Raw genomic sequence first — 56329 nt, 5'->3', positions numbered from 1 at the left:
GGACATTGAGTGCCCTAGGCACAGCGGGTTCGACGTCTGTTGCGACCGGCCTGAAGGCCATGTTCCGGTACCCCGCCGGCTAAGGGCCACGGTGCCCCACCCGCCGCGCGATACGGGCGAGGCATAGCTGTCCCTCAGTGGGCCGCTATGAGACAGGGAGCGGCCTGCGGACACGGCTGATCAGCCGGGACTGATCACCGGCGCCGACTTGACTTGTTCCAGCACCCGAGACAGTGGTCCGACCGGAACAGAGCCGTCCGGTCAGTCACGACGGCCCGCGTCGACGAGCCGGATCACCGCCGCGCCCTCCTCGTCGGAGGCCTCCAGGTCCACCTCCACGTCGAAGCCCCAGTCGTGGTTGCCCTCGGGGTCGTCCAGGATCTGCCGCACCTTCCAGAGGCCGGGCTCGGACTTGTCGACGATCAGCAGCGCGGGGCCGCGGGCGTCGGCGCCGGTCTGCACCTCGGTGTGTTCCTCGAAGTAGCCGCGCACGACCGGCTCCCACCGGTCGGCGTTCCACCCGGAGCCGGAGTCCAGCTCGCCCAGGTCGTACCAGCGGCGCCGCGCGAAGAGCTCCACCCGGCGGAACAGCGCGTTGCGCACCATCGCGGTGAACGCCCGCTCGTTGCCGGTGAGCGGCCGCGGACGTGCGGGGACGGCGACCTCGGCCACCGCGCCGTCGTCGGGGTTGGTCAGGGCCTCCCACTCGTCGAGCAGTGACGAGTCGACCTGGCGCACCAGCTCGCCAAGCCACTCGACGAGGTCGGTGACCTCCTCGGTCCGCGCGGACGCAGGCACTCCGGAGCGCAACGCCTTGAACGCGTCGGAGAGGTAGCGCAGCACCGCGCCCTCGGACCGGGTGAGCCCGTAGGTGTTCACGAACTCCCGGAAGGTGAACGCCCGCTCCCACATCTCCCGGACCACCGACTTCGGCGACAGCATCCCGTCGGCCGCCCACGGATTGGTCTGCCGGTAGATCTCGAAGGCTTGCCCGAGCAGCTCCTCGAGCGGCTTGGGATAGCTGATCTCCTCGAGCAGCTCCATGCGCTCGTCGTACTCGATGCCCTCGGCCTTCATCTGCGCGACGGCCTCGCCCTTGGCCTTGTTCAGCTGGGCGGCCAGGATCTGCCGCGGGTCGTCCAGCGTCGCCTCGATGACGCTGACGACGTCGAGGGGGTAGGTGTCGGAGTCGGCGTCCAGCAGGTCGATCGCGGCCAGCGCGAAGGTCGACAGCGGCTGGTTGAGCGCGAAGTCCTCGGGCAGGTCGAGGGTGAGGTCGTAGCGGCGGCCGTCCGGCTCGGGCACGGGCAGGCGCTCGAGCACGCCGGCCTGCAGCAGCGAGCGGGCGATGCCGATCGCCTCGCGGATCAGCTTCAGCTGCTTCTTGCGCGGCTCGTGGTTCTCGGTCAGCAGCCGGCGCATCGCGACGAAGGGGTCACCGGGGCGGTCGACGACGTCGAGCAGCATCGCCGTCGACACCCGCATGTGGCTGGTCAGCTTCTCCGGCTCGCCCTCGACCAGGCGGGTCATGGTCGCCTCGCTCCACGGCACCATGCCCTCGGGCGCCTTCTTGCGCACCAGCTTGCGGCGCTTCTTGGGGTCGTCGGAGACCTTCGCGAACATCTTAAGGTTCTCGACCTCGTGCTCCGGCGCCTGGACCACGACGGTGCCCGCGGTGTCGTAGCCCGCCCGCCCGGCCCGGCCGGCGATCTGGTGGAACTCGCGCACCTGGAGCAGCCGGGTGCGGGTGCCGTCGTACTTGCTCAGCGCGGAGAAGACGACGGTGCGGATCGGCACGTTGATGCCGACGCCGAGGGTGTCGGTGCCGCAGATGACCTTGAGCAGCCCGGCCTGAGCCAGCTGCTCCACCAGTCGCCGGTACTTCGGCAGCATCCCGGCGTGGTGGACGCCGATGCCGTGCCGGACCAGCCTGCTCAGAGTCGTGCCGAACGCGGAGGAGAAGCGGAAGCCGCCGATCATGTCGCCGATCGCGGCCTTCTGCTCCTTGGTCGCCACGTTCACACTCATCAGCGCCTGCGCCCGCTCGAGCGCGGAGGCCTGGGTGAAGTGGACGACGTAGATCGGCGCCTGCTGGGTGTCCAGCAACTCCTGGATCGTCTCGTGCATCGGCGTCGTCGCGTAGTAGTGGTGCAGCGGCACCGGGCGCTCGGCGTTGGCGACCAGCGCCGTCGGCCGGCCGGTGCGGCGGGTGAGGTCCTCGCGCAGGAAGGTGACGTCACCGAGGGTGGCGCTCATCAGGAGGAACTGCGCCTTGGGCAGCTCGAGCAGCGGCACCTGCCAGGCCCAGCCGCGGTCCGGGTCGCCGTAGAAGTGGAACTCGTCCATGACCACGAGTCCGGCGTCCGTCTCCGGGCCCTCGCGCAGCGCGATGTTGGCCAGCACCTCGGCGGTGCAGGCGATGATCGGGGCGCCGGGGTTCACGCTCGCGTCGCCGGTCAGCATGCCGACGTTGGCCGCGCCGAAGACCCCGCAGAGCGCGAAGAACTTCTCGCTGACCAGCGCCTTGATCGGCGCGGTGTAGTAGCTGCGCCGCCCGGCGGCCAGCGCCGCGTACTGGGCGCCGGTGGCGACCAGCGACTTGCCGGAGCCCGTCGGGGTGGCGAGGACGACGTTGGCGCCGCTGACCAGCTCGATCAGCGCCTCCTCCTGCGCCGGGTACAGCACGGTGCCGTTCGACTCGGCCCAGGCGGCGAAGGAGGCGAACAGCTCGTCGGCGTCGTCGCCCAGCTTGCGCAGGGCGGTGAGGTCGGCCGGGTCGGCGAGCAGGGGAGTGGCGGTCATCGTGAGGCACAGCGTGCCCGACGCCGGTGTGCTTCCCGCGCAGGGCGTCCCTACTCCGCTCGGATAACGAAACGATAACGGTCACTCATGGTGTGGATCACTCGCGCCGATGGAGTGTGAAGGTGAACAGCAGGTGAACGAAAGGTAGCGAGATGATGCGTGAGATCAAGGACTGTCCGGAGTGCCGCTGGGTGCCCGTCGTGGACGCCGCTGGTCGCCGTCGGCTCGAGATGCGCTGGGTGTCGGCCGTCGCCGCCCCGGCTGCCCGCGCCGCCTGACACCTAGCGCAGGTTGCCTCCACCCGTGACCGGGTAGCGGGCGGACGACGGGGCGCGGGAGACGACCGCGCCGCAGGTCGGACACCGCACGGAGGAGCACCATGTCGTCACCCCGCCCCGAGAGCCAGCCGGCCCAGCAGCAGAGCGTGCCGGGAACGCTGGGGGAGATGGATCCCAAGCCGGACCACGGTGAGGAGACCTACTCCGGCTCCGGTCGCCTCACCGGCAAGGCCGCCGTCATCACCGGCGGCGACAGCGGCATCGGCCGCGCCGTCGCGATCGCCTTCGCCCGCGAGGGCGCCGACGTCCTCATCTCGTACCTGAACGAGCACGAGGACGCGCAGGACACCGCGAAGTACGTCGAGCAGGCCGGCCGCAAGTGCGTGCTGGTGCCCGGCGACATCTCCGACCGCGCGCACTGCAAGACGATCATCCCGAAGGCCGTCGAGGAGTTCGGCAAGGTCGACATCCTGGTCAACAACGCCGCGTTCCAGATGAGCCACGACTCCCTCGACGAGATCTCCGACGAGGAGTGGGACTACACGCTGGCCACGAACCTGTCCGCGATGTTCACCCTCTGCAAGGACGCCATCCCGCACATGCCGCCCGGCGGGTCGATCGTGAACTCCTCCTCGGTGAACTCGGACAACCCGAGCCCGAACCTCAGCGCCTACGCGATGACCAAGGCGGGGATCGCCAACTTCACCGCGTCGCTCGCCCAGATGCTGGCCGAGAAGGGCATCCGCGCGAACAGCGTGGCCCCGGGGCCGGTCTGGACGCCGCTCATCCCGGCGACCATGCCCGAGGACAAGGTGGAGAGCTTCGGCCAGCAGGTGCCCATGGGGCGCCCCGGGCAGCCGGCTGAGCTGGCGCCGGTCTACGTGATGCTGGCGAGCGATGAGGCGTCCTACGTCTCGGGGGCCCGTGTCGCCGTCACCGGCGGCAAGCCCATCCTCTGAGGCGCACCCTGTTGATCAGGTGACCTGATCGTCAGGCGTCCTGGCTCACCACCGGTCGTGAGCCAGGACGCAGAACGATCAGCTCTCCTGGTCATCGGTGCGAAGGCGGCGGTCCAGATCACGCATGGTCGCGAACCTTGCGCGGTACCTGGCCAGCCATGGTCTTCATCTGGAGCGGTGGCTTTGGTCCCCGACGTCGGCGTCCGCGCCGTGGCTACGGCGGGTACGGCCCCGGCTTCGGCGGGGGATACGGGCCGGGCTACGGCCGCGGCTACGGGCCGCCGATGGGCTACGGACGGCGCAACAACGACTCGTGCCTGCGCGACCTGCTGTTCCTGAACACCGGCTGCTGCCTGGCGAACGCGGTGGGCTGCGGCCTGGAGCTGATGCTGGTCGCCCCGCGCTCGCTGCCGGCGATCCGCGCCGGGCAGGAGGGCAACGGCGCCGCGGCCCGGCTCATCTCCGCGGTCCGCTGTTACCAGCGCGAGATCAGCCCGAAGCGGCGTCCGTGCTGCCGCTACACCCCGACCTGCTCGGCCTACGCGATCGAGGTGCTGCAGACCCACGGCGCGCTGCGGGGCTCGTGGCTGACGCTGCGTCGCCTCGTGCGCTGCCGCCCGGGCGCTGCCGGAGGGGTGGACCCGGTCCCGGCCTGAAAGGCATCGAGGTCGGGGACGCCGTCTCCTAGGGTCGCCCGGTGACCAGCGAGACCACCGGGGTGCGCACCTGGGCGGACCCGGCCTGGCGGCGGGCGGCCCTCGACTGGGCGGTCGACCGACTGGACCGCGCCGGCCTGGCCCTCGGAGGTGAGCCGGAGCAGCCGCACGTCCGCGCCTGGTCGACCGCCTTCCGGCTGCGGCTGCAGGACGGCGGCGTCGTCTGGCTCAAGTCGGTCGGGCCCGGCTCGGCGCACGAGCCGGTGCTCACCGAGGCGCTCGCCCGGTGGGTGCCCGACCAGGTCCTCGTGCCCCTGGCGGTCGAGCCGGAGCGGCGGCTGCTGCTCTTACCCGACGGCGGCGGGACGCTGCGCGCGGCCGGCGGCGGGGACGTCGCCTCCTGGGAGGCGATGCTGGTCGACCACGCCCGTCTGCAGGTCGCGGTCGCGCCGCACGCCGAGGAGCTGGTGCAGCTCGGCGTCCCCGACCATCGGCCGGAGCGGCTGCCCGGGCTGGTGGCCGAACTGCTGGCCGACGACGAGGCCCAGCAGATCGGCCGACCGGGTGGACTCGCGCGGGTGGATCGGGACCGCGTGCTGGCCGACCTCGCCGCGTACGCCCGCGCCTGCCAGGAGCTCGCGGGCGCTCGCGTCCCGGCGTCCGTGCAGCACGACGACCTGCACGACGGAAACGTGTTCGTCGACGACGGCCGGCACCGCTTCTTCGACTGGGGCGACGCCTCCGTCGCCCACCCGTTCGTCGTGCTCCTGGTCAGCCTGCGCTTCGCCGCCCGCGTGCTGGAGCTGCCCGACGGCGACTCCTCCCTGGTCCGCCTGCGCGACGCCTACCTCGACCAGTGGCTGGACTTCGGAACGGCGGCCGAGCTCCGGGAGCTGTGCGGCCTGGCCCTGCGGATCGGTCCGCTGCAGCGGGGGCTGTCCTGGCGGCGGATCCTGCGCGGCGTCCATCCGGAGGAGCGGGTGGAGTGGGCCGACCAGGTGGCGCGGTGGACGGCGATGCACCTGGCTCCCGGCACGCTCGAGCGCGGTGCGTGAGCGCCGTCGGCCAGACTGGGGGCATGTCCGCGACCGACGACGCCTCCGGTGACCTGCCCGTCACCGGTTCCCTCGTCGTGCCGGCGGGCGCGTTGTCGTGGCGCTTCTCCCGCTCGTCGGGGCCGGGCGGGCAGGGCGTGAACACGGCCGACTCCCGAGTGGAGCTCTCGGTGACGCCGCTGGAGATCCCCGGCCTGACCGACCCGCAGCGGGCGCGGCTGGCGTCCCGGATCGGCTCGCGGCTGGTCGACGGCGTCCTGACCATCGCGGCCAGCGAGCACCGCCAGCAGCTGCGCAACCGGCAGGCCGCGCGCGAACGGATGGCCGCCGTGCTGCGCGCCGCGCTGGCGCCGCCGGCGCCCGCCCGCCGCCGCACCAAGCCGACGCGGGGCTCGCAGGAGCGCCGCATCACGGCCAAGAAGCAGCGGGGTCAGCTCAAGAAACAGCGCGGGACCTGGGACTAGGTCAGCCGGTGCTGCAGGTGCACCGTCACCAGCTCACCGGCCCGGGCCTTGCCGATCGCTGTGCAGATCGCCGCACGCAGGGGCAGCCAGTGCGGCCCGGTGCCCGAGGGCATCAGGGTGGCCGCGAACTCGTGCCCGTCCGCGGTGCCGGTGACCTTCACCGCCCGCCGCGTCCCGAGCGCCTCGGCGGAGCCGGGCACCACCAGGTAGGTGGGGAAGGCGCCGTCCTTCTCGATGGGCGCGGTGAAGGTCAGGTCCAGCGGAGCTGCGTCGGTCATACCCGGTCCGACCGGCGCTCCGCTGGGAACTCATCGCCGGACGCCTGATCCAGGGTGCCCGCTCTCTACAGTGGCGCCGTGCCCGCACAGCTGCTGCCGTTCCTCGCCGTCGTCGCGGTGCTGACGTTGACCCCCGGGCCGGACATGGCCCTGGTCCTGCGGAACGGGGTGGCGGGCGGTGCCCGCGCGGCGTGGTGGACCGGGCTGGGCTGCTGCGCCGGCATCGCGGTCTACGCCACGGCGTCGGCGGTCGGCCTGGCCGCCCTGCTCGCGGCGTCGTCGACGGCCTTCCTGGTCCTGAAGCTCGTCGGCGCGGTCTACCTGGTGTACCTGGGCGTGATGGCGCTCTGGCACTCCCGGCGCCGCACCGGAGAGCCCGCGGTGCTGCGGGAGGAAGTCGCCGTCCCGGCGCCGCGCGGCACGGCTTTCCGCCAGGGCCTGATGAGCAACCTGCTGAACCCGAAGATCGCGCTGATCTTCCTGACGCTCATCCCGCAGTTCGTCTCGCCGGGGGAGCCAGCCTCGACGACCGGCGTGCTCGCGGCGGTCTTCCTCGGGGTGGCCGTGCTCTGGTGGCGGATGTTCTCCCTGGCGGTGGGGGCGCTCGGGCGGCTGCTCTCCCGGGAGCGGGTGCGGACCACCATCGAGCGGGTCACCGGCACGGTGCTCATCGGTCTCGGCGTCCGGGTGGCGCTCACCGACCGCTGAGCATCGAGCTCGGGCAACGCGCCAGCAGGTACGCCTGCGGTGACTGCTCCCACGACTCGGGCTCCCGGACGGTCCTGGCGATGACGGCGAGCCCGGCGTCGGAGAGCAGCGTCACGACCTCGTCGGGGTCCAGCCGGGTGGCGTGCAGCTCGACGTCGTGACCATACGGCCGGTCCAGGCGCACGGTCCCGGAACCGACCTGGAAGGCGGTCAGCAGATGGCCGCCGGGTCGCAGCACCCGCGCCAGCTCGGAGACGGCGAGGCGGAGCTCGTCCGGTCGCAAGTGAATCAGCGAGTACCAGGCGAGCACGCCACCGAACGAGGCGTCCGGAAGATCCAGCCCCGTCAGCGTGCCGACGTCGAACCGCAGCGCAGGGTGGTGGCGCCGCGCGACCTCGACCATGCCGGGGGAGAGGTCGATCCCGGCGACGTCCAGGCCCAGGGAGGCGAGGTGGCCGGCGATCCGACCAGGTCCGCACCCCGCGTCGAGCACCGGACCGCCGGCGACCTCCTGGGCGAAGGCGGCCAGCAGCGCCCGGTCGAGCGGCTTGCTTGCGAGCTCGTCCCGGAGGAGTTCGGCGTAGTCCTCGGCGACGGCATCGTAGGCCGCGCGGACCGCGTCCTGTTCCGGCTGCATCCCGGCGCCGCGTCAGCCGGCGAGCAGGTCGGCGATGACCCGCCGCGCACGCCGGCCCTCCGGCACGGGCAGCAGCGCGTGCACGTGCACGAGCCCTGCCTCCTCGTGGTGGTCCACGGTCACGCCGGCGGCCCGGGCCCGGGCGACCAGCAGTCGGGTGTCGGGGCTGGTGATGTCGCGGGTGCCGCTGAACACGGTGAGCGGGCCGAGGCCGGCCAGGTCGCCGAACAGCGGGCTGACGAGCGGGTCCTTCAGCGACAGGTCGCCGCGCCAGAGCTCGATCGCCGCCCGCGTCCCGGCGCGTGCCAGCCAGGGATCGGTCCGCTCGACGACGTCGATCTCCGGGTTGTCGAGGGTCAGGTCCAGCGCGGGGGAGATGAGCACCGTCCGGTGCGGCGGCACGCCCCGGTCGCGCAGCAGCAGAGCCGCCGACAGCGCGATCTGCCCACCGGCCGAGTCGCCGAGGGCGGTCACGTTCCCGGCGCCGTACCGGTCCACGAGCCCGGAGATGAGATCGGCGGCAGTCGGCACGACCGTCGCCGCCGTCCCCAGCGGCGCGAGCGGGTAGATCGGAACAGTGATCACGGTCCGGCTGCGGGCGGCCAGTCCGGCGACCAGGCGCCAGTGCAGCGGGTGGATCTGGTTCACCCAGGCGCCGCCGTGCAGGTACACCGCGGCGCGGGTCGCCATGGGTCCCAGCGGCAGCACCCGGTAGACCGGCCAGCCCGTCCCGGAGTCGACGTCCCGCCGGATCTCGACCGAGCGCAGGCGGCGCGGCGGCGCATAGGAGACCGGCCGCACCAGCCGGTCCTGCACGCCCTTCAGCATCGCCTCGGGGGAGTCGAACTCCTTCCGGAAGCCGAGCGCACGGAACAGCGGGGGCAGCAGACGGCTGACGGGGCTCGGCACGGGATCCCTTTCGGAGACGATCAGCTCAGCGAGAGCGGTTCGCGGACCAGCACCCACAGCGGCAGCTCGTCGTCCGCCGTCCGGAGCTCGCTGGTCGGCTGGAAGCCGAAGCCGCGCAGGAACCGCACGTTGGCCCAGCTGAACACGGCGACGGCGGACTGCGTCTTCTCCGCGTCGCAGCGCACCAGCACCGGCGCGAGCACGGCGGCAGCCAGGCCCCGACGGCGAGAGGAGGGGCGCACGCCCAGGTGCCGCAGTCGCCAGTGCGGCTCGTCGGGCAGCGCCGCCGTCACCAGCGCCTCGGTCTCGGCGACGATCCGGGCCCGGCCGGAGCCGAGGTGGGGGAATTCGCTCGCCAGCGCGCCCCGCACGTCAGCAGGCAGCGGCCGGGTGTCGACAGCACCGGCCGGCGGTTCCCACACGGCGACGGCGTCGAGGTCCTCGGTCACCCACGCGGTACCGGTGGCGACCCCGCGGTGAGCGGCGTCCAGCTCGTGCAGCCGGGTCAGCCGCTGCATCCGCCCGTCGTCGGGCAGCGCCCAGCGGGTCCAGCGGGAGTCGGCCAGCGCGACGGTGAGCGTGGCGGCGATCGCCGGGACGTCGCGCTGCTCGGCCACCCGCACATCGGGGCCGGGTTCGTCCGGGTTGTCGATCCGGCGGACGGTCGGGCCGGGAGGAGTCACCGGAGAATTCGACCACGCCCCCCGCACGCGAACGGGGGCCGCCCCGGAAAGGGACGGCCCCCGTCGGGGTGCGGGTCTGTCAGACGTCCAGCCCGGCGCGGTCCACCTTCCGGTGGAAACGCTCGCCGAGCTTGCCGCCGAGGATCGCGCCGAGCAGCGTGACCAGCAGGACCGCCACCAGGGCGATGATCCCGCCGGTCGTCGCGGTGCCCTCGTCGATCGGGATGCGGGGCAGGTTGAGCTGCTGCAGCACGTTGTACTGCGAGCCGAACACCAGCCCGGCGACGGCGAGGGCGATCACCACGAGCAGCCCGATGACCCACACGGCGATGCCCTGACGGGCACCGTCGAAGCGGGACATCCGGCCGGCGACGTAGCCACCGGCCAGGTACGCCAGGAAGAGGATCACCAGCAGGACGATGCCGCCGACGACGCCGATCGTGCTGGCCTCCTGGGTGGCCTCGTCGGTGGACGGGATCCCCTGGGTGAGACCGATCGCCACGCCGGCTGCGCTGAGCAGCGCGACCAGCAGCACGGCCAGACCGTTCGCGGAGAGCCAGCCGAAGAACGCGGCACCCCACTTGATGCCGCCGTAGCGGGAGTGCTGCGCGTCGAGCGCGTCACGGGCGGCGCCACGGGTGGCGTGCGCTCCGTCGGATCCTGCTGCGGACATGTGGGTGGTTCTCCTCGTCGATGAGCTGTGGTGCGGGATGGAGCAGGGGGCGGAGGTCAGCGGCCGCGCGTCACGTCGTCGGCGTCGAGCTCGATCTGCTCCTTGCGGACCTCCTCGTTGACCGTCGCCTGCTCGGTGACGGTCTGGGTGTCCAGGCGGACCCGCTCGACCGGGACGGCCTCCTTGGCGACCACGGGACGCTCGGCGTGCAGCGTGACCTCGTGCTCCTCCTCGGAGATGGCCGGGCCGTCGAGGGCATTGCCCACGTTGGCGTCGGTGATCGGCTCGCGCTCGACGCGGACCTCTTCGCGGGCCACGGCCACGGTCTCGGTGACGTTCTCGCTCACCACGTACTTGCGGAGACGGGCGCGGCCGACCTCCTCGGACCGGGTGCCCACGCTCAGGCGCTCCTCCGACCGCGTCATCGCGTTGTCGGTGGTCGGGCCGGAGGTGTCGTGGCCGACGGTGCCGTGCTCGTTCGTGGTGTCGGTGCGAGCGGTGTCGGTCGTCGTGCCGGTGCCACCCTCGAGGCCGTAGTAGCGGTAGAGCTCGGCCTCCTCGGTCGGCGAGAGGTGGCCGTCGGTGTCGGCGTGCGGCGCCTGCTTGACCTTGTCCTTGTCGTAGGGCAGCCGCAGCTCGTCACCGGTGATGTCGGCCTGGGCGAGCGGGACGAAGGCCTCCTTGGTGCCGAAGAGGCCGGTGCGCACGGTGGCCCACTCGGGACGACCGGTCTCGTCGTCGAGGTAGACCTCGCCGACGGTGCCGAGCTTGCCGTCGCGGCCGACGGCGGTGCTGCCGATGACGGTGCTGATCTGCTGTTCGGTGATCATGTGCGCTCCTCGCGGGGGTGGGGTCTGGACGGTTCTCGCGTCGCCGGGACGTCCTCCCGGTCGCGCGCCGTTCCAGGCCATGCCCGACGATTTACGCTGTAAACAGCGCTATGTCGCGTTTAGGTCCGCGGATCCCCGCGACGCGGCGACCGGCCCTCGCGGAGGACCACCTCGAGCCGCCCGAGGAGGTTCTCCAGCGCTTCCTCGAACTCCGCCGCCGACTCGTCCAGGGAGAGCAGCTCCTCCAGGCGGACGACCGTCGGATAGTTGCCGAGGTCTGTTCCCGTCATCGCCTCCGGCACACCTTCCGGCTCGTCCTGCGGGCTGATCTTCACGCCCTTCTGCGACACCTCCAGCAGCAGGTGCCCGAGCAGGAAGCTCGAGTAGGCCCGGTACGCGGCGACCGCGGACTCCTCGGTGAACCCGCTGTCGATCAGCGCCACGAGGAAGGACTCCACCCAGCGGAGGCTCCGCAGCGGCGGCCGGACCCACGGCGCGGCCGGGGGTCGGGTGGCCACCAGCGGGAACACCTCGGGGTGGGCCAGCGCGATCCGCCGGACCCCGTGCGCGAGCCGTTGCAGGTAGTCCTGCCACCCGTGGGCGGCGCCCAGGTGCACGTCGGGGTCGCCGTAGAGCTCGTCGATGACCGACTCGACCACCCCGTCGAGCAGCTGCTCCCGCCCGGGCACGTAGCGGTAGAGGGCCATGGCCTCCACCCCGAGGTGGGCGCCGAGACGGCGCATCGTCAGGGCGTTCAGGCCGTTGGCGTCGATGTACTCGATGGCGGCGCCGAGGATTCTGCGCCGGTCCAGCGCACCGCGGCCCGATCCGGGCGCAGCCGCCGGCATCACGCTCGCGGCGCCCCCGCGTCCCTCGGGGCTGTCGGGGTCTGCGGTCTCGTCCGGCTCGGTCATCACTGCTCCCGCATCGACTCGTCGTCGGCCCATCCTGCTGGGCCGGGCTCCGCACAGGCGCACCCGCCCCCGTGTGAGGTGAACGGAACCCAGCGTTGACGCCGAGGTCGACGTCGGGAAATGCCGACGACGCACTCTCGTCGTCATGCCCGCCACCGCCTCGCCCTCCACCGCCGCCCCCGGCGTGCGGGGCACGCGGACGACCAATACGCACTGCCCCTACTGCTCGCTGCAGTGCGGAATGGCGGTGACCGCCGGGGACCGGCCGGCGACCCTGGTTCCGCTGGACTTCCCGACCAACCGCGGCGGCCTCTGCTCCAAGGGCTGGTCCTCGACCGAGCTGCTCGACCACCCGGAGCGGCTCACCCGCCCGCTGGTCCGCGCCGTTCCCGGCGACCGCACCAGCCCGCTGGTGGAGAGCACGTGGGACGCCGCGCTGGACGTCGTCGTCGCGGCCATCCGCCGCACCCAGACCACGCACGGACTCGACGCCGTCGGCTGCTTCGGCGGCGGGTCACTGACCAACGAGCAGGCCTACCAGTTCGGCAAGTTCGCCCGCGTCTCGCTGCGCACCTCCGCCATCGACTACAACGGCCGCTTCTGCATGTCCTCGGCCGCCGGCGCGGCCAACCGCGCCTTCGGCCTCGACCGCGGCCTGCCGTTCCCGCTCGCCGACATCGCCGAGGCCGACGTCGTCGTCCTGGTGGGCAGCAACCCGGCCGACACCATGCCCCCGGCGATGCAGTGGTTCGACGCCGGCCGCGAGCGCGGAGCGCAGCACATCGTCGTCGACCCCCGGCGCACCGCGACCGCCCGCAACGCGGCTCTCCACCTGCAGGGGCTGCCGGGCACCGACCTGGCGCTGGCGAACGGGCTGCTGCACATCGCGATCGCCGAGGGCCTGGTCGACGACGACTACATCGCCACGCGCACCTCCGGCTTCGAGGCCGTCAAGGCCGGCGTCGCCGCCTACTGGCCCGACCGCGTCGAGCGGCTCACCGGCGTTCCGGTCGAGCAGCAGCGCCGCACCGTCTTCGCCCTGGCCCGCGCCGAGAAGGCGATGATCCTGACCGCCCGCGGCGCCGAGCAGCACCGCAGCGGCACCGACACCGCGCAGGCGTGGATCAACCTGGCCCTCGCGCTCGGCCTTCCCGGACGGCGGGGGAGCGGCTGGGGCACCGTCACCGGCCAGGGCAACGGGCAGGGCGGCCGCGAGCACGGCCAGAAGGCTGACCAGCTGCCCGGCTACCGCTCGCTGAAGGACCCTGCCGCCCGCGCGCACGTCGCCGCCGTCTGGGGCATCGACCCCGACGACCTGCCGATGCCGGGGAAGAGCGCCTTCGAGCTGCTCGATGCGCTCGGCACCGACGGCGGCGTCCGCGCGCTGCTGGTCCTCGCGAGCAACGTCGCCGTCTCCGCCCCCGACGCGCGACGGGTCATCAGCCGGCTGAAGGACCTGGACTTCCTCGTCGTCAGCGACTTCTTCCTCTCCGAGACCGCCGAGCTCGCCGACGTCGTCCTGCCCAGCGCGATGTGGGCGGAGGAGGCGGGGACGATGACCAACGTCGAGGGCCGGGTCATCCGCCGTCGCCGGGCCCTGGACCCACCGCACGGCATCCACGACGACCTGCAGCTGCTCGCCGATCTCGCCGCGCGCCTCGGCTCGGGCGACAAGTTCAGCGGCGACCCGGAGAGCGTCTTCGAGGAGCTCCGCCGGGCCAGCGCCGGCGGAACGGCCGACTACTCCGGCATCAGCTACGCCCGCATCGACGAGGAGCAGGGCGTCTTCTGGCCCTGCCCCGACGAGGCCCACCCCGGCACGCCACGGCTGTTCGCCGAGCGGTTCGCCACCCCCGACGGCCGGGCCCGCTTCCTCCGCGTCGAGCACGTCGACGCGCACGAGCGGCCCGACGCCGAGTACCCCTTCGTCCTCACCACCGGCCGCGTGCTGGCGCAGTACCAGTCGGGCACCCAGACCCGCCGGTCGCGCAGTCTGCAGATGGTCGCCCCCACCCCGCGCGCCGAGCTGCACCCGGATCTCGCGCGACGGCTGGGCATCGAGCAGGACGACGCCGTGGAGCTGGTCACCCGCCGCGGCCGCGCCCGCTTCCACGCCCAGGTCACCGACACGATCCGGCCCGACGTCGTCTTCGTCCCCTTCCACTGGGGCGGCGGGGCCAACGCCAACGCGCTCACCGACGCCGACGCGCTCGACCCGACGTCGAAGATGCCCGCCTTCAAGGTCTGCGCCGTCGCCATCACCCGGGTCGGCGGCCCGGAGGAACGCGTCCCACCGCCGCCCGCCGCGACCCAGCCACGGCCCGCCGACCACCGCATCCCGACCGCGCCCCTGCCGCACCCGCCGTCCCGCACCGTGCCCCACCCGCCGACCGCCAGGAGAACCCCTGTGAAGAGCACACCCCGCTTCCTGCAAGGCGTCTTCCCGATCACCGGCGAGGGGCTGTCCAAGCCCGGGCCGCTCGACCCGGCGCTGAAGTACACGGTGCCGGCGGGGTGCAGCGCCCAGGCGCTGTACTTCCGCGGCGGCAACGCCACCGGCGAGCTGGTCTACGTGCTGCTCCTGCGCGACGGCGAGCCGGTGCGCTGGTTCCCGATCGGCGCCAAGGGCGACACCCACGTGCCGCTCCGGGTGGTCGAGGATCTGCCCGGCGGCTCCGTGGTCGAGCTGCACGCCGCGGGCCCCGAGGGCCTCACGGGCGAGATCGTGATCGACCTGGGTCTGGTGGAGGTCTGATGACGATGACCCCGAGCCGCGCAGTCCTGGGCGCCCGGCTGGCCGGTACCAGCACCCTGCACCTGGACGACGACCTCGATCCCCGCGGCCGTCTCGTCGTCGTCGGCAACGGCATGGCCGGCGCCCGCTTGGTGGAGGAGATCCTCGAGCGCGGTGGCGGCGAGCAGTTCCGCATCACCATCTTCGGCGACGAGCCGCACGGCAACTACAACCGGATCATGCTCAGCCCGGTCCTGGCCGGGGAGTCGCACGAGGACGACATCGTGCTCAACTCCCACGACTGGTACTCCGACAACGGCATCGACCTGCGCGCCGGCGTCCGCGTCGAGCGGATCGACACCGCCGCCAAGCAGGTGCACGCCGCCGACGGCAGCGTCACCGGCTACGACCACCTGGTGCTCGCCACCGGCAGCTACTCGTGGATCCCGCCGATGAACGGCGTCCGCAAGGACGACGGCGAGCTGCTCGACGGCGTCTACGGCTTCCGCACCATCGACGAGACCCGCGCTCTGCTCGAGGCCACCAGCCGTTGCACCCGCGCGGTCGTGATGGGCGGCGGGCTGCTCGGCCTGGAGGCGGCCCGCGCGCTGCAGGGCCACGGGATGCAGGTCGAGCTCGTGCACGCGATGCCGTGGCTGATGAACGCCCAGCTCGACGCAGAGGCCGGCGCGATCCTCAAGAAGAGCGTCGAGGAGCTCGGGATCACCGTCCACCTCGACATCCTGGCCAGCGAGGTGCTGGGCGGGGAGACGGCCGAGGGCCACGTGACAGGGGTGATCCTCAAGGACGGCCGCCGGCTGGACTGCGACCTGCTCGTCGTCGCCGCCGGGGTCCGCCCGCACACCGACGTCGCCGTCCGCTCGGGCCTGGAGGTCGAGCGCGCGATCATCGTCGACGACCAGCTGCGCACCGACGACCCCGACGTCTACGCCATCGGCGAGTGCGCCCAGCACCGCGGCTCGGTCTACGGCCTGGTCGCCCCGGCCTGGGAGCACGCCAAGGTGCTGGCCGACGTCCTCACCGGCACGAACCCCCACGCCGAGTACCACGGCAGCCGGACGGCGACGAAGCTCAAGGTCGCCGGCGTCGACGTCGCCACCATGGGCATCAACACCCCGCAGCGCGACGAGGACGAGTTCCTGGTCATCACCGAGCCCAAGCGCGGCGTGCACCTCTCCGTCGTCATCCGCGACGACAAGCTGGTCGGCGCCACGCTGCTCGGCGACACCCGCAAGGTCGCCTTCCTGACCCAGGCCTTCGACCGCGGCGCCCCGCTGCCCGAGGAGCGGATCCGGCTGCTGGTCGACCTCTCCGACGGCGCGGAGGAGGTCGGGGTCGCCGACATGCCGCACGATTCCCAGGTCTGCAACTGCAACGGCGTCTCCAAGGGCGACATCTGCGGCGCGGTCTCCGGCGGCTGCGGCAGCGTCGGCGAGGTCATGGACCGCACCCGCGCCGGCAAGGGCTGCGGCTCCTGCAAGTCGCTGGTCAAGCAGATCGTGGAGTGGGCTGCCGACGGCGACCTCGCCGAGGACCCGGCCGCCTCCTACTACGTGCCGGGCATCCCGATGCCGAAGCCCGAGCTGATGCGCGCCATCCGCGAGCACGACCTGCGCAGCGTCTCCGCCGTCTTCGCCGTGCTCGCGCCGGACGGCAAGGACGACGCCAAGTCGAAGATGGGCCTCACCTCGCTGCTGAAGATGATCTGGGGGCACGACTATCTCCCGGAGAAGGACGCGGAGTTCATCAACGACCGCGTGCACGGCAACATCCAGCGCGACGGCACGTTCTCCGTCGTCCCGCAGATGAAGGGCGGCGTCACCACGCCGGCACAGCTGCGCAGGATCGCCGAGGTGGCCGAGAAGTACGAGGTCCCGATGGTCAAGGTGACCGGCGGCCAGCGGATCGACCTGCTCGGCGTCCGCAAGGAGGACCTGCCGGCGATGTGGAACGACCTGGGCATGCCCTCGGGCTACGCCTACGGCAAGAGCTTCCGCACGGTGAAGACCTGCGTCGGCTCGGACTTCTGCCGCTTCGGCCTGGACGACTCCACCCAGCTCGGCATCGACCTCGAGACCCGGTTCCAGGGCATCGAGAGCCCGGCGAAGATGAAGCTCGCGGTCGTGGGCTGCCCGCGCAACTGCGCCGAGGCCTACGTGAAGGACGTCGGCGTCGTGGCGGTCGGCGGCGGCAAGTGGGAGGTCTACATCGGCGGCGCCGCCGGAGCCTCGGTGCGCAAGGGCGACCTGCTCGCGACCGTCGAGGGCCGGGACGCGGTGATGACGCTGGCCGGACGGTTCATGCAGTACTACCGCGAGAACGCCAACTGGCTGGAGCGCACCTACGACTTCGTGCCCCGCGTCGGGCTGGAGAAGATCAAGGCGGTGCTGCTCGAGGACAGCGAGGGCATCTGCGCCGACCTCGACGCCGGGATCCAGCGCTCGATCGACGCCTATACCGATCCCTGGGGCCAGGACGCCGAGGAACCGGCCACACCCGGCCAGTTCCGGCCCGCCCTGCCGCTGATCGCGCTGCCGAAGGTGCCGGTCCGATGAGCGTCACCGACGTCGCGACGACGACAGGCGTGGTCGTGGGGCGGATCGACGACGTGCCGATGGGGGAGGGGCGCACCTTCGTCGTCGGCAGCGAGCAGGTCGCGGTCTTCCGGCTGCGGAACGGCTCGCTGCACGCCACCCAGGCCGCCTGCCCGCACGCCGGTGGGCCGCTCGCCGATGGACAGTCGGACGTCGACGTCCTCGTCTGTCCGCTGCACCAGTACGCCTACCGGTGGTCCGACGGCACCTCCACCAGCGGTGCGGCGCCGATCCGCGTCTACCCGGTGCGCGAGGTCGAGGGCGAGCTGGTGGTCGACGTCTGAGTCACGGGTGCATGCGCGCTCCCTTCACCACCTTGTCGACGGCGTTCTTCGGGCCGTGCAGGGCGATCCCCACCAGATCCAGGTCCGCCCCGGGGACGGCGCGGACGGCGGCGCGGTTCTCCGCGTCACCGCCGGTCGCGAACAGGTCCGCGGTGAAGACCGACGTCGGAAACCCGCGCTGGAGCGACCGCAGCCGGACCGCGGCCAGCACGTCGGCCGAGCCCGTCATCACCAGCACCGGCTGCCGGATCATCGCCAGGTACGCGGTGCCGTCGGCGTCCTCGTAGGGACGGCCGATCAGCTCCGGCACGGCGGCGGCGACCGCGCTCGACAGGAACGCGGTGACGTTCAGCTCCTGCCAGGGGAGCAGCCCCTCCCGCAGCACGACGGCGATCTTGGTCGGCCACGGCGGGCCCGGCTCGTCGGACTCCTGCGGCGGCACCTGCATCGTCTCCATGGTGCCCAGCCTGGCCCCGGACGGCCGCCCACCTCTTGTACGTTCCTGACGTGACCGGTCCGGCGGGGCGCTCGGAGGAGGTCCGCGCGTGGCGGCCCCCGGTGCCCGGGCTGGCCGAGGTGTTCCACGCCCGCTTCACCGACCACGTCTATCCGCCGCACACGCACGACACCTGGACGCTGCTGCTGGTCGACGACGGCGCCGTCCGCTACGACCTGGACCGGCACGCCCACCGCGCCGACCCGGCCGCGGTCACGCTGCTCCCGCCGGGCGTGCCGCACGACGGGCGGTCGCGGTACCCGGGAGGCTTCCGCAAGCGCGTCCTCTACCTGGACCCGGACACGCTGGGCGCGGAACGGGTGGGCGCCGCCGTCGACCGGCCCGCGTTCGCCGACCGCCTGCTGCGCACGCGCATCGACCGGCTGCACGCCGCGCTCGCGCCGCACACCGAGACGCTGGAGGCGGAGAGCCGGCTCGCGTTCGTCCTGGACCGGCTCCGGCAGCACCTGGACCGCGACGTCGTCGACGCCCCGGGGATCCGGGACGACGCACTGGCCGACCGGCTGCGCGACCTGCTGGACGCCCGGCTCGTCGAGGGTGTTTCCCTGGAGCACGCCGCGGCGGAGTTCGGCGTCCACCCCACCCATCTGGTGCGCGCGTTCGGCCGCAGGCACGGCCTGCCGCCGCACCGCTACCTGGTGGGCCGGCGGATCGACCGCGCCCGGTCACTCCTGCTCGACGGCCTGCCGCCGGCGGAGGTGGCCCTCGCCACCGGCTTCTACGACCAGGCGCACCTCACCCGGCACTTCCGGCGGCTCCTCGGGACCACGCCCGCCGCGTACGTCCGTTCGGGCTGAGGATCAGGGCGCCGGGACGACGACGGTCGCCTCGTGCGGTCCGCCGCACTCCTCGGTGCCGGCGACCTGGCGCCAGTCGAGGTCCGCCTCGACCTCGGTCAGCGCCGTCCCGTCCGGCCCGAGCACGCGGACGACGACGGAGTCCGGGGTGGTCATGTCGAGCAGGGCGGTCGCCGGCCCGCCGTCCGCGGGGTCGACCGTGGCTGCCTCGCGGTCCACCAGCACCCCGGTGTAGCAGGCCGGCTGGCACTCGATCGTCACACCGCCCTCGACCGGCGGCCAGCCCTCGGCGAACTCGACGACCAGTTCGTTGTGCCAGCCGATGTCGGTGCAGGCGGTGCCGCCGTCCACGCAGCCGGAGACGAGCGCCAGGCCGGCCAGCACGGCACCGGCCCGCATCACTCCTCGGCGGCGCGTGGCGGGGGCGCGGCGGGCGGCGTCCGGCCCCGGTAGCGACGGCGCAGCTCCTCGAGCGCTCTGCGACGGCGCTGGGCGTCCTCGGCCAGCTGACGCGCGGCGATGACCGACGCGCTCTCGGGCGTGCGGTCGTGGCGCTCGGGCATCGGCGTCTCCTTCGCATCGCCCACGCATCAGGTGGTGGGGCCGCGAAGGATGACAGGTCTCGGCAACGAACCGGTAACAATCGGTGCCGTAGCTGCTGAACATCTGCCGCTGCCCCGTCAACGCCCTTGCGGCCGGGCGCGCACGTGCATGCGCTCGCCCTGCGGGCCGAAGAGGGTGAGCCCCTCGGCCGGCTCGGGGAACGGGTTGGAGAAGGCGTGCGGCACCCGGGTGTCGAACTCGACCACCTCGCCGGCGCCGAGCACGAAGTCGCGCGGGCCGAGCAGCAGCCGGACCCGCCCGGAGAGCACGTACAGCCACTCGTAGCCGTCGTGGACCTGCTGCTCGGTGGAGTCGGTCCGCCAGCGCGGCGGCCAGACGTACTTGTAGGCCTGCAGGCCGCCGGACTGCTTCGTCAGCGGCACCATCGTGGCGCCGTCGCGCTCGATCGGACGCCCGTGCACCCGCGGATCCTCGGGAGCCGCCGCGTCGACGAGGTCGTCCAGGGCGACGCCGTGCGCCCGTGCCAGGGGCAGCAGGAGCTCCAGCGTGGGCCGGCGCTGCCCGGATTCCAGCCGGGAGAGGGTGCTCACCGAGATCCCGGTCGTCGTCGAGAGGTCGGCCAGCGTCGCGCCGCTCTCCTGGCGCAGCGCGCGCAGCCGCGGGCCCACGTTCTGCAGGACGTCGTCGTCGGTCACGCGAGCAGTTTGCCACTTCGGCAAGGCTGATTGCCAGAGTGTCTCACTCGCGCGCACAGTGGTCGGCATGGACGAGGCATACGACGTGGTGGTCATCGGAGGCGGCGCGGCGGGGCTGAGCGGAGCGCTCACTCTGTCTCGCGCACGGCGCAGCGTGCTGGTGGTGGACGCGGGCGAACCGCGCAACGCACCGGCCGGGCACGTGCACAACTACCTGGGTCGCGAGGGCACGCCGCCGGGCGAGCTGTACGCGATCGGCCGGGGCGAGGTCGAGGGTTATGGAGGAGTGGTCCGGTCCGGGCGGGTCACCGGCGTGCGTCGGGACGATGGCGGCTTCGTCCTCGACGTGGACGACGCGGAAGTGCGCGCCCGCCGGATCCTGGTGGCGACCGGCCTGACCGACGAGCTGCCCGACCTCCCCGGCGTCGTCGAGCGGTGGGGGAACACCGTGCTGCACTGCCCGTACTGCCACGGCTGGGAGGTCCGCGACCGCGCCGTCGGCATCGTGAGCACCGGCGCGATGGGCGCCTACGCCTCGCTGCTGTGGCGGCAGTGGACCGACGACGTCGTCCTCTTCGTGCACACCGGGGCCGAGCCGAGCGCCGAGGACCTCGAGCGGCTGGAGGCCCGCGGCGTCCGGATCGTGCGGGGCGAGGTCAGCGGCCTGGAGGGCGACGCCGACGTGCGCCTGGCCGACGGCGAGCTCGTGGCCCGGGACGCCGTCGTCGTCAGCCCGCTGTTCACCGCGAATGCCGGCCTGTTCGCGGGCCTCGGCCTGACCCCGGTGCCGATGGAGATGCACGGCGCCGTCATGGGCAGCCACCTGCCGGCCGACCCCATGGGGCGCACCGACGTCCCCGGCGTCTGGGTGGCCGGCAACGCCGGCGACCTGAGCGCCCAGGTGATCATGGCGGCGGCCCAGGGGCTGCGGGCGGGGGCGATGATCAACGCGGACCTGATCGAGGAGGACACCGTGCGCGCGGTGTCCGGAAAGCGGAGCGTGGCGGCATGAGCGACCACCAGCACGAGCACGGCGCGGCCCGGCAGCCCGCCGTCACGCGCGAGACCTACGACGAGCTCTACCGCTCCGCGCCGGCACTGTGGACCGGACGGCCCAATTCCCAGCTCGTCGCCGAGGCGAGCGACCTGCCACCCGGCCGGGCCCTGGACGCCGGAGCCGGCGAGGGCGGCGACGCGCTCTGGCTGGCGTCCCGGGGTTGGCAGGTCACCGCGGTCGACTTCTCGCCGGTCGCCCTGGAGCGGGGTGCGGCGAAGGCGGCCGAGCTGGAGCTGACCGCCCGGCTCGCGTGGCGGCACGAAGACCTCGACGCCTGGACGCCACCCGCGGGCTCTTTCGACCTGGTCACCGCGCACTACCTGCACGCGACCTGGTCGGACCGCTCGCGGATGTTCCAGGGGCTCGCGGCCGCCGTCGCACCGGGAGGCACCCTGCTGGTGGTCGGCCACCTGATGGGCGACGACTGGGGCCACGGTCAGCACCACGCGCACGAGCCCGGGGCCGTCTACACCGCCGAGGAGATCGCGGCCGAGCTCGCGTCCGGTGACTGGGACGTCGTCACCGAGACCCGGGAGCGGGACCGCGGGGCCGGGGAGCACACCGGCAACCACGTGCCCGACACAGTGCTCGTCGCGCGACGACGCGAGTAGGACGGCGCGGCTCAGCCGGGGCGTGGGCCGTAGCGGTCCTCCAGCACCGCCACCGACGTGCACCAGGAACCGGACGACTCGGCGCACTCCTCGGCGTAGGAGCGGCTCTCGGTCGGTCCCGGAACGCCGGTGGGATCGGGCACGCGGACGTGGACGTCGACCGACTCGACCACGTCGAAGTCGCTGAGCCAGGCGAGCCGCTCGGCCTCGTCGGCGATCTCGGCGAGGTCGCTGCCCGGTTCGACGTCCAGGCTCGCGTCGAGGTCTCCCCGGACCACCCAATTGTCCTGGTGGACGACGGAGGCGGTCACGACGCCGGGGAGTCGCAGCAGCTCCGCTTCGAGCACCGCAGCCCTCCGGTCGGCCTCCGCGGGGTCCTCGTAGCTCGACAGCTCGACCACGACCAGCACCACCCAGGTCAGGCCGGCGCCGACCACCACGAGGGGCAGCCCGATCAGGGCACGGCGCCATCGGCGTCGCCGGTCCGTGGGCTGCATCCCGGCACCGTGGCACGGGAGGCTGGCCGGAGGCCAGTGCCGCGGCGATCAGCTGCGCGGCAGGCCCAGGTCGGCCAGCGCGGCGGCGACCGCCTCGTCGCGCAGCACCTCGAGCACGAGCAGCCGGTGCACCAGCACGCCGGTGCGGGTCAGGCGGAGGTCGGCGGGGCGCAGCCGGGGGAGCGCGGCGCCACCCGGCCGGGGCTGGGCCGGCGCCGGATCGAGCAGGCCCACGCGCTGGAGGTCGGCGACGTCCTCCCGGGCGCCCCAGGCGGTCCAGCCCTGCGGGTCGTCCTCGAGCGGGGTCATCGGCAGCGGCACGCGGTCGCGCCGGCCCACGGCGGCCAGCAGCGCGAGCTGCCGCCAGCCCAGCCCCTCGGCCAGCCGCAGCGCCCGGCCGACCAGCTCGGCGTCGAGATCGGGGGAGACGGCCACCTCGGCCAGCAGGTAGCCCAGGTGCCGGACCCGGCGCTCGTCGGTGCAGCGGCGGGCGGCGGAGACGACGGCGTCCGCCAGCTCCTCGGCCACCGGCCGGCTCCCGGGACGGGGGGTGAAGAACCGGTCGGTGCGGACCGGCCGCCCGTTGCGGTGCGCGGTCGCGGCGTACTCGACGGCGAAGGCCAGCGCGGCGCCGGCCCGGACCCGCTCCCGGCCGGAGAGGTCGCAGACGTCGTCGGCCACCGTGCGCAGCACCGCGGCGAAGCGTCCGTTCACCTGCACCCGCGCCGTCGTCGGCTCGAAGACCACGGCAGCTGCCGCCTGGGACATCGATCCGGCGACCGGGCTCCCGGCCTCGATGAGGGCACGCCCGCCCGGCGTCGGATCGACGGTGGACTGGTCGACGGCTTCCTCGGCGGCGCTCACCGGGGAATCTTCGCCGGTCCGGCCGGTCGCGTGCACGCCGATGGGCGGGGGCCTCACCACAGGGGGGCAGCCGTGGTGAGCGAAACGGAACACGAGTTCTCCCGCGGGGCGACGCCGGGGAAACGGTCGCCGGTCACCGTCGTCGCCATGGCCGCACCCACCCGTCCGACGTCCGCCAGCACTTCGGCCCCGCCCGGGCCACCGGGGCGCTCCGGGCGGTGGATCGACGACTGGCGCCCGGAGGACCCGCAGTTCTGGAAGACCACCGGCAAGCAGGTCGCCCGCCGGAACCTCTTCTTCTCCGTCTTCTCCGAGCACGTCGGCTTCTCCATCTGGAGCCTGTGGTCGGTGCTCGTGCTCTTCCTGCCGGAGCCGGTGTTCGGCATCGACCCGGCCGGCAAGTTCCTGCTCACCGCGCTGCCCACCGCGCTGGGCGCCTTCGTGCGGCTGCCCTACACCTTCGCCGTCGCCCGCTTCGGCGGCCGGAACTGGACGATCGTCAGCGCCGCCCTGCTGCTGGTGCCCACCATCGCGACGGCGATCGTGCTCGAGCCCGGCGTCGACTACGGCACCCTGCTGTTCGTCGCGTGCCTGGCCGGCGTGGGCGGCGGCAACTTCGCCAGCTCGATGGCGAACATCAACGCCTTCTACCCCGACCGGCTCAAGGGCTGGGCGCTCGGCCTCAACGCCGGCGGCGGCAACCTCGGCGTCCCGGTCGTCCAGCTCGTCGGGCTGCTCGTGCTGGCCACCGCCGGCGCGACGAACCCGCGGCTGATCCTCTGGATCTACATCCCGCTCATCGTCGCCGCCGCCGTCGGCGCGGCCCTCGTCATGGACAACCTGACGATGGCGCGCAACCAGCCGCGGGCCATGCGCGAGGCGACCCGCGAGCCGCACACCTGGATCATGTCGTTCCTCTACATCGGGACCTTCGGCTCGTTCATCGGGTTCGGCTTCGCCTTCGGCCAGGTGCTGCAGAACCAGTTCACCGACTCCTTCGCGACACCGCTGGCCGCCGCCTCGCTCACCTGGCTCGGGCCGCTGCTGGGCTCGCTCATCCGCCCGTTCGGCGGGTCGCTGGCCGACCGCTTCGGCGGTGCGCTGATCACCTGCTGGAACTTTGTGGCCATGGCGGTGGGGGCCGGGATCGTGTGGGCGGCGAGCCAGCTGGAGTCGCTGCCGCTGTTCGTCGTCGGCTTCGTGGCGCTGTTCGTGCTCAGCGGCCTGGGCAACGGGTCGACCTACAAGATGATCCCGGCGATCTTCCGGTCCCAGGCGCTGACGTCCGTGGCCGAGGGCGGCGACGCGGGGGCCGCGGACCGGCGCGCGCTGCGGATGTCCGGGGCGCTCATCGGCATCGCCGGGGCGGTCGGCGCCTTCGGAGGAGTGCTGGTGAACCTGGCGTTCCGGCAGTCGTTCATGACCACCGGCACCGGCGACTCGGCCTACCTGGTGTTCATCGCCTTCTACGTCGTCTGCGTCGCGGTCACCTGGTTCGTGTACCTGCGCCCGGGTCGCCCCCTCGGCCGCGTCTGAGCCCCACCGTCCTGGCACACCCCGGGTGGCCCTGGCCCCCGGCCCCCGGTCCCCCTGCACGACTGGTGGTCAGGTCTCCTGATCGTCATTCCGTCGGCACCTGCTGCCACGATGCGGCCATGGCGATCGAGGTGCGACCGGCCCGGAACTTCCAGGACGTCGCGACGCTGCTCGGCCCCAAGCGGCCGGACGCCAATGTCTGCTGGTGCCTCAGCTACCGGATCCCCTCCAAGGAGAACCAGGCGCTGCAGGGGCCCGCGCGAGGGGAGCGCGTGCGCCAGCTCGTGCGCGAGGAGCTGCCCCCCGGCGTGCTCGCCTACGACGACGACGACGACGGCGACGTCGTCGGCTGGGCGGCGGTCCACCCGCGGGCCGACACGACCTTCGCGCGCAACCGGAAGATCCCGCGGCTCGACGACCTCGACGTGTGGTCGCTGTGGTGCGTCCGGGTGCGTCCCGGGCACCGCGGCCAGGGCATCGCACATCAGCTGGTGACGGGGGCGGTCGAGTTCGCGCGGACGCAGGGCGCGCCGGTGGTCGAGGCCTATCCCGTCGACAACGAGGGACGGAAGGTCGACCTGACGATGGCCTACGTCGGCACGCGGAAGCTCTTCGAGCGGGCCGGCTTCGAGAAGGTGGCCGACACCGACTCGGTGCTCAACGGCTTCCCGCGCATCCTGATGCGCCTGGACCTCAGACCTTGAGCCGGTAGCCGCGCTTCACGACGGTCTCGACCAGCGGTGCCCCGAGCGCCGCGCGCAGCCGGGTCACCGCCATCTCCACCGCGTGTCCGTCGCCGCCGCCGGGCAGTGCGGCGATCAGCTCCGGCCGGGCCACGACGTGCCCGGGCGTGCGGGCCAGCTCGCGGAGCACCGCCAGCGGTCCCGGTGCCAGCTCCACGAGCCGGTCGTCGACGACGACGGCGTGTCCGCGCACCTGGAGCGTGTGCGGACCGACCTGCAGGACGGGGTCGCGCTCGGGCAGCCGCGCGACGACTTCCCGGGCGAGGGCCCCGAGGCGGGACCGCTCGGGCTGGACGCTGGGGATGCCGGCCGCGTCCAGCGGGCCGGCGGTCACCTGCCCGACGGCGACGGCGAGCACCCGCTGCTGCAAGGCGGCGACCATCGCCTCCCGATGTCCGAGATCGTCCGCCACCTGCAGCAGGCTGGCGGCCGCCGGTGCGCTGGTGAAGGTCACCGCGTCGATCCCGCCCGCGATCAGGGCGGCGACCAGCCGGCGTACGGGGGCGACGTCCTCGGGCAGCACCCAGCGGTAGACCGGAACCGTCAGCACGTCGGCGCCGGCCTCCCGCAGGCCGGATACGAGGTCGGGGAGCGGGTCGCCGTGCAGCTGGACGGCGATCCGTCGCCCGGCCAGCGGACCCTCGGCACCGGAGAGCAGGTGCTCGAGGACCTCGGCGGAGGACTCGGACTCCGGGGACCAGGCGTCGACGAGCCCACCGCCCCGGATGGCACCGCGGGCCTTGGGGCCGCGGGCCAGCACGCGCGCTCCGGACAGGTGCTCGACCAGCGGGAGGTCCCAGGCGTCGCAGGCCTCGAGCCAGCCGCGGAAGCCGACGCCGGTGGTCGCGACCACCAGGTCGACGGGTGCCTCGAGGACCCGGCGGGTGGCGGCGACCAGCTCGCTGTCGTCGGAGAGCGGCACGATGCGGATGGCGGGGGCGTGGACGACCCGCGCTCCGCGCCGGTCCAGGAGTGCGCCGAGCTCCTCCGCGCGTCGTGCGGCGGTCACCGCGACGGTGTACCCGGCGAGCGGCAGCACCTCGGTCGTCTGTTCCCGGACGGTGTCGGTCACGTGTCCCCCTCGCCAGCGGTCGCCGCCCATGGTGGGCGATCGGGGTTACCGGCGTGTGTCCGGCCGCCCTCCGATCGTCTCCGAGTGAGCGGAGTCACGCCCCGCCGTCGACGACGACGTCTGCGCGCTCGCGGGTGCCGTCCGCGGCGAAGTGCGCCGCCTCGGTCTCCTGCCACCGGTGCCACTCCGGCGCCAGGTGGTCGCCGTCGCGTGCCAGTCCGCGGGCCAGTCGCAACGCCGGATCTGCCTCCACCCAGATGCGCAGGCTCGCCCACGGGTCGACGGCGCGGGAGCCGCTGCCGCACCCCTCGACCACGAGGACCCCGGGCACGGGCACGGGCACGGGGGCGGGGGAGAAGCGACCCGCCGTCCAGTCGTAGCGGGAGTAGGCCCCGTCCCGGCCGGCGGCCACGGGGCGGAGGACGCCGGCGGAGAGGCGCGCGACGGCGCCGGTGAGCGTCCACCCGGCGTAGAGGTCGTCCATGTGGACGACGGCGGTGTCGCCACCCAGCGCGCCGGCCAGCCGGGCGGCGAGCGTCGTCTTCCCCGAACCGGCCGGACCGTCGACGCAGACCAGCCGCGTGCCGCCCAGCCGCGGCGCAGCGGCCAGGACGCGATCGGCCAGGACGCGATCGGCCAGGACGCGATCGGCCAGGACCTGAGCGGCAAGGCCGGCGGGGGTCAGCGGACCGCGACGGTCCACGTCGGCACCGGTCCGCCGCTGTCCACCACCAGGCCTCGGCGGGCCAGGAGGCGCACGTGGGCGTTGGTCTCGGTCACGGCGAAGATCCGCATCCGCCGCGCGTACTGCTCCCAGGGGCGCGACCAGGTGAGGTGGGAGGCGAGGTCCCACGGAGTCGCGTGCGGATTGGCCCGGATGGCGTCGAGCAGCTCGGTGAGCCGGCGTTCGTGGTGCTCGGTGAGGGAGTCGACGCGCTCGGCCAGGCCGCGGAACCGCCACTCGTGCGCCGGCAGGACCTCGCTCGCCGGCAGGTCGCGAACGGCCTGCAGCGAGCTCAGGAAGTCACCCAGCGGGTTGCCGTCGGGCCCGGAGCTGGGGCCGCTGGAGATGTTCGGGCTGATCCGCGGCAGCACGTGGTCGCCCGCGAAGAAGAGGTCGGTCCGCTCCTCGGCGAAGCAGAGGTGGCCCGGGGTGTGCCCGGGCGTGTGGACGGCGCGCAGGTCCCAGCCGGGGAAGTCCGCGCGGTCGCCGTCCTCGAGCAGGCGGTCGGCGACGGCCATGCGGTGGAAGCCCGCCAGGTTCTCCGCGCCTCCGACGTCGCTCTGCGCCTCCTCGCGCGGGGCGCCGAGGCTCACGAGGAATTCGACCTCGAGGTCGACGGCCGCCTGGGTCTCGGTCGTGGTCAGCCGGCGGACGGCGGCGACGTCCGCCGGGTGCATCGCGATCCACGCCCCGCTGGCCTCGCGCACGCGGGCGGCCAGCCCGAGGTGGTCGAAGTGCAGATGGGTGACCAGGACGCCGCGGAGGTCGGTGATCCCGCCGCCGATGGAGGCCAGGCCCTCGGTGAGCGCCTGCCAGCCCGCCTCGCTCTCCCAGCCGGTGTCGATCAGCCCGAGGCCACCGCCGTCGAGGGCGAAGGCGTAGGTGCTGACGTAGCGCAGCGGGTTGTGCGGGATCGGCACCGGGATCGACCAGAGGCCGGGCCGCACCTGCTCCACCGGAGGGAGGGTGCGGGCCTCCCAGGCCTCGTGCTGCGCCGTGCCGGTGATCTCCACGACACGGCACTCTGCCAGTCGGTGTTCCGCGCCCGGCTGGGAGAATGGCCTCGTGTCCTCTCTCCAGGCTCCCGTGTCGGTGTCGATCGTCCCGCGTCGGCTGCGTCAGGCGCTGGCCCTGCTGGCCGTGATCGTCGTCGTCGTGATGGGGCTGGTCGCGCTCTCGCTGCCCTCGACGACGAACACGGTCGTGGAGTACGGCCTGCTCGATCAGATCGCCATCGCCGGGCTCGGCCTGGTGCTCGCCGGGGGCGTGCTGTTCTTCGGCCGTTCCCGGGTGGACGCCGACGCCGACGGGGTGCGGATCCGCAACATCCTCGTCCACCACGAGCTGCGATGGACGGCGGTTCGTGCCGTGCGCTTCGACCGGAAGTCCTACTGGGGCTCGCTCCTGCTGGAGAACGGGGACGAGGTCTCGCTGCTGGCTCTGCAGTCGTTCGACGGCGAGACCTCCGTGCGCGGGGTGGAGGCGCTGCGCGTCCTGCACGCCGCGGCCCGCGCGAAGGACCCGGTCCGCCCCCCGCTGCTCTACGACGACTGAGCGAGGGGGGAATGACCGGCGCGGGGGCAGACGCTGTAGAGTGAACGGGTCTCCGCTCTTCCAGGGAGACACGCGAACCATCCGGCGGCCCTCGGGCCGCCGAACCGAAGAGGAGCCCGCTCCCACCTGACGCCCCCTGGGCGCCCAGGTCCCGGATCGCGAGAACCGGCCACGTGCCGGTGATCGCGTACGCACGGACCCCGAAAGGGACGTGTGCCACCGGCGAGTGGGCCCCGTGAGCAGATGCTCGCGGGGCCTTACGTCTGTCGGCGCCCGGGTGGGCCAGCGACTCCTCCCACGCAGCAGCAGAGGAGAGGCCATCACCGAGCCCCGCATCAACGACCGTATCCGGGTCCCCGAGGTCCGCCTCGTGGGTCCCGAGGGCGAGCAGGTCGGCATCGTGTCGATCGGCGAAGCGCTGCGCCTGGCCCAGGACTCCGAGCTCGACCTCGTCGAGGTCGCTCCCATGGCCCGGCCGCCCGTCGCCAAGCTCATGGACTACGGGAAGTTCAAGTACGAGGCCGCCCAGAAGGCGCGTGAGTCGCGGCGCAACCAGGCGCTCACGGTCATCAAGGAGATGCGGCTCCGTCTCAAGATCGACCCGCACGACTACGAGACCAAGAAGGGCCACGTCGAGCGCTTCCTCAAGGGCGGCGACAAGGTCAAGATCACCGTGATGTTCCGTGGCCGCGAGCAGTCGCGCCCGGAGATGGGCTACCGCCTGCTGCAGCGGCTGGCCGCCGACGTGACCGAACTGGGCGTCGTCGAGTCCAACCCGAAGCAGGACGGTCGCAACATGGTCATGGTGATCGCTCCGCACAAGAACGCGCAGGCGCTGCAGCAGCAGGCGCAGGCCGCTGCGCAGTCCGCCCAGGCGCAGGCCGCTGCGCAGTCCGCCAAGGCCCGTGCGGAGAACGACGAGAAGCCCGAGGAGCAGGCGCCCACCGCCTGAGCACCACCTCCTGCAGGGCCCACGACTTACGACAGACGAACAGGACGAGGGACATGCCGAAGCAGAAGACCCACAAGGGCACCGCCAAGCGCGTGCGCGTGACGGGTTCCGGGAAGCTCGTTCGCGAGCACACCAACAACCAGCACAAGTTCGAGGTGAAGTCCTCGGGCCGCAAGCGCCGCGTGAGCGGGATCGGCGTTCTGTCCAAGGCCGACGCGCCGCGGATGAAGAAGCTGCTCGGTCTCTGACCGCCCTTTACTGACGAGAAGACAGGAGCTCTCACGTGGCACGCGTGAAGCGGGCGGTCAACGCCCAGAAGAAGCGTCGTAGCGTTCTCGAGCAGGCCAGCGGTTACCGCGGCCAGCGCTCGCGGCTCTACCGCAAGGCCAAGGAGCAGATCCTCCACTCCGCGACCTACAACTACCGCGACCGCAAGGCGCGCAAGGGTGACTTCCGCAAGCTGTGGATCACCCGCATCAACGCTGCGGCTCGCCTGAACGACATGACCTACAACCGGTTCATGCAGGGCCTCAAGCTGGCCGACATCGAGCTGGACCGTCGTGTCCTGGCCGAGCTGGCCGTCAACGAGCCGGCTGCCTTCGCCGTGCTCGTCGAGTCCGCCCGGGCCGCGCTCGCCGCGAACCCGCAGGCGACCGGTCAGGCCGCCTGACCCTGAAGCACTGACGACGCCGTCGGTGACCGGCCCTACGGGGTCGGCGCCGGCGGCGTCGTCGTCTGTTCACCCCCGTCGAGGAGAGAAGTGCCGTGAGCGAGCTGCTGACCGAGCGGTCCGGCCGGATCGCCGCCGCGCGCAAGCTGACCCGCCGCGCGGGCCGGGACGCCGCCGGGCTCTTCCTCGCCGAGGGGCGCCAGGCGGTGGTCGAGGCGCTGGCGCAGCCCGGCGGCGTCCGCGAGGTCTTCGCCACCGAGGCCGCCGCCACCGCTCACCGCGACCTGCTCGCGGCCACGACCGTCCCGGTCCGGCTGGTCACCGAGAAGGCGGCCGCCGGGCTGTCGGAGACCGTCACCCCGCAGGGGCTCGTCGCCGTCTGCGAGCTGCGGGACGTCCCGGCCGCGGATCTCGTCGCCGCGCCGCCACGGCTCTCCGTCGCCCTCGCCGAGCTCGCCGACCCGGGCAACGCCGGCACCGTCCTGCGGACGGCGGACGCCTGCGGCGCCGGGGCCGTCGTCTTCGGAGCCGGCTCGGCCGATCCCTACGGCGGCAAGGCGGTGCGCTCCAGCGCCGGGAGCCTGTTCCACGTCGACGTCGTCCGAGGGGCTCCGCTGGAGGAACTCCTGCCCGCGCTCCGGACGTCGGGGGTCACCGTGCTCGCCGCCGACGGCGGGGGAGAGGCCTCCCTCGACCAGCTGGGCGCGCAGCTCGCGGGCCCGGTGCTGTGGCTGTTCGGCAACGAGGCCCGCGGAGTGCCCGCCGAGCTGGCCGCCCTCGCCGACGCCCGGGTCCGCATCCCGATGCGCGGGCGGGCGGAGAGCCTCAACCTGGCCGCCGCTGCGGCGATCTGCCTCTACGCCACCCAGCTCGCCCAGGGCTGACGACGACGGTCCGCCCGGTCCCCGGGTGGAATCACGGCGTGCCGTACGCCGTCGACCACCCGGGTGACGGACCGTAGAGGTCCTCCGGAACGGGCGCCGGCCGGTCGGTGTCGCCCACTGGGTCGTCGGGCGACCCGGCCCGGACGGAAGGATGGGAGTCATCGGCGGGCTTTCCAGTCGCCGATCACGTGCTGTAGCGGAAGGCAGTCATTACCGTGGAACACATGCAACGGGTCGTCGACACGTCAGGGGTGGCGCCGCCGTCGCCGGCTCCGGACGGGCGGCGTTCGCGCTGGACCGAGCACCGGCGCGCCCGCCGCGAGGACCTGGTCGGGGCCGCCGTGGAGGCGGTGCGGCTGGTGGGCCCGGACTTCTCCGTGGACGACGTGGCGCGCAGCGCCGGTGTCTCCAAGACCGTCATCTACCGCTACTTCAGCGACAAGGACGAGCTCATCGACGCCGTCCTCGAGCGCATCTCGCAGGCCATCCTGCTGCCGCGGCTGCTCGGCGAGCTCGCGGTGGAGCGGGCCGACGACCGGGCCTCGCTCAGTGCTGTGATCGCCGCCTTCGTCGCCCTGATCGAGGACGAGCCGGCCCTGTACCGGTTCGCCTACGCCCAGACCGGCCGGACCGGCCGAGCCGACCTGGTCGCCGCCACCGAGCACGCCGTGGCCGGGGCGCTCGGGGGACTCATCAGCGAACGGCTCATCGCAGCCGGGCGCTCCGCTGACGGCGCGATGACGTGGGCCTACGGCGTCGTCGGCATGGTGCAGCTGGCCGCGCACTGGTGGTCGGCGGCCCGGACGGTGTCGGCCGCCGAACTGGTCGATCAGCTGACCGCCCTGGCCGACGGTGGTCTGGGCACGCTGCTCCCGCCGCGGAGCTGACGGACGTCGGCCGCTGACTCAGCGCGCCGACGTGCGTCCGGTGGTGCCGTCGGCGACGGCGAGCAACCCGGCGACGTCGTCCGCATTGTGCGGGAAGCATGCGGTGCCCACCGTCACCGCGAGCACCGCCGGCGTGCCGTCGACCACGACCGGCGCGTGCGCCGCCGCGGTGAGCTGGTCGACCACCCGCTCGGTCTCCTCGCCGGCGTCCGTGCGCGCGAGTCCGGGCAGCAGCACGACGAACGAATCGCGGGTCCACCGGGCGACCAGGTCGCCGCGGCGCAGGCGCCCGCGCAGCCGCTCGGCGGTGGAGCGCATGAGCGTCTCGGCGGCGGCCGGCCCGAACTCGCACTCGAGCTGGGCGTGCCCCTGGACGGCGAGGGCGATCACGCCCACCGAGTCGCCGGTCGCCCGGGCGTTCCACAGCGCGGTCTCCACCTGCTGCTGCAGGTGGGCCCGCGTGGGGAGGCCGGTGAGCGGGTCGGTGACCGCGAGCTCCTCGATCTGGGCCAGGTAGCTGAGCCCGCGGTCCCGCTCCCGCTGCAGGGCACGCTCGGCCTCGACCCGGGCCGTGACGTCGACCTGGACGCCGATGTACTGGATGACGGCGCCGGACTCGTCGGTGACCGGCGCCAGGTGCAGCTCGTTGAACCACGGCGTCTTCTCGGGACCGCGCACGTTGAGCAGGACCTCCCGGCACTCCTCGCCGGCGGCGACGGCATCGCGGATCCGGCCGAGCGCAGCCGGATCGGTGTCGGCGCCCTGCATGAACCGGCAGTTGCGGCCGAGCAGCTCCTCGCGGGGCAGTCCCGCGAGCCGCTCGAAGGCGGCGTTGACGTAGACCAGCGGCTGGTCGGGGAGGCGGACGTCGACGAGGCACACGCCCGACGGCGTGGCGTCCAGCGCGCGGCGGACGAGCACGTTGTCCCCGAGCAGCTCGGCCACGTAGGGGTCCACGGGCGCAGTCGCGGTCGCCGGGCGGGCGACCGGGACGTGCGGCGTGCTCGGTGCCCCGGGGGCGACCCGGTCCAGCAGGCTGCGCGCGGCCCGGACGGAGACGTCGCGGTCGTAGGTGAGGGCGTACTCGAACTGGCGCTCGAGGTCCGGACCGGTCGTGCCGAGGTCGCGGGCCAGCAGCGCCACGCTGAAGTGCGGGGCGAGGACCACGACGTCCCACTCACCGCGCACCGGATCGCCGGGGGCGAGGTCGGCTCCGCGCAGCCCCGGCAGCGGCTCGACCGGCAGCCCTTCGCCCAGCGCGCACACGAAGCCGGTGCGCTCGACGAGGTCGCGGTAGCGCTGGGTGGTCGAGGGGGTGAAGTGCCGGGCCTCCTGGAAGGTGGCCGCCACGACGCATGTCTCGCCGAGCCGCATGGCCTCCCGTTCCAGCTGCTTGCTCAGCTCGATCAGCAGGCTCTTGGGCGCCCGGCGCAGCGTCGTCCCCTCGGGCAGGCAGGAGAACGGCGAGCCCGCGGGGCCGCCGGCGTCACGATGCACCGGCAGGGGCAGGGCCCCCGCCGGGCGGTCGGTGGACGGCACGTCCGACGGGCGGCCGAACAGCCAGCCCTGGCCGAGCGTGGCGCCGAGGGCGTGCGCCATCGCCAGGTGCCGGTCGTCCTCGATGCCCTCGGCGAGCACGGCGGCGCCGGTGGCCTGCGCGTAGGCGTTGACCGCGTTCATGATCTGGGCGATGGCGGGGCCGGGGCGCTCCTGCACCAGCCGCAGGTCGAGCTTCACCACGTCGGGGCGCAGCAGCGGCATGAACGCCAGCGACATCGGATCTGCGCCGACGTCGTCCAGCGCGATGCCCCAGCCGAGCTCGCGGACGCGGGCGACCGTGCGCAGCAGCTCGGCCGGACGGGCCGCGATGGCCCGCTCGGTGATCTCCATGACCACGCGCAGCCTGCCCGGGGCTGCCTCGGCGATGGCCAGCAGCTCCTCGAGCGGCGCGGTGTCGAGCACCTCGGGCTCGACGTTGACGAACAGCGCCAGCGGTGCGGCGATGCCGTGCCGGGTGGCGCCCTCGAAGGCGGCGACGCGGCAGGCGCTGTCCAGCTCGGCCAGCCGGCCGGCGGCGCGGGCGGCAGCGAAGAGGTGGTCGGGGCGCTGCAGCGGCCCCTCCGGTCCGCGGGCGAGCGCCTCGTGCGCGACCACGAAGCCGGTGTCGAGCTCGACGATGGGCTGGAACACGCTGCGCACACCGCCGGGGCGCAGGGCCTCGTCGAGGGCCGCGGCGAGGGCAGCGTCAGGGTTCGGGCGCACAGGGTCCACGAATCGCCCATCGGCCGCCGGGCGGGCGGACCGAAGCCGACCCGGGCCGGCACCCCCCGAAGGGGGAGGTCAGCCGGGCAGCGTGATGAGCACGACCGCGGCGGCCGCCGTCATCAACCCGGCCAGCTGGGCGGGGACGAGGCGCTCGCGCAGGACCAGCTGGGCGAGCAGCACGGTGCTGACGGGATAGAGCGAGGACAGGACGCCGGTGATGGCGAGCGGCCCGCCGGTCTGGGTCGCCAGCAGGAACAGTGCGTTCGCCGCCATGTCGCCGACGCCGGAGACGACGATGAGCGGCAGCGCCGCGCGGGTCGGGCGCACCGACCGGCGTCCGGAGAGCGCGACGAGCAGCACGAGCGTGATCGAGGCGGTCCGGGCGGCGACCAGGGGCGTGAGGCCGGCGTCCTCCGCCGTCCGGTCCAGGAGCACGAAGAAGAGTCCGAACGCGAGGCCGGCACCCAACGCGGGCAGCAGGCTGCCGGGCCGGGCGGCCCGGAGCGCCCGGACCCCGCCCTCGGCGGACACGAGGACGACGGCGACCAGGGCCAGGACGATGCCGACGGCCGCCCACGGCCCGATCCGGTCACCGCCCAGCAGACCCACGAACACCGGCACCGCGGCGGCGGTGACAGCGGTGACGGGGGCGATGACGCTCATGACGCCGGTTGCCAGGGCGCGGAAGAAGACCAGCAGGCCGGTGGAGCCCGCGAGGCCGGCGGCCGCGCCCCAGGCGACGTCGGCGGTCGTCACCGGGCCGCCGAGCCAGGGGAGCAGCGCCACCAGGGCGATCAGCCCGGCCAGCTGGGAGAGGGCGACGACGGCGAAGACCGAGGCCTTCCGGCTGGCCAGGCCGCCCAGGAAGTCCGACGCCCCGTAGACGACCGCCGACGACAGCGCCAGCACGACCGCCACGCGCACCTCCACTGATGACGTTGCGAATGATCAGCTCACCTGATCATCACGGGTCCCACCTCACCGTCGACCGTGAGCCAGGACCCCGAGCGGTGAGGTAGGACGCCGGATCTGCGACCCGCGGCATCCTCGCAGCGGAACCCAGGCGCGGGCCGGGCGGGTCGACGGGCAGAATGGCCTCCCGTGTCTGGCGCCAACGATCCGTACGACCCGAAGCAGGTCGCCGCGCTCTCCCAGGAGTCCCTGGAGGGAGCGCTCACCCTCGGCGTCGCGGCCTTCTCGAACGCCGCCGACCTGGAGCAGCTCGCCGCCGTCCGGCCCGATCACCTCGGTGACCGTGCGCCGCTGCTGCTGGCCCGCCGCGAGCTGGGTGCGCTGCCCCCGGCGGCGCGGTCCGACGCCGGCAAGCGCCTCAACAGCGTGCTCGGCGACCTCAAGCGGGCCTACGCCGAGCGGCTGACCCAACTGGAGGCCGAGCGCGACGCCCGGGTCCTGGCCGAGGAGCGGGTCGACGTCACCCTGCCCTGGGACCGGACGCCCCGCGGCGCCCGGCACCCGCTGACCACGCTCACCGACCGCATCGCCGACATCTTCGTGGGCATGGGCTACGAGGTCGCCGACGGCCCGGAGCTCGAGGCGGAGTGGCTGAACTTCGACGCGCTCAACATCGGCCCCGACCACCCGTCGCGCTCGATGATGGACACCTTCTTCGTCGCCCCCGAGGATTCCGGCCTGGTCTTGCGCACGCACACCAGCCCGGTCCAGGCGCGCACCATGCTCGACCGGCAGCCACCGATCTACGTCGTCGCCCCGGGGCGCGTCTACCGGACCGACGAGCTCGACGCGACGCACCTGCCGGTCTTCCACCAGGTCGAGGGCCTGGCGATCGACAAGGGCCTGACGATGGCCCACCTGCGCGGCACCTTGGACCACCTGGCCCGTCAGCTGTTCGGTCCGGACGCCCGCACCCGCTGGCGGCCGCACTTCTTCCCGTTCACCGAGCCGTCGGCCGAGTTCGACGTCTGGTTCCCCGAGCACCGCGACGGCCCGCAGTGGGTGGAGTGGGGCGGCTGCGGGATGGTCAACCCGCGGGTCCTGCGCGCCTGTGGCATCGACGCCGACCAGTACTCGGGCTTCGCCTTCGGCATGGGCATCGAGCGGGCCCTGCAGTTCCGCTCGGCCGTGTCCGACATGCACGACATCGCGGAGGCGGACATCCGCTTCACCAAGGCTTTCGGAGTTGAGCAGTGAAGGTCCCCGTCAGCTGGCTCGCCGAGCTGGTCGACCTCCCGGCCGGCATCACGGTCGAGGAGCTCGACACCGCCTTCGTGCGGCTCGGCTTCGAGGTCGAGGAGATCGTCCGCCCGCCGGCCACCACCGGCCCGCTCGTCGTCGGCAAGGTCCTGGAGATCGAGGAGCTGACCGGCTTCAAGAAGCCGATCCGCTACTGCCAGGTCGAGGTCGGTGAATCAGCGCCGCGCGGCATCGTCTGCGGCGCCCGCAACTTCGCCGTCGGCGACCTCGTGGTGGCCGCGCTGCCCGGCGCCGTCCTGCCGGGCGACTTCGCCATCGCCGCGCGGACGACCTACGACCACGTCTCCGACGGGATGATCTGCTCGGTCCGCGAGCTCGGCATCGGCGAGGACCACGCCGGCATCCTGGTGCTGGGGCAGGAGGGCTTCGAGCCTGGCGCCCCCGCCGCCGACGTCCTGGGTCTCGACGACGTCGTCTTCGACCTCGACGTCACCCCGGACCGTGGCTACGCCATGTCGATGCGCGGCATCGCCCGCGACCTGGCCGGCGTCCTCGGCGTCTCCTGGCGTGACCCGGCCGACCTGCCGCTGCCGGACTGGTCCGGCGCCCCGGCGTGGGAGGTCGCCGTCGCCGACCCCGAGCGCTGCGACCGTTTCTCCCTCCTCGCGCTGGAAGGTCTCGACCCGGCCGCGCCCAGCCCGTGGGCGCTGCGGCAGCGGCTCGCCCAGTGCGGCGTGCGCAGCATCTCGCTGGCCGTCGACGTCACCAACTACGTGATGCTCGAGCTCGGGCAGCCGATGCACGCCTTCGACCGCGACACCGTGCGCGGGCCGATCACCGTGCGCACCGCGACGGCCGGGGAGCGGCTCACCACCCTGGACGGCGTCGACCGCGCGCTGACCGACGACGACCTGCTCATCACCGACGAGTCCGGCCCGATCGGCATGGCCGGTGTCATGGGTGGCGCGTCGACCGAGATCGGCAGCACCTCGGACGGCAGGGCCACCACCGCCGTGCTGCTCGAGGCCGCGCACTGGGAGCCGGCCGGCATCTCCCGCGGGGTGCGCCGCCACCGGCTGCCCAGCGAGGCCGGCAAGCGCTTCGAGCGCGGCACCGACCCCGAGGTGACCGTGGTCGCGCTCGCCCGCGCGGCCGGCCTGCTGGTCGAGCACGGCGGCGCCCGCGTCGTCGGTGCGCCGGTCGACGTCGACACCCGCGAGTCCGGCTACGGCATCGCGCTGGACGTGTCGCTGCCTGCTCGCATCGCCGGCGTGCCCTATGCCCGTGCGCAGGTCGTCGAGGCGCTGGAGGCCATTGGTGCGACCGTCGACGGTGACGGCGACACCGTGCGCGTCACCCCGCCGTCCTGGCGCGGCGACCTGCTGGAGCCGGCCGACCTCGTCGAGGAGGTCGTGCGCTTCCGCGGCTTCGACGAGATCCCCTCGATCCTGCCGACCGCGCCTCCCGGTGGCGGGCTCACCGAGCGGCAGCGTCGCCGGCGCAGCATCGGCCGCGCGCTGGCCGATGCCGGGTACGTCGAGGCCCCGGCGTTCCCCTTCATCGGGACGCCGCAGCTCGACGCGCTCGGGCTGCCCGAGGACGACGACCGCCGCCGGGTCAACACCGTGCGCAACCCGCTGTCGGAGGAGGCCCCGGCGCTGCGGACGACGCTCCTGCCCGGCCTGCTCGCCTCGCTGGCCCGCAATCTCGCCCGCGGTCAGCGCGACGTGGCGCTGTTCGAGCACGGCAGCGTCTTCCCCGGGGGCGAGCGGACGACGGCGCCCCTGCCCGGCGTCGACCGCCGCCCCGACGACACCACCCTCGCCGCACTGCTGGGCGCAGTCCCGGCTCAGCCGTGGCACGTGGCCGTGGCGCTCACCGGCCAGCGCGAGCCGCGCGGCTGGTGGGGGCCGGGTCGGCCGGCGGAGTGGGCCGACGCGATCCAGGCCGCCCGCGTGGTGGCCGAGGCCGCCGGTGCCGAGCTGACCGTGCGGGCAGGGGAGCGGGCGCCGTGGCACCCGGGCCGCTGCGCCGAGCTGCTGGTCGGCGACCGGGTCGTCGGGTACGCCGGCGAGCTGCACCCCAAGGTCTGCGAGAGCCTCGGCCTGCCGCCGCGCACGTCGGTGATGGAGCTCGACGGCGACGCCTTCCCGGTGCCGACCGTGCCGCAGGCGCCGCCGATCTCCACCTTCCCGCCGGTGCTGTTCGACCTCGCGTTCGTGGTCGCCGGCGACCAGTCGGCCGCCGAGTTCGAGGCGACCGTGCGGGAGGCCGCCGGGGAGCTCCTCGAGTCGCTGCGCCTGTTCGACGTCTACACCGGGCCCTCACTGCCAGAGCACTCGAAGTCGCTCGCCTACGCGGTCACCCTGCGCGCGCCCGACCGGACGCTCAGCGGCGAGGAGGCCGCCGAGGTGCGCGAGCGCGTCATCGCGGCCGCGCGCGAGCAGGGAGCCGAGCTCCGTGGCTGACCTCAATGGGGTCGCGCTGGTCACCGGCGCGTCCACGGGGATCGGCCGGCACCTGGTCGAGGGGCTGGCGGCGCGCGGGATGGCGGTGGCCGGCCTCGCCCGGACCGCCGACCGGCTGCAGACGGCGATGGACGAGGTCGCCGCGGCCACCGGGGCCCGCACCCTGGCCGTCGCCGCCGACGTCACCGACCGCGCGTCGGTGGAGGTCGCCGTCGCCGAGGTCGTCGAGAAGCTCGGTCAGGTGGATCTGCTGGTCAACAACGCCGGGCTGATCGACGAGTTCGAGGTGCCCGTCTGGGAGGCCGACGCCGACCAGTGGTGGGACGTCGTCTCCAGCCACATCCGGGGCGCGCAGCTGACCATCCGGAACGTCGTGCCGTGGATGGTGCTGCGCAACCGCGGCCGGGTCGTCAACATCGCCAGCGGCATGAGCACGCGGGCCGTCCCTGAGTACTCGGCGTACTCGGTGGCGAAGACGGGCCTCATGCGGCTGACCGAGTCGCTGGCCACCGCGCTGGAGGGGTCGGACGTCCGGGCCTTCGACGTGGCGCCCGGCGTCGTCAACACCCCCATGACGCGGTCGATGCACATGTGGCAGGGCTTCACCGACTGGACGCCGCCGGAGGCGGTGGTCGAGATCGTCGCGGCGATCGCCGCCGGCGAGCTCGACCACTGGTCGGGCCGCTTCGTGCGGGCCGGCAAGGACGACCTCGACGTGCTGCGCTCCACCACGCCCGAGGACGCCGCCCGGCAGCTCCGCCTGCGCCCCTACGGCGACGCCGACCCGCTGGCCTGAGCCCGGACCGCCTCGGCGGTCTGCTCGTCGGCGGGGGAGGAACGCCTCGACGCTGACCTCGGCCGCGGTCAGGTCCACCGCCGTGCCGAAGGTCGTCACGGTCGAGAGGAACGACAGCTCGGCGTCCCCGGCCCGGATCCGCAACGGGACGGCGATGCCGTCCCGCGGACACGGATCCGCGCCGCCGGGCAGCAGGGACAGCTCGCGATGCAGGGCGGCCAGTCCGGGATCGCCGGAGGGCCGGACCTCGCGCCCGAGCCGCTGGAGCACGTGCGTGCGCCACTGGGCGAGGTTGCGGATCCGGGGCGCCATGCCATCGGGGTGCAGGGGCAACCGCAGGATGTTGACCGGCGGCTCCAGCAGTCGCGGGTGCACGCCGTCGGTGAGGAGCGGGAGGCCCCGGTTGCCGGCGACCAGGTTCCAGCCGCGGCCGACCACCACGGCGGGGAACGGCTCGTAGGCGGCCAGCACGGTGTCGATGGCGCGCCGGACGGCGTCCATGTCCGAGGCGGTGAGTCCCCGTCGCCCGTGGACCGGGGCGTAGCCGGCCGCGACGAGCAGCTCGTCGCGTGCTCGCAGCGGCACCTCGAGCTGCTCGGCGAGGTGCAGCACCACCTCGCGGTTGGGCTGCGACCGCCCCGTGTCCACGAGGCTCCGGCGTGGGGCGCTGTCACTGAGTGCGTCCCCATCGCTGGGGCCGCGAAGTCCGCTCATGCCGAGCGCTTGGCGCCCCGACTGCTTGACGACTGCCTCACGCGGCCGATCGGCGGCCACCATCTGGAGCCGGCCCCCAACGCCCTCATGCTTGTCAAGCCGTGTGGTAAAACTTATTGCCCCTTACAGTAAGTCATAGTGAGCACTCGAGAGGGTAGAGATGAAGGTAGGTGGCCGGAACTTCGACCTCACGATGCAGGAGGTCGAGGCCCGCATGATCGATGCGGACCCTGAACCGATTCAGAAGCACACGGTCGTGGTCAATGGGCGGATGTTCCCGCCTAAGCAGGTCCTCGGGCACGTCACTGGCTGGGACCGCACAACGTTCACAACCATGGAGGCGCAACGCGTACTGAGCCGGATCGGGTTCGACTGCCTGGACGCGCGTGCAGAGCGGTTCCGCGGATTAGGCCAGTCCGTCATGGACGCCGCCCGCGACTCAGTTCAAGGGGCGATGACCGACCATGGTGACGCACGTTTCGCGCGCGGGTTCAGTGCGGCCGCTGGCATCGCGCTGCGGCAAATCCAGAAGAGGCTCAATGAGTTGAGGGAGCAGATGAAGGGCGAAGGCCTCAGCCAGGCTGAGCAGGCGTTCTACGCCCATCTTGACGAGCTCAAGGCCGAGATCGAAGCCGATTGCGGCCGCTTCTGGCGAGGTAGCGGCGTGGACTGGCGTCCACTCCAGCCTGTGGCCAAGGGTGTCATCCGGCGCACCGACGAAACAGGGTCATAGCCAACCGCCGGTCGGGCAACAGCCCGTTGCCCGACCGGCTCAGCCGTCCCTGGCGCCGCTCAGCGGTGGCGAGTCCCTACGCCTCAGTGCCTGCCCGGGCGTTGGCCGGCCAACTGGACAGGCTTTGGTAGTACTGATCCGCCTCGGGCTTCGCCGCGTATTCAAGAAGTTTTCCAACCTTCTGAGCGAGGACCTCACGTACCTCCTCGGGAGTGGCGAAGAAGAACTCGCGACGCTCGTTGACGCGGTTCAGGCGGCGGGCAGCAAAAGCCTTGTGCAGCTCGTTCTCCAACGTGACGGCGTCGTCGGAGAAGTACAGGGCGTGCACATCGAAGGGGAACGGCACCGAGGCGTCCCCCAGCTCGCGGATGCGGTCCGTCGGCTCCAGCCGGCGGGTCATGCCGATCTTCACGACGCGGTCGCCGAAGGCACCGACGTTGCTGATGATGTACACGTACCCGGCGCGGATGTTGGCCGCGCGGAAGTCGTTCACCTCGATCGCGGCGTCGATCTCAGCCAGCCGCGCCTCGACGTCAGCGACCTCGGCGTCGGCGCCCTGGGCGCGCAGTGCGGCGAGGGTGTTGGCGTAGTGCGCCCGCTCCTTGTCCAGCCTCTCCCGCTGCGCTGCGAGCTCCTGCTCGGCCTTGCGCTCCTCCCGCAGCCGCTCTCGCTCCTCGCGGGCCGCCTCGCGCTCCTCCTGCTGCTTGAACAGGTAGTCGGCGGTGAGCTCCAGCTCGGTGATGCGCAGCGCGTGGTACTCGGGGGAGACGCGCATCTCCATCATCTTGCCCAGCCGGGCGATGGTGCTCGCGGCCGTCTCCAGGCGCTTGGTCGCGGCGACCAGTGCGCCGGCGCGCAGCGCGCGGACGCAGTTGTCGGCCTCGGCGTTGTACGCCCGCAGCATCAGCTTGCTGAAGTCCGCCGTCATCCGTCGGCCGGCCGCCAGGGAGTTGTTGAAGGAGAACCGGTCGGATGCCTCGATCGCCTTGCCGTCCCTGACCGTCTCCTTGACCTGCTCGCGCAACTCGGCCAGGCGCTCCCGGTAGGACTCGGCGTTCTCCAGCGGGTGGTGGTAATTGTAGATGCCCACCTGCTGGAGCAGGCGCGCGTCGTCGAGCTCGACGAAGTCGTCGTCACCGGCCGGGCGTTGCGCTTTGGCCGCCCGCTGCGCTTCGGCGACCCGTTGATCTTCGGTGGCGCGCTGCTCGCGCGCCCGCAGGGTGGCCTGGAACAGGAGTCTGTTCAGCCGTTCCACCTCGGCCTCAAGCTCCGTGACGCGCGCGTCTCTGACCAACGCCGGTGGGGCTGGTGCAGCCGTGGAGACGGTGCGGGTCGATCGCTCGGGAGCCGGGTGGCCGGCGAGCCGCGGACGAGCGTTGTCGGTGCGCTCCGCGGCCGGCGGCGTCAACGCCGCAGGCGCCGGAGCCAGCGAGCCAACCTCGTTCGCTGGCCCCGGGGCAGGGGCCGCGTCCGGCACCCAGAACGCCCATCCCGGCGGCGCTGGCGGCCAGCCCGGCTCGGGTACCCAGCCGTCCGGGGGTACCCACCCAGGAGGTGGGGTGGGCCAGCCGGGAGGGCTGTTGAAGCGAAAGCCGTGCATCTGAGTCGCCTTGCTCTGCGGGTCGGTCAGTGGGCGCGGACGCCGGGCGCCAACGTGATGGGTGTGAGGGCGTGTGGGTTCTTCGACACCACCGCGCCCAGGTGGCGCATGGTCTCGGCCGGCGCCACGCGGCTCAGGTCGACGTCCTCGAACGTGCGCCGGTCGACGGCGGCGGCGACCAGCGGCGTCGCCGTGTCCTTGCCCGTGGCCGGATCGACATGGGAGACCGAGCCCACCAGCGAGATGCTGTCGACCTTCCCGCCGCGGTCGGACTCCCACACCTCGTGCAGGGTCCGCAGCGTCATGTTGTTGATCAGCGCCGCGTACCGCTCCTTCTGCTCCTTCTGCGTCTGGGCAGCGGTGGTGATCTCGTCGCTCGTTCGCACGTACTTGTACTGGCGCACGGTCGGCAGGTCGCCCGGAGCAGGGAACTTCAGCTGGATCGAGAGCTCCTTGGTGTCCGGGTCGTAGCTGTACGACGGCGGCCACGGCCATTCGGCGGGATACACGGAGTTGCCGAAGACGATGCCGAGGTACTCCTCGACCGCGTCCGGAGTGCCGCGTTCGAGGTCGCGGATCAGCTCATCGAGGGAGGCGTTGGCCTCGTCGGCCTCGCGCTGGCGCTGCGCGCACTCCGAGTCGTAGCGTGACCGGTCGAAGGCCAACTTCGACTGCCGGGCGTCCTCGGCGTTCTTGTGCTCGGAGAGCTGGGTGAGCTGCTGCATCGGGATCGCGGCCGCGGCCTGCTGCCACTGCTGGTGCGCCTGCGCGAAGGCAGCCTGGGCAGCGGCCACGGCCTCGGCCTGCTTCTTCTTGCCGCCGAACACCGCGCCCATGCCCCGCGGCGGTTCGGGCTCGACGTACACCGGCTCCGGCGGCGTCTCGATCGGTGCCGGAGCAGGGACCGGGTCGCTGTACCGCGACTCGAACCGTGGGTGTTGAACCTTCGTCCGAAGCCGCTCGAGGTCGACGTAGTCGTCCACGTCGAGGGTCGCGGACAACACGTTGTCGATGTCGGCCAGCTGCAGCGCCAGCTCACCGTTGAGGCGCTCGACCTCAGCCTCGCGGGCGGCGATGTGGAGCTGCTTCTGCTCCTTCTCCAGCATGATCAACTCGCGCTTCTGCACTCGCTCGAGCTGCTGCTGGAGGCGCTCGGCCTCGCGTTGACGGCGCACCTGCTCCTTGCTGGCGGCGGCGAGGGCGCGCTGCCGGTTCTTCTCAGCAACCGCTGCCTGATGTGCCAGCTCGGCGAAGAAGCCGCGCCTGCGTGCCATGGAGTACCTCCGACAAGTCCCCGGCTGCGGCTCCGCGTCCTGGCCGGCGTCAAGCGCCGACTCCGGAGCCGATCCCTAGTTGCCCGGGAGCGTAGGCGACGACCGAGACAGTCCGGGGGCGTTAGCTGGGTTCACGTAGTGCCCGTGTCGGGCCGCGTCCCGCCACCCGTCGCCCGAGGTCGCGAAGATCGGCCATACCGCGACGATTCCGGTCACTCGTTGACGTCGGCGACGCCGTTGCCGTTGAGATCCGAACCTGGCCCGAAGCACTCCTCGACCGTCGCCGTGCCGTCCGAGCAGGGGACCTCGAGGTCGGAGGAGACGTAGCCGTCGCCCGAGCCGCTGGCCGCGTCCTCCTTGGTGCATCCCAGTGAGTCGTCGAAGTACCACCCGGGCGGGCAACCGCCCTCGGCGTCGATGACAGCCCGAGCAGCTTCCTCGGCAGCGCGTTGCGCCGTGGCTGCCTCGACCGCGGCTCGTGCAGCGGCTTCGACGGCGAGCCGCTCAGCCTCGACCCGCTCCGCTTCAACCCGCTGTGCCTCGAGTGCTGCCCGAGCGGCCTGCTCAGACTCAATCTCAAGGCCAGAGGGGCCGGACCACGCGACGGTCGATGAAGGGGCCGCAGTCGACGGGGCAGGATCGGCCGCGGAGCTACAGCCTGCGAGCAGGCCGACGGCGAGCACCGCAAGAGCGGGCATGTGCGAGCGCATGAGAGGACCCCCGGGAGCGCCGGACCCTCATGGACGGCGACGCGGCACGGATGGTGACACGCGGGTCCGACAGAAGCGAGACCGCTGCGTGGCCGGCGGAGGGTCCACCGACAGGCGCGGCGGCGGCCCTCGGAGGCTGATGGTCCCGGTAGTCGTGGACCGGGTCGGACCCACGGCCACCGGCAGACCTCATCAGATGCGCTGACCGTTCGGGTCGACGATGCAGACCTGCTCGTGCGGCAGATGTCTGAACCGGATCGCGGGGTTCAGGTGGAGGCGACGGAGTCCGCCAGCGTTCAGATCCCGACCGCGCGGGGACCGTGAGGAAGACGCTGAGACCCGCGGCGGCGCGCGCAGCGTCCTGGTCCTGCACGGTAAAACATGGCGGTGGCGAGCTGGGTCAGGGTGGTGGCCGTGGCCGGAGAAGCGGTCATAGATCGTTTCGACCTCTGGCTGCCCCGGAAGTCATCGTCGGATGCGCGCGAGGGCCGGCGCCGATCGTGCAGGATCACGGCCCATGACCGAGGAGTCCGTGCCGCCGGCCACGGGGCGGGCCGAGCGTGAGGGGCTGTTCGACGCGCTCGTCGACGCCCCGGGCCTCCGCGCCCAGGTGGGCATCGGCCTGCCGGTGCGGCCGCTGGAGGTCGACGGGGTACCGCGGTACCCGAGCCGCGGGGTGACGGTCGACCAGGCTCTGGGTTTCTCGGCACGTGGCATGCGCCGGTTCCTGCTCAGCTTCGACGTGTGCTGCGAGCTCACCGAGGAGCGGTTCCACCGCATCGTCACGGCGGAGCGGGAGCTCCTCGAGGACCAGAGCTCGTTCGAGGGGACGGAGGCGGATCTCGTCCTCTACGGACGCCGGCAGGGCGCAGTCGACCACCGGTTGCTGGCCGTCGTCCTTGCCCGACACGTCCACGAGGCATCGAGAGCGCGTCGGTGAGGATGGGCCGATGACCGATCCGTTCGCATCGCTCGCGGGCGAGCACGGGCTGGAGGACCGCCCGGGCACGTCGCCCGACGGCCTGCCCGAGCGGTACCTGTACTCGCCGGACATGGTGTTCCGCTACGCGTTCGGGCGCTGGTGGGGCGAGGCGGACCTCGCGTCCACCGTGGTCTGGGTCCTGCTCAATCCCGCGACCGGCGACACCGAGAAGCGCCGCCGTCCGACGCTGGACCGGTGCATCGGCCGGTCCCGGGAGATGGGCGCGAGCGGGCTGCTGATCGTGAACCTGTTCGCGGTCCGCCACACCGATCCGAAGATGATCCGGTCCGTCGACGATCCGGTCGGCCCGGCCGGGGACGACGCCCTCCGGGTCTTCACCGCCGCGGGCCAGGCGACCGTCGCGGCGTGGGGGAGTCACGGTTCGTGGCGAGGTCGATCGGCCGAAGTGGGGTCCCTGCTCGACGACCCGCTGTGTCTGGGCACGACCGCCAGCGGGGAGCCGCGGCATCCGCTGTACGTGCGCGCGGACGCCCCGCTGGGCCCGTGGCGGCCACCGACGGGCTGAGTCAGGCGACGGTCGCGAACAGCGGGGTCGCGCCGGCGATGTCGACCAGCCGGCGCACAGGGTTCGACGGCCGGCGCAGTTCGGGGATCCGGCCGGCCCGGCGGGCCGCCTCGGTCTCCCGGACCACGAGTCGCAGACCGCGGCAGTCGAGGAAGGTGGCCGCGGACGCGTCGACGGCGACCGCGTCACCGTGGCGGTGCTCGGAGGCGTCCCAGAGGGCGACCACCGTGGAGTCGACCTCGCCGCGCAGGCGCAGCACGGGACCCGCCTCCTCGTCGACGAGGTCGATGGCGCCGAACGGCTCGATGATCTGCACAGCGGGCTCCTCTCGTCCGGCGTGCTTCGCCGGACAGGAGCTGACAGTGCCTGTGGGTACTGACAGTTTGGCGTTCGGTAACTGGGAACCGGCTGGGAAACCCGGCATGAACGTTCATGCATGACCGTGTATGGTCATTCATCGTGGACGCGCAGACGTGGACGGTCGGGGTCACCGGCGCCACCGGGTACGCGGGGGGAGAGGTGTGCCGGCTGCTGGCCGGGCATCCGAACCTCACGCTGGCCGGGGTGCATGCCAACTCGAGCGCCGGCCGACGCCTCGGTGAGCTGCAGCCGCACCTGCTGCCCTTCGCGGACATGGAGGTGCAGCCCAGCGACGCGGCGAGCCTCACCGGCTACGACGTCGTCGTCCTGGCGCTGCCGCACGGCGAGTCCGCGGTGATCGCCGACCAGCTGCCCGCCGAGACGCTGGTCATCGACTGCGGCGCCGACCACCGGCTGAACGACCCCGCCGCCTGGGCCCGCTGGTACGGCGGCGTGCACGCCGGCACCTGGCCCTACGGCCTCCCGGAGCTCCCCGGCCAGCGGGAGAAGCTGGCCGGCGCCACCCGGGTCGCCGTCCCCGGCTGCTACCCGACCTCGGTCACCCTCGCGATGGCCCCGGCGCTGGCCGCCGGGATCGTCGAGCCCGACGTCGTCGTCGTCGCGGCCAGCGGCACCTCGGGCGCCGGCAAGTCGCCCAAGGCGCACCTGCTCGGCAGCGAGGTCATGGGCGCGGCCAGCGCCTACGGCGTCGGGGGAGTGCACCGGCACACCCCCGAGATGATCCAGGGACTGTCGCAGGTCGCCGGCTCCGACGTCAGCGTCAGCTTCACGCCGACGCTGGTGCCGATGAGCCGGGGCATCCTCGCCACCTGCTCGGCGAAGCTGAAGCCCGGTGTCGACGCCGAGGTCGCCCGCGCCGCCTACGCACAGGCCTACGCGGACGAGCCGTTCGTCCACCTGCTGCCCGAGGGCCAGTGGCCCACCACGGCGCAGGTCCTTGGCGCCAACACCGTCGCCGTGCAGATCGCCGTCGACGCCGACGCGAACCGCCTGGTCGTCGTCGCCGCCGTCGACAACCTCACCAAGGGCACCGGGGGAGCGGCGATCCAGTGCGCCAACCTCGCCCTGGGCCTGCCCGAGACCACCGGCCTCCCGCTCGTAGGAGTCGCACCGTGAGCACCACAGCCCCGAAGGGCTTCTCAGCCGCCGGCGTCGCCGCGGGCCTGAAGTCGAGCGGTGACCTCGACGTCGCCGTCGTCCTCAACACCGGCCCGGACGACGCCGCAGCCGCCGTCTTCACCACCAACCGGTTCCCGGCCGCGCCCGTGCAGTGGAGCCGCCAGGTGCTCGCCGGCCAGCGGGCGCGCGCCGTCGTCCTCAACTCCGGTGGCGCCAACGCCTGCACCGGGCCCGAGGGCTTCCAGGACACCCACGCCACCGCCGAGCACGCCGCGGACGCCCTCGACATCGGCGCGATCGACGTCGCCGTCGCCAGCACGGGGCTCATCGGCATGCGGCTGCCGATGGACAAGCTCACCGCCGGGGTCTCCGACGCCGTCGCCAAGCTCAGCGAGGACGGCGGCGCCGACGCCGCCCGCGCGATCATGACCACCGACAGCGTGCCGAAGACGACGACCCAGCAGCGGGACGGCTGGACCGTCGGCGGCATGGCCAAGGGCGCGGGCATGCTCGCCCCGAGCCTGGCCACGATGCTCGTCGTCGTCACCACCGACGCGACCGCCGACCCGGACGTGCTGCAGCGGGCGCTCAAGGCGGCCACCGCCGTCAGCTTCGAGCGGGTCGACTCCGACGGCTGCCTCTCGACCAACGACACGGTGCTCGTGATGGCCAACGGCGCAGCCGGGGTCACGCCGTCCGAGGAGGAGCTGACCGAGGCGCTCACCGCCGCGTGCACAGACCTCGCCATGCAGCTGCTCGCCGACGCCGAGGGCTCCACCAAGGACATCGCGATCACCGTCCGGAACGCGGCCACCGTCGACGACGCGCTCACCGCCGGCCGGGCCTGCGCCCGGAACAACCTGCTCAAGACGGCGCTCTTCGGCAACGACCCCAACTGGGGCCGGGTGCTCGCCGCCATCGGCACCACCGACGCCGCCTTCGAGGCCGACCAGGTCGACGTCACCATCAACGGCGTCACCGTCTGCCGGGGCGGCTCCATCGGCGACCCGCGCGAGGGCGTCGACCTCTCCGACCGGGCGATCACCATCGACGTCGACCTCAAGGCCGGCAGCGAGCAGGCCACGGTCTGGACCAACGACCTGTCCATCGCCTACGTGCACGAGAACTCGGCGTACTCGACGTGACCCAGGACGCCGCACCCCAGGATCCGACCCCGCCGAACGTGCGGGTCGACGAGCACGCACCGCCGCCGAAGCTGCCCCGCACCGTCGGCACGCACCGGGTCATGCGCACCCACGACCCCGAGGGTGACGCCGCCAAGGTCGCCGTCCTCACCGGGGCGCTGCCCTGGCTCAAGGAGTTCCACGGCAAGGTCGTCGTCATCAAGTACGGCGGCCACGCCATGGTCGACGACGAGTGCCGCCGCGCCTTCGCCGAGGACATGGTCTTCCTGCGGACCTGCGGCATCCTGCCGGTCGTCGTGCACGGCGGCGGCCCGCAGATCAGCGCGATGCTCGGGAAGCTCGGTATCGCCAGCGAATTCCGCGGCGGCCTGCGGGTCACCACCCCCGAGACGATCGACGTCGTCCGGATGGTGCTCACCGGCCAGGTCGGCCCCGACATCGTCGGCCTGATCAACCAGCACGGGCCGATGGCCGTGCACCTCTCCGGCGAGGACGGCGGGCTGTTCACCGCCGCCCGCACGCAGGCGGTCGTCGACGGCGAGCGGGTCGACATCGGCCTGGTCGGCGACGTCGTCTCGGTCGACACCACCCCTGTCACCGCGCTGCTCGAGGCCGGGCACATCCCGGTGGTCGCCAGCGTCGCCCCCGATGCCGACGGCGTGGTGCACAACGTCAACGCCGACACCGCGGCGGCAGCGCTCGCCTCGGCGCTCGGCGCGGTGAAGATGGTCGTCCTCACCGACGTCGAGGGGCTCTACGCCAACTGGCCCGACCGCGACTCGCTCGTCCAGCAGATCGACGCCACCGAGCTGGCCACGATCCTGCCCACGCTGGACGCCGGGATGATCCCGAAGATGGCCGCCTGCCTGCGGGCGGTCGAGGGCGGCGTGAAGCGGGCGACCGTCGTCGACGGCCGGACCCCGCACGCACTGCTGCTCGAGACGTTCACCACCGAAGGCACCGGGACGATGGTCGTTCCGGCGAAGAACCAGAAGGAGGGGTCAGCATGACGACGCACACGGAGGAGCTGGCCCGCCGCTGGTCAGCGGTGATGATGAGCAACTACAAGGTGCCGCCGGTCGCGCTCGCCTCCGGCGCCGGGGCCACCGTTACCGACGTCGACGGCCGCGAGTACACCGACCTGCTGGGCGGTATCGCGACGACGATCCTCGGCCACGCGCACCCCAAGGTCGTCGAGGCCATCACCACCCAGGCCGGGAAGCTCGGGCACGTCTCCAACCTGGCCATGCACGAGCCGGGCGTCCTGCTCGCCGAGCGGCTGCTCGAGCTCGCCGGCCGCCCCGGCCGCGTCTTCTTCTGCAACTCGGGCGCCGAGGCCAACGAGGCGGCCTTCAAGCTCAGCCGGCTCACCGGCCGCCCGCAGGTGATCACCGCCGAGGGGGCGTTCCACGGCCGCACCATGGGCGCGCTGGCCCTCACCGGCCAGCCCTCCAAGGCGGCCGCTTTCGCGCCGCTGCCCGGCGGCGTCTCCTACGTGCCCTACGGGGACGCCGACGCGCTGGCCGGCGCTGTGTCGGATCAGACCGCGATGGTGCTGCTCGAGCCGATGCTGGGGGAGGGCGGTGTCCTGCCCGCCCCCGCCGGCTACCTGGCGGCTGCCGAGGCGGCGGCGAAGGACGCTGGCGCGCTCTTCGCCCTCGACGAGGTGCAGACCGGCATCGGCCGCACCGGGCAGTGGTTCGCCTCCCAGGCGGATGGCCTGCACCCCGACGTCATCACGCTGGCCAAGGCGCTCGGCGGCGGCCTGCCGATCGGCGCGATGCTCGCCTTCGGCGAGGCCGCGGACCTGCTGACGGCGGGCTCGCACGGCTCCACCTTCGGCGGCAACCCGATCGCCGCCGCGGCCGCGCTCGCCGTGATCGACACGATCCGCGACGAGGGCCTGCTCGAGCGTGCCAAGGAGATCGAGCACCGGTTCACCACCGGCATCGAGGCGCTCGGCCACGCCGGCATCAGCGGCGTCCGGGGGAGGGGCGCGCTGCTCGGCATCGTGCTGACCGCCGACGTCGCCGCGCAGGTGGAGGCGAACCTGCGCGACGCCGGCTTCCTCGTCAACGCCGTGGCCCCGGGCGTCGTCCGGCTCGCCCCGCCCCTCGTCCTCACCGACGCCCAGGTCGACGCGTTCGTCGCGGCGCTCCCTGCGGCCCTCGATCCCGCACTGGAGACCCAGCAGTGACCCGGCACTTCCTCAAGGACGACGACCTCAGCCCGGCCGAGCAGGCCGAGGTCCTGGCGCTCGCCGCCTCCCTCAAGGCCGGCCGGGGCACGGCCGAGGCGCCCACTCCGCTGCGCGCCGCCAACGGCACCCCGCGCCCGGTCGCCGTGCTCTTCGACAAGCCCTCGACGCGCACCCGGGTGTCGTTCTCCGTGGGCGTCACCGAGCTCGGCGGCTTCCCGCTGGTGATCGACGCCGGCAGCAGCCAGCTCGGCCGCGGCGAGTCGGTGGAGGACACCGCCCGCGTGCTGGACCGGCAGGTCGCCGCCATCGTGTGGCGCACCTTCGGTCAGGACCGCATCGAGGCCATGGCGTCGATGAGCCGGGTGCCGGTGGTCAACGCACTCACCGACGAGTACCACCCGTGCCAGATCCTGGCCGACCTGCAGACCGTGATCGAGCACAAGGGCCCGCTGGCTGGCCGCTCGATGACCTACCTGGGCGACGGCGCCAACAACATGGCGCACTCCTACCTGCTCGGCGGCGCGACCGCCGGCATGCACGTGCGGATCGGCTCGCCGGATTCCTTCCAGCCCGACCCCGCGGTGCTCGAGCGGGCTGCCGAGATCGCCGCGGAGACCGGCGGCTCGGTCGGCTGGACCGCGGACGCCGCGGCCGCGGCGGACGGCGCCGACGTCCTGGTCACCGACACCTGGGTCTCGATGGGGCAGGAGGGCGAGTACGACACCCGGATCGCGCCGTTCCTGCCCTACGCCGTGGACGAGGCGGCGCTCGCCCGGGCCGCGGACGACGCCGTCGTCCTGCACTGCCTGCCGGCCTACCGCGGCAAGGAGATCGCCGCAGACGTCATCGACGGCCCGCAGAGCGCGGTCTGGGACGAGGCGGAGAACCGGCTGCACGCCCAGAAGGCCGTTCTGACCTGGCTCCTGGAGCGTTCGTGACGAGACACCGGGAGCACGCATGACCTCCGCCGTCGGCCGCTCCGCGCGCCAGGCCCGGATCCGCGGGCTGATCGAGGCCCAGCCGGTCAACTCGCAGACCCAGCTCGCGGCGCTGCTGGCCCAGTCGGGCATCGAGGTCACCCAGGCCACGCTGTCGCGTGACCTGGAGGAGCTCGGGGCGGTCAAGCTGCGCGGCTCCGACGGCGCCCCGGCGTCCTACGTCGTCCCGCCGGAGAACGCTCCGCTGAGACCGGCCCAGACGGCGCCGGCCCGGCTGACCCGGCTCCTGGCCGACCTGCTCACCAGCGCCGAGGGCAGCGCCAACCTCGCGGTGCTCCGCACCCCGCCCGGCGCGGCCCAGTTCCTGGCCTCCGCACTGGACAAGGTGGGCCTCCCCGACGTGCTGGGCACCATCGCGGGGGACGACACTCTGCTGGTCGTCTCCCGGGCCCCCGACGGCGGGCCCGCCCTGGCCGACCGGCTCCGCGCGCTCGCGCAGCGCACGCCGGCCGTCTATCCCGAACTGAGCGCAGACCTGGAAGAGGAACCCGGCACGTGAGCAGCTCCGCACCTGGATCGCAGACCCGGCTCTGGGGCGGTCGCTTCGGCGGCGGCCCGTCGCCGGCGATGGCGGCGCTGAGCAAGTCCACCCACTTCGACTGGCAGCTCGCGCCCTTCGACCTTGCCGGATCGCGTGCTCACGCCCGCGTGCTGCACCGCGCCGGCCTGCTCGCCGACGACGAGCTCGAGCAGATGCTCGGCGCCCTCCGCGAGCTCTCCACCGAGGTCGCCGACGGCACCTTCACCGCGATCGACTCCGACGAGGACGTGCACGAGGCCCTCGAGCGTGGCCTGACCGAGAAGCTCGGTGAGCTCGGCGGCAAGCTTCGCGCCGGCCGCAGCCGCAACGACCAGATCGCCACCGATCTGCGGCTCTACCTGCGCCACCACGTGCGCACGCTGGTGGGGGAGCTGTCCTCGCTGGAGTTCGCGCTGCTCGGGCTGGCCGAGCGCTACTCCGACGTCGCCGCACCCGGCATGACGCACCTGCAGCACGCCCAGCCGGTGCTGATCGCCCACCAGCTGCTGGCGCACGCGCACTCCATCGCCCGCGACGTCGACCGGCTGCGGGACTGGGACAAGCGCGCCGCCGTGAGCCCCTACGGCTCGGGTGCCCTGGCCGGTTCCTCGCTGCCGCTGGACCCCGACGCCGTCGCCGCCGAGCTCGGGTTCGACCGGGCGTCGGAGAACTCGATCGACGGCGTCAGCGACCGCGACTTCGCGGCGGAGTTCTGCTTCGTCGCCGCGCTGCTCGGCGTCCACCTCTCCCGGCTGGGGGAGGAGGTCGTGCTCTGGACGTCGACCGAGTTCGGCTGGGCCCGCCTCGACGACGCCTGGGCGACCGGGTCGTCGATCATGCCGCAGAAGAAGAACCCCGACATCGCCGAGCTGGCCCGCGGGAAGTCGGGCCGCTTCGTCGGCAACCTGACCGGCCTGCTCACGATGCTCAAGGGCCTGCCGCTGGCCTACGACCGCGACCTGCAGGAGGACAAGGAGCCGGTCTTCGACTCCATGGAGCAGCTGCTCCTCCTGCTGCCCGCGGTCACCGGGATGATGGCGACGCTGACGCTGCGCCCGGAGGTGCTCGAGGCCGCCGCCCCGCAGGGCTTCGCGCTGGCCACCGACGTCGCCGAGTGGCTGGTCCGCCAGGGCGTGCCGTTCCGCTCGGCGCACGAGATCAGCGGGTCGATGGTCGCCTTCTGCGAGGAGGCCGGCCTCGAGCTCGACCAGCTCGACGACGACCAGCTCGCCGGCATCGACGAGCGCCTGACGCCGGACGTCCGGTCGGTGCTGTCGGTGAGCGGAGCGCTCGCCGCCCGCAGCACCCGCGGGGGCACCGCACCGGTGCGGGTGGCCGAGCAGATGACCGCGCTGAAGGCGCTGGCCACTCAGCACGCCGACTGGGCGCTGTCCTCGCCGGTGGCGCCGGCCCTCTGAGCGTGTCCGACCAGTCCCGGCCCGAGCCGGGTCCCCTCGTCCGCGAGCAGGACCTGCTCGGGCCGATCGACGTCGTGGCACGGTCACTGCTCGGCTGCTGGGTGGTGACCGAGCGGCCGGAGGGTGCCGTGGCGCTGCGGCTGACCGAGGTCGAGGCGTACTCCGGCTCGGGGGTCGACCCGGCCGCGCACTCGCACCGGGGGCCCACGCCGCGCGCGGCGATCATGTTCGGCCCGCCCGGGCGGCTCTACGTGTACTTCTCCTACGGCGTGCACTGGTGCGCCAACGTCGTCGTCGGCCCGGAGGGCGACGGCGAGGCGGTGCTGCTGCGCGCCGGTGAGGTCGTGGTGGGGGAGGAGCTCGCCCGCTCCCGCCGTCCGGCCGCCCGTTCGCCGCGGGACCTCGCCGGAGGTCCGGCCCGGCTGACCCAGGCTCTCGCCATCGGACGCGACGACCTGGACACGGACCTGCTGGCTCCGGCCTCCCCGGTACGGCTGCACAGGGGGCCGCCGCCGGTGGCGGTCTCGGCCGGACCGCGCGTCGGGATCAGCGTCGCGACCGATCTCCCGTGGCGCTTCTGGGAGACCGGCGCGCCCTCGGTGAGCGCGTTCCGCGCGGGTGGCAAGCCGCGGCGCCGCACCACCGCCGCAGACTGATCAGGCAGGATCGCAGCCGTGACCGACGTGATCGACGAACTGCACCGCCGTGGGCTGATCGCCCAGAGCACCGACGAGGCCGCCCTCCGGGAGCACCTCGCCGAGGGATCGGTCGCCTTCTACTGCGGGGTCGACCCGACGGCGCCGAGCCTGCACGTCGGCCACCTCGTCCAGTACATGGTGATGCGGGCACTGCAGCGGGCCGGCCATCAGCCGGTGGTGCTGGTCGGTGGTGCCACCGGTCTGATCGGCGATCCGCGGCCGACCGCCGAGCGTCAGCTCAACGACCCGGAGGTCGTCGCCGGCTGGGTGGCGAGCATCCGGTCGCAGGTGGCGCCGCTCCTGGAGCTCCCCGCGGAGACCGACGGGCTGAAGGGACCGATCTACGTCGACAACCTCGACTGGACCGGGCAGCTGTCGGCGATCGACTTCCTGCGTGACGTCGGCAAGCACTTCCGGGTGAGTCAGATGCTGGCGAAGGAGGCCGTGTCGGCCCGGCTGAACTCCGAGGCCGGCATCAGCTACACCGAGTTCAGCTACCAGATCCTGCAGGCCAACGACTTCCGCGAGCTGCACCAGCGGCACGGGGTCACGCTCCAGACCGGCGGCTCGGACCAGTGGGGCAACCTCACCGCGGGCATCGACCTGGTCCGCCGCACCGGGGGAGCGAAGGTGCATGCCCTGTCCACCCCGCTGGTGACCAAGTCCGACGGCACCAAGTTCGGCAAGACCGAGGGCGGCGCCGTCTGGCTCGACCCGTCGCTGACATCGCCCTACGCCTTCTTCCAGTTCTGGCTCAACGCCGACGACGCCGACGCCCGGGCCTGGCTGCCCCTGTACTCGGAGCGGCCCGCCGAGGAGGTCGCGGCGCTGATCGCGGAGAGCGTGGAGCGGCCGGCTGCTCGAGCTGCCCAGCGGGCGCTGGCAGAGGAGCTGACCCTCTTGGTGCACGGCCCGGAGCAGCTCCGTCAGGCGGAGGCCGCCGGCCGTGCCCTGTTCGGGCGCGAGGACCTGGCGTCGCTCGACGCGGGCACCTTGACCGCCGCGCTGCAGGAGGCCGGGAGCATCACCGTGGACGGAGAGCTGCCGACCGTCGCCCAGCTGCTACAGCAGACCGGTCTCGTGAGCTCGCTGTCCGAGGCGAGGCGCACCGTGAAGGAGGGCGGCGCCTACGTGAACAACGAGCGGGTCACGGACGGCGATCTGGTCCCGGGGGAAGACGCCTGGCTGCCCGGCGGCTGGCTCGTCCTGCGGCGCGGACGGCGCTCGATCGCCGGCGTCCGCAGGGGTGCCTGACGCTCCGACGGCCTCGTGATCATGGGGTGGCGGGCGTCACCGACCCCCGGGTTTGACCCCGCCGACATGGCCGTGTAACTTTCTCTCTGCGCCGCGCGGCCCGGAAGGGCCGCCGGACCGGGCCCCGCGTCTAGCGGGTCGACCGGAAACCGGCGTAGAGTTGGACATCCAGCCAGTGACGGAGCCCGTGAGGGTCGAGTTTCTGCGCGTCCGCTCCTTGAGAACTCAACAGCGTGCCGAAAGTCAGTGCCAA

At 73.0% G+C, this 56329-nt stretch carries 58 protein-coding genes and 1 pseudogene; 35 read left to right on the top strand and 24 right to left on the bottom strand.

Features of this window, described 5'->3' with window-relative positions; genetic code table 11:
- Nucleotides 1-261 precede the first annotated feature (261 nt).
- On the bottom strand, nt 262-2802 hold the full coding sequence (locus LBW97_RS00290; protein ID WP_224497407.1) for an RNA helicase: 2541 nt from the start codon (nt 2800-2802) through the stop codon (nt 262-264).
- Nucleotides 2803-2954: 152 nt separating this feature from the next.
- On the opposite strand from LBW97_RS00290, the gene LBW97_RS19680 reads away from it, so the two are divergent.
- From LBW97_RS19680 to arfB, 5 genes are all read left to right on the top strand, one after another.
- Entirely contained in the window at nt 2955-3080 is a 126-nt protein-coding gene (locus LBW97_RS19680) for a hypothetical protein (RefSeq protein ID WP_255600030.1), read from the top strand.
- A gap of 101 nt (nt 3081-3181) precedes the next feature.
- Nucleotides 3182-4039, top strand: a complete 858-nt coding sequence (locus LBW97_RS00285) for an SDR family oxidoreductase (RefSeq protein WP_224497406.1) — start codon at nt 3182-3184, stop codon at nt 4037-4039.
- Between the two features lie 158 nt (nt 4040-4197).
- Nucleotides 4198-4695 carry a membrane protein insertion efficiency factor YidD gene (gene yidD, locus LBW97_RS20555; protein WP_224497405.1) on the top strand — a complete coding sequence of 166 codons (498 nt, stop codon included), beginning with the start codon at nt 4198-4200 and terminating at the stop codon, nt 4693-4695.
- 41 nt (nt 4696-4736) lie between these two features.
- Complete coding sequence (locus LBW97_RS00275) at nt 4737-5750, top strand: phosphotransferase (RefSeq protein ID WP_224497404.1); 1014 nt, start codon at nt 4737-4739, stop codon at nt 5748-5750.
- Between the two features lie 23 nt (nt 5751-5773).
- Nucleotides 5774-6214, top strand: coding sequence for an alternative ribosome rescue aminoacyl-tRNA hydrolase ArfB (arfB, locus tag LBW97_RS00270; RefSeq protein WP_224497403.1), 441 nt, complete (start codon nt 5774-5776; stop codon nt 6212-6214).
- Here the strand turns inward: arfB and LBW97_RS00265 are convergent.
- Nucleotides 6211-6492: a DUF1905 domain-containing protein gene (locus LBW97_RS00265; RefSeq protein WP_224497402.1), complete on the bottom strand. Its 282-nt coding sequence runs from the start codon at nt 6490-6492 to the stop codon at nt 6211-6213. The two genes, arfB and LBW97_RS00265, sit on opposite strands and share 4 nt — an antisense overlap.
- Before the next feature lie 78 nt (nt 6493-6570).
- On the opposite strand from LBW97_RS00265, the gene LBW97_RS00260 reads away from it, so the two are divergent.
- Entirely contained in the window at nt 6571-7200 is a 630-nt protein-coding gene (locus tag LBW97_RS00260) for a LysE family translocator (RefSeq protein ID WP_224497401.1), read from the top strand.
- Here LBW97_RS00260 and LBW97_RS00255 read toward each other — a convergent pair.
- The 6 genes from LBW97_RS00255 to LBW97_RS00230 all read right to left on the bottom strand — a co-directional run bounded on the left by LBW97_RS00255 (nt 7187) and on the right by LBW97_RS00230 (nt 11846).
- Entirely contained in the window at nt 7187-7837 is a 651-nt protein-coding gene (locus tag LBW97_RS00255; protein WP_224497400.1) for a class I SAM-dependent methyltransferase, read from the bottom strand. The two genes, LBW97_RS00260 and LBW97_RS00255, sit on opposite strands and share 14 nt — an antisense overlap.
- A 12-nt stretch (nt 7838-7849) precedes the next feature.
- Nucleotides 7850-8746: an alpha/beta hydrolase fold domain-containing protein gene (locus LBW97_RS00250; RefSeq protein ID WP_224497399.1), complete on the bottom strand. Its 897-nt coding sequence runs from the start codon at nt 8744-8746 to the stop codon at nt 7850-7852.
- A 20-nt stretch (nt 8747-8766) separates the two neighbouring features.
- Entirely contained in the window at nt 8767-9429 is a 663-nt protein-coding gene (locus tag LBW97_RS00245; protein WP_224497398.1) for a GNAT family N-acetyltransferase, read from the bottom strand.
- Between the two features lie 79 nt (nt 9430-9508).
- Complete coding sequence (locus tag LBW97_RS00240; protein WP_224497397.1) at nt 9509-10102, bottom strand: hypothetical protein; 594 nt, start codon at nt 10100-10102, stop codon at nt 9509-9511.
- Between the two features lie 56 nt (nt 10103-10158).
- A complete protein-coding gene (locus LBW97_RS00235; RefSeq protein WP_224497396.1) occupies nt 10159-10932 on the bottom strand; it encodes a DUF2382 domain-containing protein in 774 nt (257 codons plus the stop codon).
- A gap of 119 nt (nt 10933-11051) precedes the next feature.
- The gene (locus tag LBW97_RS00230) at nt 11052-11846 is read right to left on the bottom strand and encodes a TetR/AcrR family transcriptional regulator C-terminal domain-containing protein (protein WP_224497395.1); all 795 of its coding nucleotides are present in this window, start codon (nt 11844-11846) and stop codon (nt 11052-11054) included.
- A 145-nt stretch (nt 11847-11991) separates the two neighbouring features.
- Here LBW97_RS00230 and LBW97_RS00225 point away from each other — a divergent pair, with 145 nt between their 5' ends.
- The 3 genes from LBW97_RS00225 to LBW97_RS00215 are packed head-to-tail and all read left to right on the top strand — an operon-like array spanning nt 11992 to nt 17479.
- Nucleotides 11992-14601 (top strand): molybdopterin oxidoreductase family protein, encoded by a 2610-nt coding sequence (locus LBW97_RS00225; protein ID WP_224497394.1) that lies wholly within the window; start codon nt 11992-11994, stop codon nt 14599-14601.
- On the top strand, nt 14601-17156 hold the full coding sequence (gene nirB / locus LBW97_RS00220) for a nitrite reductase large subunit NirB (protein WP_224497393.1): 2556 nt from the start codon (nt 14601-14603) through the stop codon (nt 17154-17156). The genes LBW97_RS00225 and nirB overlap by 1 nt, the downstream gene beginning before the upstream one ends.
- A complete protein-coding gene (locus LBW97_RS00215) occupies nt 17153-17479 on the top strand; it encodes a Rieske (2Fe-2S) protein (RefSeq protein WP_224497392.1) in 327 nt (108 codons plus the stop codon). The genes nirB and LBW97_RS00215 overlap by 4 nt, the downstream gene beginning before the upstream one ends.
- Nucleotide 17480: 1 nt before the next feature.
- On the opposite strand, the gene LBW97_RS00210 is transcribed toward LBW97_RS00215, so the two are convergent.
- On the bottom strand, nt 17481-17936 hold the full coding sequence (locus LBW97_RS00210; protein WP_224497391.1) for a DUF2000 domain-containing protein: 456 nt from the start codon (nt 17934-17936) through the stop codon (nt 17481-17483).
- Nucleotides 17937-17986: 50 nt separating this feature from the next.
- Here LBW97_RS00210 and LBW97_RS00205 point away from each other — a divergent pair, with 50 nt between their 5' ends.
- Nucleotides 17987-18793 (top strand): AraC family transcriptional regulator, encoded by an 807-nt coding sequence (locus LBW97_RS00205; RefSeq protein WP_224497390.1) that lies wholly within the window; start codon nt 17987-17989, stop codon nt 18791-18793.
- A 3-nt stretch (nt 18794-18796) separates the two neighbouring features.
- On the opposite strand, the gene LBW97_RS00200 is transcribed toward LBW97_RS00205, so the two are convergent.
- From LBW97_RS00200 to LBW97_RS00190, 3 genes are all read right to left on the bottom strand, one after another.
- On the bottom strand, nt 18797-19192 hold the full coding sequence (locus tag LBW97_RS00200) for a hypothetical protein (protein ID WP_224497389.1): 396 nt from the start codon (nt 19190-19192) through the stop codon (nt 18797-18799).
- Nucleotides 19192-19356, bottom strand: a complete 165-nt coding sequence (locus LBW97_RS00195) for a hypothetical protein (protein WP_224497388.1) — start codon at nt 19354-19356, stop codon at nt 19192-19194. Before LBW97_RS00195 ends, LBW97_RS00200 begins: the two co-directional genes overlap by 1 nt.
- A gap of 117 nt (nt 19357-19473) precedes the next feature.
- Nucleotides 19474-20052 carry a helix-turn-helix domain-containing protein gene (locus LBW97_RS00190; RefSeq protein WP_224497387.1) on the bottom strand — a complete coding sequence of 193 codons (579 nt, stop codon included), beginning with the start codon at nt 20050-20052 and terminating at the stop codon, nt 19474-19476.
- A 67-nt stretch (nt 20053-20119) separates the two neighbouring features.
- Here LBW97_RS00190 and LBW97_RS00185 point away from each other — a divergent pair, with 67 nt between their 5' ends.
- Complete coding sequence (locus LBW97_RS00185; protein WP_224497386.1) at nt 20120-21064, top strand: NAD(P)/FAD-dependent oxidoreductase; 945 nt, start codon at nt 20120-20122, stop codon at nt 21062-21064.
- Nucleotides 21061-21720, top strand: a complete 660-nt coding sequence (locus LBW97_RS00180; RefSeq protein WP_224497385.1) for a bifunctional 2-polyprenyl-6-hydroxyphenol methylase/3-demethylubiquinol 3-O-methyltransferase UbiG — start codon at nt 21061-21063, stop codon at nt 21718-21720. Before LBW97_RS00185 ends, LBW97_RS00180 begins: the two co-directional genes overlap by 4 nt.
- A gap of 11 nt (nt 21721-21731) precedes the next feature.
- Here LBW97_RS00180 and LBW97_RS00175 read toward each other — a convergent pair whose 3' ends face one another.
- Together LBW97_RS00175 and LBW97_RS00170 are read right to left on the bottom strand one after the other, a co-directional pair.
- On the bottom strand, nt 21732-22217 hold the full coding sequence (locus LBW97_RS00175; RefSeq protein WP_224497384.1) for a hypothetical protein: 486 nt from the start codon (nt 22215-22217) through the stop codon (nt 21732-21734).
- Between the two features lie 48 nt (nt 22218-22265).
- Nucleotides 22266-23081 carry a hypothetical protein gene (locus LBW97_RS00170; protein WP_224497383.1) on the bottom strand — a complete coding sequence of 272 codons (816 nt, stop codon included), beginning with the start codon at nt 23079-23081 and terminating at the stop codon, nt 22266-22268.
- 147 nt (nt 23082-23228) lie between these two features.
- On the opposite strand from LBW97_RS00170, the gene LBW97_RS00165 reads away from it, so the two are divergent.
- Entirely contained in the window at nt 23229-24617 is a 1389-nt protein-coding gene (locus tag LBW97_RS00165) for an MFS transporter (protein ID WP_224497382.1), read from the top strand.
- A gap of 119 nt (nt 24618-24736) precedes the next feature.
- The gene (locus LBW97_RS00160) at nt 24737-25321 is read left to right on the top strand and encodes an N-acetyltransferase (protein WP_224497381.1); all 585 of its coding nucleotides are present in this window, start codon (nt 24737-24739) and stop codon (nt 25319-25321) included.
- Here LBW97_RS00160 and LBW97_RS00155 read toward each other — a convergent pair.
- The 3 genes from LBW97_RS00155 to LBW97_RS00145 form a co-directional block, all read right to left on the bottom strand.
- The gene (locus LBW97_RS00155) at nt 25311-26432 is read right to left on the bottom strand and encodes a uroporphyrinogen-III synthase (RefSeq protein WP_224497380.1); all 1122 of its coding nucleotides are present in this window, start codon (nt 26430-26432) and stop codon (nt 25311-25313) included. The two genes, LBW97_RS00160 and LBW97_RS00155, sit on opposite strands and share 11 nt — an antisense overlap.
- A gap of 94 nt (nt 26433-26526) precedes the next feature.
- Nucleotides 26527-27135: a uridine kinase gene (locus tag LBW97_RS00150; RefSeq protein WP_224497379.1), complete on the bottom strand. Its 609-nt coding sequence runs from the start codon at nt 27133-27135 to the stop codon at nt 26527-26529.
- Entirely contained in the window at nt 27114-28169 is a 1056-nt protein-coding gene (locus LBW97_RS00145) for an MBL fold metallo-hydrolase (protein WP_224497378.1), read from the bottom strand. The genes LBW97_RS00150 and LBW97_RS00145 overlap by 22 nt, the downstream gene beginning before the upstream one ends.
- Nucleotides 28170-28221: 52 nt before the next feature.
- Here LBW97_RS00145 and LBW97_RS00140 point away from each other — a divergent pair, with 52 nt between their 5' ends.
- From LBW97_RS00140 to LBW97_RS00115, 6 genes are all read left to right on the top strand, one after another.
- Complete coding sequence (locus LBW97_RS00140; RefSeq protein WP_224497377.1) at nt 28222-28710, top strand: PH domain-containing protein; 489 nt, start codon at nt 28222-28224, stop codon at nt 28708-28710.
- Nucleotides 28711-28936: 226 nt separating this feature from the next.
- On the top strand, nt 28937-29662 hold the full coding sequence (gene infC, locus LBW97_RS00135) for a translation initiation factor IF-3 (protein ID WP_308010381.1): 726 nt from the start codon (nt 28937-28939) through the stop codon (nt 29660-29662).
- A 53-nt stretch (nt 29663-29715) separates the two neighbouring features.
- Nucleotides 29716-29910, top strand: a complete 195-nt coding sequence (rpmI, locus tag LBW97_RS00130) for a 50S ribosomal protein L35 (protein ID WP_104525481.1) — start codon at nt 29716-29718, stop codon at nt 29908-29910.
- A gap of 35 nt (nt 29911-29945) precedes the next feature.
- Complete coding sequence (gene rplT / locus LBW97_RS00125; protein ID WP_224497375.1) at nt 29946-30332, top strand: 50S ribosomal protein L20; 387 nt, start codon at nt 29946-29948, stop codon at nt 30330-30332.
- Nucleotides 30333-30427: 95 nt separating this feature from the next.
- Nucleotides 30428-31216: an RNA methyltransferase gene (locus LBW97_RS00120; RefSeq protein ID WP_224497374.1), complete on the top strand. Its 789-nt coding sequence runs from the start codon at nt 30428-30430 to the stop codon at nt 31214-31216.
- A gap of 224 nt (nt 31217-31440) precedes the next feature.
- On the top strand, nt 31441-32103 hold the full coding sequence (locus LBW97_RS00115; RefSeq protein WP_224497373.1) for a TetR/AcrR family transcriptional regulator: 663 nt from the start codon (nt 31441-31443) through the stop codon (nt 32101-32103).
- 18 nt (nt 32104-32121) lie between these two features.
- Here LBW97_RS00115 and LBW97_RS00110 read toward each other — a convergent pair whose 3' ends face one another.
- Both LBW97_RS00110 and LBW97_RS00105 read right to left on the bottom strand, forming a co-directional pair.
- Nucleotides 32122-34374, bottom strand: a complete 2253-nt coding sequence (locus LBW97_RS00110; protein WP_224497372.1) for an EAL domain-containing protein — start codon at nt 34372-34374, stop codon at nt 32122-32124.
- Nucleotides 34375-34443: 69 nt separating this feature from the next.
- Nucleotides 34444-35286: a DMT family transporter gene (locus tag LBW97_RS00105; protein WP_224497371.1), complete on the bottom strand. Its 843-nt coding sequence runs from the start codon at nt 35284-35286 to the stop codon at nt 34444-34446.
- Between the two features lie 183 nt (nt 35287-35469).
- On the opposite strand from LBW97_RS00105, the gene pheS reads away from it, so the two are divergent.
- The 3 genes from pheS to LBW97_RS00090 are packed head-to-tail and all read left to right on the top strand — an operon-like array spanning nt 35470 to nt 39804.
- Nucleotides 35470-36537, top strand: a complete 1068-nt coding sequence (pheS, locus tag LBW97_RS00100; RefSeq protein ID WP_224497370.1) for a phenylalanine--tRNA ligase subunit alpha — start codon at nt 35470-35472, stop codon at nt 36535-36537.
- On the top strand, nt 36534-39008 hold the full coding sequence (gene pheT / locus LBW97_RS00095) for a phenylalanine--tRNA ligase subunit beta (protein ID WP_224497369.1): 2475 nt from the start codon (nt 36534-36536) through the stop codon (nt 39006-39008). The genes pheS and pheT overlap by 4 nt, the downstream gene beginning before the upstream one ends.
- A complete protein-coding gene (locus LBW97_RS00090; protein WP_224497368.1) occupies nt 39001-39804 on the top strand; it encodes an SDR family oxidoreductase in 804 nt (267 codons plus the stop codon). The genes pheT and LBW97_RS00090 overlap by 8 nt, the downstream gene beginning before the upstream one ends.
- A gap of 81 nt (nt 39805-39885) precedes the next feature.
- Here LBW97_RS00090 and LBW97_RS20550 read toward each other — a convergent pair.
- Nucleotides 39886-40305 (bottom strand): annotated as a pseudogene (locus LBW97_RS20550) (transcriptional regulator); the annotation flags it as partial.
- A 406-nt stretch (nt 40306-40711) separates the two neighbouring features.
- Between LBW97_RS20550 and LBW97_RS00080 the strand changes: the two are divergent.
- Nucleotides 40712-41251 carry a hypothetical protein gene (locus tag LBW97_RS00080; protein ID WP_224497367.1) on the top strand — a complete coding sequence of 180 codons (540 nt, stop codon included), beginning with the start codon at nt 40712-40714 and terminating at the stop codon, nt 41249-41251.
- Between the two features lie 76 nt (nt 41252-41327).
- Here the strand turns inward: LBW97_RS00080 and LBW97_RS00075 are convergent, their stop codons facing one another.
- The 3 genes from LBW97_RS00075 to LBW97_RS00065 form a co-directional block, all read right to left on the bottom strand.
- Entirely contained in the window at nt 41328-42506 is a 1179-nt protein-coding gene (locus LBW97_RS00075) for a DUF4041 domain-containing protein (protein ID WP_224497366.1), read from the bottom strand.
- A gap of 371 nt (nt 42507-42877) precedes the next feature.
- Nucleotides 42878-44125, bottom strand: a complete 1248-nt coding sequence (locus LBW97_RS00070; protein WP_224497365.1) for a hypothetical protein — start codon at nt 44123-44125, stop codon at nt 42878-42880.
- Nucleotides 44126-44337: 212 nt separating this feature from the next.
- The gene (locus LBW97_RS00065) at nt 44338-44835 is read right to left on the bottom strand and encodes a hypothetical protein (protein ID WP_224497364.1); all 498 of its coding nucleotides are present in this window, start codon (nt 44833-44835) and stop codon (nt 44338-44340) included.
- Between the two features lie 517 nt (nt 44836-45352).
- Between LBW97_RS00065 and LBW97_RS00060 the strand changes: the two genes are divergently transcribed.
- The gene (locus LBW97_RS00060) at nt 45353-45775 is read left to right on the top strand and encodes a hypothetical protein (RefSeq protein WP_224497363.1); all 423 of its coding nucleotides are present in this window, start codon (nt 45353-45355) and stop codon (nt 45773-45775) included.
- A 10-nt stretch (nt 45776-45785) separates the two neighbouring features.
- Entirely contained in the window at nt 45786-46343 is a 558-nt protein-coding gene (locus LBW97_RS00055; protein WP_224497362.1) for a DUF1643 domain-containing protein, read from the top strand.
- Between the two features lies 1 nt (nt 46344).
- Here the strand turns inward: LBW97_RS00055 and LBW97_RS00050 are convergent, their stop codons facing one another.
- Nucleotides 46345-46659 (bottom strand): STAS domain-containing protein, encoded by a 315-nt coding sequence (locus LBW97_RS00050; RefSeq protein WP_224497361.1) that lies wholly within the window; start codon nt 46657-46659, stop codon nt 46345-46347.
- A gap of 143 nt (nt 46660-46802) precedes the next feature.
- Here LBW97_RS00050 and argC point away from each other — a divergent pair, with 143 nt between their 5' ends.
- The 9 genes from argC to tyrS are packed head-to-tail and all read left to right on the top strand — an operon-like array spanning nt 46803 to nt 56076.
- A complete protein-coding gene (argC, locus tag LBW97_RS00045) occupies nt 46803-47840 on the top strand; it encodes an N-acetyl-gamma-glutamyl-phosphate reductase (protein ID WP_224497360.1) in 1038 nt (345 codons plus the stop codon).
- A complete protein-coding gene (argJ, locus tag LBW97_RS00040) occupies nt 47837-48988 on the top strand; it encodes a bifunctional glutamate N-acetyltransferase/amino-acid acetyltransferase ArgJ (protein ID WP_224497359.1) in 1152 nt (383 codons plus the stop codon). The genes argC and argJ overlap by 4 nt, the downstream gene beginning before the upstream one ends.
- Entirely contained in the window at nt 48985-49998 is a 1014-nt protein-coding gene (gene argB / locus LBW97_RS00035; RefSeq protein ID WP_224497358.1) for an acetylglutamate kinase, read from the top strand. The genes argJ and argB overlap by 4 nt, the downstream gene beginning before the upstream one ends.
- Entirely contained in the window at nt 49995-51185 is a 1191-nt protein-coding gene (locus tag LBW97_RS00030) for an acetylornithine transaminase (RefSeq protein WP_224497357.1), read from the top strand. Before argB ends, LBW97_RS00030 begins: the two co-directional genes overlap by 4 nt.
- The gene (gene argF / locus LBW97_RS00025) at nt 51182-52126 is read left to right on the top strand and encodes an ornithine carbamoyltransferase (RefSeq protein WP_224497356.1); all 945 of its coding nucleotides are present in this window, start codon (nt 51182-51184) and stop codon (nt 52124-52126) included. Before LBW97_RS00030 ends, argF begins: the two co-directional genes overlap by 4 nt.
- Before the next feature lie 19 nt (nt 52127-52145).
- Nucleotides 52146-52685, top strand: a complete 540-nt coding sequence (locus tag LBW97_RS00020) for an arginine repressor (protein WP_224497355.1) — start codon at nt 52146-52148, stop codon at nt 52683-52685.
- Nucleotides 52682-54124, top strand: coding sequence for an argininosuccinate lyase (gene argH / locus LBW97_RS00015; protein ID WP_224497354.1), 1443 nt, complete (start codon nt 52682-52684; stop codon nt 54122-54124). The genes LBW97_RS00020 and argH overlap by 4 nt, the downstream gene beginning before the upstream one ends.
- 2 nt (nt 54125-54126) lie before the next feature.
- On the top strand, nt 54127-54780 hold the full coding sequence (locus tag LBW97_RS00010; protein ID WP_224497353.1) for a DNA-3-methyladenine glycosylase: 654 nt from the start codon (nt 54127-54129) through the stop codon (nt 54778-54780).
- An 18-nt stretch (nt 54781-54798) separates the two neighbouring features.
- A complete protein-coding gene (tyrS, locus tag LBW97_RS00005) occupies nt 54799-56076 on the top strand; it encodes a tyrosine--tRNA ligase (RefSeq protein WP_224497352.1) in 1278 nt (425 codons plus the stop codon).
- The last annotated feature ends 253 nt before the right edge of the window (nt 56077-56329 follow it).

The sequence above is a fragment of the Blastococcus sp. LR1 genome (assembly GCF_020166105.1).
Taxonomy (GTDB): domain Bacteria; phylum Actinomycetota; class Actinomycetes; order Mycobacteriales; family Geodermatophilaceae; genus Blastococcus.
The sequence above is the reverse complement of the archived record's forward strand: the minus strand, read 5'-3'. Positions and strand labels throughout refer to the sequence as shown.

Bases quoted from the DNA above. Each gene is read 5' to 3' on its own strand.
- LBW97_RS00290 (WP_224497407.1), bottom strand. From the start codon at position 2,802: ATGACCGCCACTCCCCTGCTCGCCGACCCGGCCGACCTCACCGCCCTG.
- LBW97_RS19680 (WP_255600030.1), top strand. From the start codon at position 2,955: ATGATGCGTGAGATCAAGGACTGTCCGGAGTGCCGCTGGGTGCCCGTC.
- LBW97_RS00285 (WP_224497406.1), top strand. From the start codon at position 3,182: ATGTCGTCACCCCGCCCCGAGAGCCAGCCGGCCCAGCAGCAGAGCGTG.
- yidD (WP_224497405.1), top strand. From the start codon at position 4,198: ATGGTCTTCATCTGGAGCGGTGGCTTTGGTCCCCGACGTCGGCGTCCG.
- arfB (WP_224497403.1), top strand. From the start codon at position 5,774: ATGTCCGCGACCGACGACGCCTCCGGTGACCTGCCCGTCACCGGTTCC.
- LBW97_RS00265 (WP_224497402.1), bottom strand. From the start codon at position 6,492: ATGACCGACGCAGCTCCGCTGGACCTGACCTTCACCGCGCCCATCGAG.
- LBW97_RS00255 (WP_224497400.1), bottom strand. From the start codon at position 7,837: ATGCAGCCGGAACAGGACGCGGTCCGCGCGGCCTACGATGCCGTCGCC.
- LBW97_RS00240 (WP_224497397.1), bottom strand. From the start codon at position 10,102: ATGTCCGCAGCAGGATCCGACGGAGCGCACGCCACCCGTGGCGCCGCC.
- LBW97_RS00235 (WP_224497396.1), bottom strand. From the start codon at position 10,932: ATGATCACCGAACAGCAGATCAGCACCGTCATCGGCAGCACCGCCGTC.
- LBW97_RS00230 (WP_224497395.1), bottom strand. From the start codon at position 11,846: ATGACCGAGCCGGACGAGACCGCAGACCCCGACAGCCCCGAGGGACGC.
- LBW97_RS00225 (WP_224497394.1), top strand. From the start codon at position 11,992: ATGCCCGCCACCGCCTCGCCCTCCACCGCCGCCCCCGGCGTGCGGGGC.
- nirB (WP_224497393.1), top strand. From the start codon at position 14,601: ATGACGATGACCCCGAGCCGCGCAGTCCTGGGCGCCCGGCTGGCCGGT.
- LBW97_RS00215 (WP_224497392.1), top strand. From the start codon at position 17,153: ATGAGCGTCACCGACGTCGCGACGACGACAGGCGTGGTCGTGGGGCGG.
- LBW97_RS00210 (WP_224497391.1), bottom strand. From the start codon at position 17,936: ATGGAGACGATGCAGGTGCCGCCGCAGGAGTCCGACGAGCCGGGCCCG.
- LBW97_RS00200 (WP_224497389.1), bottom strand. From the start codon at position 19,192: ATGCGGGCCGGTGCCGTGCTGGCCGGCCTGGCGCTCGTCTCCGGCTGC.
- LBW97_RS00195 (WP_224497388.1), bottom strand. From the start codon at position 19,356: ATGCCCGAGCGCCACGACCGCACGCCCGAGAGCGCGTCGGTCATCGCC.
- LBW97_RS00185 (WP_224497386.1), top strand. From the start codon at position 20,120: ATGGACGAGGCATACGACGTGGTGGTCATCGGAGGCGGCGCGGCGGGG.
- LBW97_RS00180 (WP_224497385.1), top strand. From the start codon at position 21,061: ATGAGCGACCACCAGCACGAGCACGGCGCGGCCCGGCAGCCCGCCGTC.
- LBW97_RS00175 (WP_224497384.1), bottom strand. From the start codon at position 22,217: ATGCAGCCCACGGACCGGCGACGCCGATGGCGCCGTGCCCTGATCGGG.
- LBW97_RS00165 (WP_224497382.1), top strand. From the start codon at position 23,229: ATGGCCGCACCCACCCGTCCGACGTCCGCCAGCACTTCGGCCCCGCCC.
- LBW97_RS00160 (WP_224497381.1), top strand. From the start codon at position 24,737: ATGGCGATCGAGGTGCGACCGGCCCGGAACTTCCAGGACGTCGCGACG.
- rpmI (WP_104525481.1), top strand. From the start codon at position 29,716: ATGCCGAAGCAGAAGACCCACAAGGGCACCGCCAAGCGCGTGCGCGTG.
- LBW97_RS00115 (WP_224497373.1), top strand. From the start codon at position 31,441: ATGCAACGGGTCGTCGACACGTCAGGGGTGGCGCCGCCGTCGCCGGCT.
- LBW97_RS00080 (WP_224497367.1), top strand. From the start codon at position 40,712: ATGCAGGAGGTCGAGGCCCGCATGATCGATGCGGACCCTGAACCGATT.
- LBW97_RS00070 (WP_224497365.1), bottom strand. From the start codon at position 44,125: ATGGCACGCAGGCGCGGCTTCTTCGCCGAGCTGGCACATCAGGCAGCG.
- LBW97_RS00065 (WP_224497364.1), bottom strand. From the start codon at position 44,835: ATGCGCTCGCACATGCCCGCTCTTGCGGTGCTCGCCGTCGGCCTGCTC.
- LBW97_RS00060 (WP_224497363.1), top strand. From the start codon at position 45,353: ATGACCGAGGAGTCCGTGCCGCCGGCCACGGGGCGGGCCGAGCGTGAG.
- LBW97_RS00055 (WP_224497362.1), top strand. From the start codon at position 45,786: ATGACCGATCCGTTCGCATCGCTCGCGGGCGAGCACGGGCTGGAGGAC.
- LBW97_RS00030 (WP_224497357.1), top strand. From the start codon at position 49,995: ATGACGACGCACACGGAGGAGCTGGCCCGCCGCTGGTCAGCGGTGATG.
- LBW97_RS00020 (WP_224497355.1), top strand. From the start codon at position 52,146: ATGACCTCCGCCGTCGGCCGCTCCGCGCGCCAGGCCCGGATCCGCGGG.